This is a genomic window from Nocardia africana NBRC 100379 (genome assembly GCF_001612635.1).
Taxonomy (GTDB): Bacteria; Actinomycetota; Actinomycetes; order Mycobacteriales; family Mycobacteriaceae; genus Nocardia; species Nocardia africana.
The window spans coordinates 1-57671 of record NZ_BDAV01000024.1 but is presented as its reverse complement, the minus strand read 5'-3'; the positions used below and the strand labels follow the sequence as shown (position 1 = coordinate 57671).

Below are 57671 nucleotides of genomic sequence, written 5' to 3'. Positions count from 1 at the left end.
GTGGTGGTCGGGCCGGCGGCCGCCCACTTCGGCTGGGCCCGAGACGATTTCGACGCACTGGCGGGTGCGGTGGTCGCCGGGCACGTCATCGAATGCGGCACCCAGGCCACCGGCGGCAACTTCGCGTTCTTCACCGAGATCGAGAATCTCGACCGTCCCGGCTTCCCGATCGCCGAGGTACGCCGCGACGGCAGCAGCGTCATCACCAAACACGCGAACACCGGTGGCGCGGTCACCGTCGACACCGTCGAAGCGCAGCTGATGTACGAGATCCAGAGCGCGCGCTACGCCGGTCCCGATGTCACCGCCCGCCTCGACAGCATCCGGCTCGCCGCCGACGGCGCCGACCGCGTGCTGATCAGCGGCGTGACCGGTGAGGCGCCGCCGCCGCGGCTGAAGGTCTCGCTGAACACCCTGGGCGGCTTCCGCAACGAGATGACCTTCGTCCTCACCGGACTCGACATCGAGGCCAAAGCCGCACTGGCGCAGCGGCAATTGGAGAGCTGGCTGCCGGTGCGCCCGGCCGAACTCGACTGGTCGCTGTCACGGCTGGACCGTCCCGATGCCGAGACCGAGGAACAGGCCAGCGCCCTGCTGCGCTGCGTGGTCCGCGACCCCGATCCCAACAAGGTGGGACGCGCATTCTCCAGTGTCGCAGTCGAATTGGCGCTGGCCAGCTATCCCGGTTTCACCATGACCACGCCGCCCGGAAACGGTGCGCCCTACGGCGTCTACACCGCGGGCTACGTCGATGCTGCCGAGGTCGCGCACACCGCCGTACTGCCCGACGGCTCGCGCGTGGCGATCGCCCCGCCCGCGCAGAGCCGGGAACTGGACGAGGTGGCCGAACCGGAGCTGCCGCAGCCCCTGCCGGCCGGTGAAACCCGCCGTGTCCCACTCGGTTCCATCGCTCTCGCCCGCAGCGGCGACAAGGGTGGAAACGCCAATATCGGGGTCTGGGTGCGCACCGACGACCAGTGGCGCTGGCTGGTGCACACCCTCACCGTCGACACGCTGCGGGCGCTGCTGCCGGAGACCGCGAAGCTCACCGTCACCCGGCACGTCCTGCCGAATCTGCGAGCGGTGAACTTCATCGTCGAGGACCTGCTCGGCCTCGGCGTCGCCTACCAGGCCAGATTCGATCCACAAGCCAAGGGACTCGGCGAATGGCTGCGATCCCGCCACCTCGACATACCCGTGGAGTTACTACCGTGACCAGTGTCTGGGAGACGCCCGAGCGGCGTGAATTACGCGCTACCGTACGAGGTTTCGCCGAGCGTGAGGTGCTGCCCTTTCTGGACGAGTGGGAGCGCGCCGGCGAGATCCCCCGCGAACTGCACAAGAAGGCGGGTGCGCTCGGACTGCTCGGCATCCAGTTTCCGGAGGCGGTCGGCGGCGCGGGCGGAGACGGAATCGACGCCGCCATCGTGGCCGAGGAGATGCACTACGCCGGCTGCTCGGGCGGACTGTTCGCTTCCCTGTTCACCTGCGGTATCGCGGTGCCGCACATGGCCGCGTCCGGCAATGCGGAGCTGATCGAACGCTGGGTGAAGCCCACCCTGGCGGGGGAGAAGATCGGCTCACTGGCCATCACCGAACCCGGCGGCGGTTCCGACGTCGGCCACCTCACCACCAGCGCGGTGCGCGACGGCGACGACTACGTGGTCAACGGATCGAAGACCTTCATCACCTCCGGGGTGCGAGCCGACTACGTGGTGACCGCTGTGCGCACGGGCGGCCCCGGCGCTTCCGGTGTCTCGCTGCTGCTGGTCGAGAAGGACCGGCCGGGATTCACGGTCAGCCGCAAACTGGAGAAGATGGGCTGGCTGGCCTCCGATACCGCCGAACTGTCCTATGTCGACGTGCGGGTGCCGGTGTCGAATCTGGTGGGCGCCGAGAATTCCGGATTCGCCCAGATCGCACAGGCTTTCGTGAGCGAGCGGGTGGGGCTGGCGGTGCAGGCCTACGGGCATGCGCAGCGCTGCCTGGATCTGACCCTGCAGTGGTGCCGCGACCGCGAGACCTTCGGACGTCCGCTCATCAGCCGGCAGGCGGTGCAGAACACGCTGTCGGAGATGGCCCGCCGAATCGACGTCGCTCGCGTGTACACCCGGCACGTGGCCGAACGCGCGGCGGCCGGGGAAACCGATCTGATCGCCGAGGTCTGCTTCGCCAAGAACACCGCGGTGGAGACCGCGGAATGGGTTGCCCACCAAGCGGTTCAGCTGTTCGGCGGCCTGGGCTACATGCGCGAATCCGAGGTGGAGCGCCACTACCGCGACGTGCGCATCCTCGGTATCGGCGGCGGCACCAACGAAATCCTGACCAGCCTCGCGGCCAAGCGATTGGGGTACCAATCTTGAGCACTCTCCGTACAGCCATCGACCCGAATTCGGCGGACTACCGCGCCGCCGCCGACGCCATGACCGAGAAACTGGCCGAGGTCGAGGACGAATACGCCAAGAACATCGCGGGCGGTGGCCCGGACAAGATGGCGCGGCACCGCAAGCGCGGCAAGCTCACCGCGCGCGAGCGCATCGAACTGCTCATCGACGAGGATTCGCCGTTCCTCGAGCTGGCGCCGCTGGCCGCCTGGGGCAGCGAATTCCATGTGGGCGCCTCGGTGATCGCGGGCATCGGCATCGTCGAGGGCGTCGAATGCATGATCGTGGCCCCCGATCCGACCGTGCGCGGCGGCACGTCGAATCCGTGGACGCTGCGCAAGAACCTGCGCATGAACGACATCGCGCTGGAGAACCGGCTCCCGGTGATCGGCCTGGTGGAGTCCGGCGGCGCCGACCTGCCGACGCAGAAGGAGGTGTTCGTCCCGGGCGGTCGCATGTTCCGCGACCTCACCCGGCTCTCGGCGGCCGGAATCCCCACCATCGCTCTGGTTTTCGGCAACTCCACCGCGGGCGGCGCCTACATTCCCGGCATGTCCGACTACACCGTCATGATCAAGGAACGCTCCAAGGTGTTCCTCGGCGGTCCGCCGCTGGTCAAGATGGCGACGGGTGAGGAGTCCGACGACGAATCGCTCGGTGGCGCCGACATGCACGCCCGCACGTCGGGCCTGGCCGACTATCTCGCCGCCGACGAACAGGACGCCATCCGGATCGGCCGGTCGATCGTGCGCCGGCTGAACTGGCGCAAGACCGGTCCCGCCCCGCGTCCGCCCGCCGAGGTGATCGAACCGCTCTACGATTCCGAGGAACTGCTCGGCATCGTGCCCACCGACCTGAAGATTCCGTTCGACCCGCGCGAGGTCATCGCCCGGGTGGTGGACGGATCCGACTTCGACGAATTCAAACCGCTCTACGGCTCCAGCCTGGTGACGGGCTGGGCGGAGCTGCACGGCTATCCGGTCGGCATTCTCGCCAACGCCCGCGGTGTGCTCTTCTCCGAGGAGGCGCAGAAGGCCGCGCAGTTCATCCAGCTGGCCAATCAGTCGAACACCCCACTGCTGTTCCTGCACAACACCACCGGCTACATGGTGGGTAAGGAATACGAGCAGAAGGGCATCATCAAACACGGCGCGATGATGATCAACGCCGTCTCCAATTCGAAGGTGCCGCACATCTCGCTGCTGATGGGCGCCTCCTACGGGGCCGGGCACTACGGCATGTGCGGGCGCGCCTACGATCCGCGCTTCGTCTTCGCCTGGCCCAGCGCCAAATCCGCGGTGATGGGCGGTGCGCAGCTGGCGGGCGTGATCTCCATCGTGGGCCGGGCCGCCGCCGAGGCGCGCGGCCAGGCCTTCAACGAAGAGGCCGACAAGGGCATGCGCGCGATGATCGAGGCCCAGATCGAGGCCGAATCGCTGCCGATGTTCATGTCGGGCCGGCTCTACGACGACGGCGTGATCGACCCCCGCGACACCCGCACGGTATTGGGAATGGCGTTGTCGGCCATCCACAATGCCCCGATCAAGGGCGCCGAGGGCTTCGGCGTCTTCCGGATGTGAGGTCTGAGATGACAGTAGGGCCGATCACGAACGTTCTGGTCGCCAACCGCGGGGAGATCGCCCGGCGCGTCTTCGCGACGTGCCGGCGCATGGGTATCGCCACGACCGCGGTGTATTCCGACGCCGATGCGAACGCGCCGCATGTGGCCGAGGCCGACGCGGCGATCCGGCTGCCCGGCAACACCCCCGCCGAGACCTACCTGCGCGGCGATCTGATCATCGAGGCCGCCCGTGCCGCGGGTGCCGATGCGATTCATCCCGGCTACGGATTCCTCTCCGAGAACGCGGACTTCGCTCGCCGGGTGATCGATGCCGGCTTGGCGTGGGTGGGCCCGCCGGTCGCGGCCATCGAGCAGATGGGTTCGAAGGTCGAATCCAAGAAGATGATGGACGCCGCGGGTGTCCCGGTACTGGCCGAACTGGATCCGGACGAGGTCACCGAGGACCTGCTGCCCGTGCTGATCAAGGCCTCCGCCGGTGGTGGCGGGCGCGGTATGCGGGTGGTGCGTTCCCTGGCGGAACTTCCGGATCAGCTCGAGGCCGCGCGGCGCGAGGCGGAATCGGCCTTCGGCGATCCGACGGTGTTCTGCGAGCGCTACCTGGAAACCGGCCGCCATATCGAGGTGCAGGTGATGGCCGATACCCACGGCCGGGTCTGGGCGGTGGGCGAGCGCGAATGCTCGATTCAGCGCCGGCACCAGAAGGTGGTGGAGGAAGCACCGTCGCCGCTGGTGGAGCGAATCGCGCCCATGCGGGAGCGGTTGTTCGAGGCGGCTCGGCTCGCCTCCGAGGCGATCGGCTACGAGGGGGCGGGCACGGTCGAATTCCTCGCCGACGAACAGGGCGATTTCTTCTTCCTGGAGATGAACACCCGCCTGCAGGTGGAACATCCGGTCACCGAATGCACCACCGGCCTGGATCTGGTCCGGCTGCAATTGCAGGTGGCGCAGGGCCACCGGCTGCCGCCGGAACCGCCGCCGATGCGCGGCCACTCCATCGAGGTGCGGCTGTACGCGGAGGATCCGGCGCACGATTGGCAGCCGCAGAGCGGTGCGGTGCATCGCATCGAATTCGCGCCCGGCACAGCAGAATTCACCGTCCTGACCGAGCCCGGTCTGCGGCTGGACTCCGGTGTGGTGGACGGTTCGGCGGTCGGGGTGTTCTACGACCCGATGCTGGCCAAGGTCATCTCCTACGCCGACACCCGCGAGGAGGCGGCGCATCTGCTGGCGACCGCGTTGCAGCGGGCCCGCATTCACGGTCTGGTCACCAACCGTGACCTGCTGGTGCGGGTGCTGCGGCATCCGGCCTTCCTCGCCGGTGACACCGATACCGCGTTCTTCGCCACCCACGGACTGGACAACCTCGCGGCACCGCTGGTTTCGGCCGGCGACGAGGCGCTGTCCATCGTCGCCGCGGCGCTGGCGGACGCGGCCGCCAATCGAGCGCGAGCGCGCGTCGGCGCGGCGCTGCCCAGCGGATGGCGCAATCTGCCCTCGCAGCCGCAGAGCAAGTCCTATGAGAGCCGGGTGACGGGCACGCACGAGGTGCGCTACCGCCTCGGCCGCACCGGACTCGAGGTCGAGGGCCACGAGGGGCTCGAACTGATCGAGGCCACACCGGAGGTCGTGGTGCTCGGTGTGCCCGGCGAGCGTGGCTCGGTGCGGCGGCGGTTCGAGGTCGCGCGCTACGGCGATCTGGTGGCCGTCGATTCGCCGCTGGGCCCGGTCGCGGTGCGCCGGCTTCCGCGCTTCTCCGACCCGGCCGACCAGGTCGCCGAGGGCTCGTTGCTGGCGCCGATGCCGGGTTCGGTGATCCGGCTGGGCGCCGAGGTCGGCGCCGCCGTCGAGAAGGGACAGCCGATTCTCTGGCTCGAGGCCATGAAGATGGAACACACCATCGCCGCCCCGGCGGCCGGTGTGCTCACCGAGCTGAATGTCGTTGCGGGACAACAGGTCGACGTCGGCGCCGTGCTCGCGGTCGTCCATTCCGAAGCCACCGCCGCACCGGCCGACGTCAGCGCCGGATAGCCGCCCACTACAGGAGAATGTCCATGAGTTTCATCGAAACCGACGAACAGAAGCAGCTGCGGGCGGCCGTCGCCAAGCTCGCCGCGAAGTACAACTACCGCGACTACGTCTCCGCGAAGGCGCGCCGCAACGAACCGCTGGACGAATTGTGGGACGAGGCGGGCAAACTCGGCTTCCTCGGCGTGAACCTGCCGGAGGAGTACGGCGGCGGTGGCGCCGGAATCTACGAGCTGGCGCTGGTGATGGAGGAACTGGCCGCCCAGGGCGCGGGCCTGCTGCTGATGGTGGTCTCGCCCGCGATCTGCGGCACCATCATCACCAAATACGGCACCGAGGAGCAGAAGCGGTACTGGCTGACCCGGCTGGCCGACGGCTCGTCGAAGATGGTGTTCGGCATCACCGAACCCGATGCCGGCTCCAACTCGCACAACATCACGACCACCGCGCGCCGCGACGGCGGCGACTGGATCCTGAACGGCCGCAAGATCTTCATCTCCGGTGTGGATCAGGCCGAGGCGGTGCTGATCGTCTCGCGCACCGAGGATTCCAAGACCGGCAAGCTGAAGCCGGCGCTGTTCATCGTCCCGACCGATACTCCCGGCTTCGAGAAGAACCGCCAGGAGATGGACATCATCGAGCCGGACAACCAGTTCACGCTGTTCCTCGACGATGTGCGACTGCCCGGTAGCGCGCTGGTGGGCCAGGAGGATGCGGCGATCGCGCAGCTGTTCGCCGGCCTGAACCCCGAGCGCATCATGGGTGCGGCGATGGCGGTCGGCATGGGCCGCTACGCCATCGACCGGGCGGTCGAATACGCCCGCGAGCGCCAGGTCTGGAAGACGCCGATCGCGGCGCACCAGGGCATTTCGCATCCGCTGGCCCAGGTGAAGATCGAACTCGAACTGGCCAAGCTGATGATGCAGAAGGCCGCCGTCCTCTACGATTCCGGCGACGACTTCGGTGCCGCGGAGGCAGCCAATATGGCGAAATACGCTGCGGCGGAGGCGAGTATCAAGGCCCTGGATCAGTCCATCCAGACACACGGTGGCTCGGGCCTGACCGCGGATATCGGTCTCGCGGGCATGCTCGGCGCGGCCCGGATCGCGCGGGTGGCGCCGGTGAGCCGGGAGATGATCCTGAACTTCGTCTCCCAGCACTCGCTGGGCCTGCCGAAGTCGTACTGAGTCCCGACCGGCCGGGCCGCCCGTGCGCGGCCCGGCCGGCGGAAAACCGATCCCGCACCGGACGAGGAGGAATGCACGTGAGCGAAACCACCGGCACCGATACCGGTTCCGAAACCGGCGGCACCGAAACGCCTTTCGTGCGCTACGACGTGCGCGACGGCTTCGCGGTGCTCACGCTGGATTCACCGCACAATCGGAATGCGTTGTCCTCGAAGCTGGTCCGGGAACTGCTCGACGGACTGCGCAAGGCCGGCGCCGACGAGCAGGCCCGCGGGGTGATCCTCACCCACACCGGCAATACCTTCTGCGCCGGCGCGGACCTCAAGGAGGCGCTCGACGCCGATCCGGCCGCGGCCGCCGATATCCGCACCCGGTGGATGATCGACGTGCTGCGCGGCATCGTGGAACTGCACAAGCCGGTGGTCGCGCAGGTCGACGGCAATGTGCGCGCGGGTGGAATGGGCATCGTCGGCGCCTGCGATATCGCGGTCGCCGGACCGTCGAGCAGTTTCGCGCTCACCGAGGCGCGGCTGGGCCTGGCGCCGTTCATGATCTCGCTCACACTGCTGCCGCGGATGACCTCCCGCGCCGCCGCTCGCTACTACCAGACGGGGGAAACCTTCGACGCGGCCGAGGCGGAGCGGATCGGATTGATCACCGTCGCCGCCGCCGATGCCGCCGCCGAGGTGGCCCGCCTGTGCGGGGAACTGCGCAAGGGGTCCCCGCAGGGGCTGGCCGAAAGTAAGCGGCTGGTGAATGCGTCCCTCGTGGCAGAATTCGATCGCACCGCCGATGAGCTGGCCAAACGCTCGGGAAGTTTCTTCGGCACGCCCGAGGTGATCGAGGGGATGACGGCCTTCTTCCAGCGCCGCCCACCCAGCTGGGCAGAATGAACCGATCATGACCGCATCGCACGAACCCAAGCAGGACCGCAGCCGGGCCACCCGTCAGCGATTGCTCGAGGCGACCATCGACTGTCTGGCCGAAATGGGCTGGGCGGCGGCCACTGTCGCGGTGGTCGCCGAACGGGCCGGGGTCTCGCGCGGGGCGGCCCAACATCACTTCCCCACCCGGGAGGATCTGATCACCGCCGCCCTCGAGTACATGTTCGACACCCGGATGGCGCAGTCCAAGGCCGAGGCGGCGGCCGTGACCGAGGTGGCGCAGGGCGTCGGCCGCACCGAGGCGGTGGTGGCGCAGCTGGTCGAGTCCTATACGACTCCGCTGTTCAAGGCGGCGCTGCAGGTGTGGACGCACGCCGCGGCGGATCCGGTGTTGCGCGAACGCATCGTGCCGCTCGAGGCGCACTTCGGCCGGGTTTCGCATCGCCTGGCCGTCGAGGCGCTCGGCGTCGACGACTCCGACCCGGTGGCCCACCACCTCGTGCAGGCCACCCTCGACATGGCACGCGGCCTGGGCCTGGCCGACGTCCTCACCGACGACTCGGTCCGTCGCAAGCAGATCGTGCACCAATGGGCGGTGACCCTGCACATGGGCCTGCACACCCCGCACTGACACACGCCGCACGACACACCGCCCGCCGGTGGGAACAGCGGTTCGCCGCGTTACCGTAAGCGGGCACATGCACCAGATATCGAGCGAGGGGAATCGATCATGGATTCGGGTTCTGCGGCAGCTCTGGAAGGTATTCGGCAGGGGTATCTCAACGGCGACCCGGTGGCGACCGCGCTGTTCATCCCGCTGTTCTTCATCGCCGGAATCTTCGGACTCATCCAGGGCAAGCCGTTCTGAGACCGACGGTAGGTGAACACCGGATTTGGTGCCGCCGCCCGGGACCGATAAGCTGACCGGGCTCCGGTTCCCGGAGCGAAGTTCTCGGCCCCGTCGTCTAGCGGCCTAGGACGCCGCCCTCTCAAGGCGGTAGCGCGGGTTCAAATCCCGTCGGGGCTACAACCACGCCATGCCCGCCCTCTTCGAGGGCGGGCATCGTCGTTTCCGAGGGCAACTGTCGCCGGCGCGCTCACCGCGGGGCGGTCAGGTCGTAGATCGTCACCCCGTCCACGTTCTGTGCGGTGAAGTGATTACGCACCCAGGCGGTGATCCGCACGGCCGTCGAATCCTCCGCACCGTCGCCCGGTCCGCGATCCGCACCGTCGACGAAGTAGTGGATGTCGAGCGCCGCCACGTGGTCGCGGAACTGATCCAGGGTCGGGGAGGGATCGCTGCCGTTGAATCCGCCGATCGCCATCACCGGCAATTGGGTGGCGAGCTGATATCCGGCCGCCCGATTCGAGCTCACGGTCGCCGCGACCCATTCGTAGGCTTCGCCGTCGCGGTCCAGCAGGGCGGTCAACGTCTCGCTCGGCGTGCTGACCTGCATCGCGTTGCCGCCGGGGTTGTCGCGACCCCAGGGGCCCACAGCGAGACCGCCCGCCCGGCCGCCGTGGTCGCCGGCCCGTCCGAAACCCTCGGCGCCCGAGCTCTGCTCCCACGGCATCCGCATACCCGCGGGAAATCGCATGGGCATCCTGGGCCCGGCACTGGGAATGGGCCCGGTATGCGCGGTCGCGAGGGTGTCGACGGTATAGGCGAGCGGCCCCGCGGCACCGGCCAGGCCCGCGGCGATCGCCAGCGCGACAGCGATCCGCCGCGGCGCCGGAAACAGCAGTGCGACGGTCACCGCGATCCCACCGGCGAGCACCGGCCATCGCAGCCACGGCACGAAGTCGAGGTTGCGCGACAACAACATCCACGCCGTGGCGGTCGTCGTCGCCATCGTCACCGCCGCGACCATACGGACCCAGAACCGTTCCCGATGCCGCCACAGCATCGTGACGCCCGCGCCGACGAGTGCCGCGATCGCCGGGGCCAGCGCCACCGTGTAGTACTGGTGGAAGATGCCCCGCATGAAGCTGAACACCAGGGCGGTCACCACCAGCCAGCCGCCCCACAGCACGAGCGCGGCGCGCTGGTGATCGGTGCGAGATGCTCTGCCGCGCAGCACTATTGCCGCGACGAGCAGGATCAGCGCGGCCGGGAGCAGCCAGGCGATCTGTCCGCCCTGGGCCGGCTGGAACAACCGGGTCATCCCGCTTTCACCCCGGAACCCGCCGCCGGGCGGACCGAGGCTGCCGACCTCGTCGCCGTTCAGCCGGCCCAGGCCGTTGTATCCGAAGGTCAGCTCCAGCACCGAATTATGCTGGGACCCACCGAAATACGGCCGAGAATCGACCGGCCACACTTCGGCGAGCAGAATCCACCAGCCGGCGGCGGCGACCATGGCCGCCGCCGCGGCGCCCAGCTGCGCGACCCGCGTGCCCAAGCGCGGCGGGCCGGCGATCAGGTAGGTGGCCGCGAGCGCGGGCACCACCAGCAGCACCTGCAATTGCTTCGCCAGGAAGCCGAATCCGACGAAGGCGCCGCACAGGACGAGCCACCGCAGCCGCCCGTCCTCGAGGGCGCGCGTCATCGCCCAGCATGCCGCCACCATCAGCAGGACCAGCAGCGCATCCGGATTGTCGAACCGGAACATCAGTGCCGCCACCGGTGTCACGCCCAGCACCGTGCCCGCGAGCAGTCCGGCCACCGGCCCGAACGGCCGGCGCAGGGTCGCCCACAGCAACGCGACCGCGCCCACGCCCATCAGCACCTGCGGCACCAGCAGGCTCCAACTGGACAGCCCGAACGCCCGGACCGCCAGATCCATCGGCCACAGGGCGGCCGGGGTCTTGTCCACGGTGATCGCGTTCGCGGCATCCGAGGAACCGAAGAGAAACGCCTTCCACGACACCGAACCTGCCTGTGCCGCAGCGGCGTAGAAGGCGTTCGCCCACCCGTTGGCACTCAGATTGCACAGGTAGGCGATGGTTGTCGTGAGCAGGAGGACGGTCAGCGCCGGCCGCTCCCACCGGTGCCGGTCCGCGGCCGGTGGTGCGGCCGATGCGGTCGGAGACATCGGCCGGAGGAGGGTTGTGGTCACCGCGTTTCCGTCGGGGCCGGTGCCGTCGCGATGTCCTCGACGCCGCTGCCGGCGACCGCGTTGCGAAAGACCCAGCGCAGTCCCACGAATCGGGTCAGCGTCGCCACCAGATTCGCGACCACCAGCACCAGCAGTTCCACGTGCACGGACGCGTCCGGCGCCCAGCGGTGCAGGGCGAACAGCGAACCACTGGTCAGCACCCAGGCGAAGGCGAAGATCAGCAGGCCCTGGAAGTGGTGGGAGACCGCGTTGCCCGAGCCGCGCACGCCGAAGGTGAAGGCGCGGTTCGCCGCGGTGTTGGCGACCGCGGTGAGCAGCAGGGCGGCGAAGTTCGCGGGCTGGGCGCCCACCACGGCCTGCAACATCACGTACAGGAGCATGTAGGCCAGGGTGGAGAGCACACCGATGATGCCGAAGCGCACCAGCTGCCCGACCATGCCCAGCGGCACCCCGTCCACCAGCGGTTCCCGCCCGATGGCGGCGCGCAGTTCGTTGATCGGCAGGGCGCCGGTGGCCAGGCCCCGGCCCACCCGCCACACACCGAGCAGATCCTTGCGGGCGGTGTCGACGATGTCCACGCGGCTGTCCGGATCGTCGATCCAGTCCACCGGCACCTCGTGGATGCGCAGCCCGGCGCGTTCGGCGATCACCAGCAGTTCGGTGTCGAAGAACCATTCCCCGTCCTCGACCAGTGGCAGGATCCGGCGCGCCACATCGGTGCGCATCGCCTTGAATCCGCACTGGGCGTCGGAGAACCGGGCCTGCAGCGAGGCCCGCAGAATCAGGTTGTAGCAGCGGGAGATGATCTCGCGCTTGGGCCCGCGCACCACGCGCGAGGATTTCGCCAGCCGGGTGCCGATCGCCAGATCGGAATGTCCGGAGACCAGCGGGGCGACCAGCGGCAGCAGCGCGTTGAGGTCGGTGGACAGGTCGACGTCCATATACGCGACGACCTGCGCCTTCGAGGCCTCCCACACCGCGCGCAGCGCGCGCCCGCGGCCCTTGCGGTCGAGGTGTACGACCTCGACCTCGGGCAGTTCGTCGGCGAGTCGGTGCGCCACGGCGAGCGTGGAGTCGGTGGACGCGTTGTCCGCCACCGTGATTCGGGTCGAGAACGGAAATCCGTCACGCAGGAAGGCGTGCAGCCGGCGGACGCATCCGGCGAGATCGCGCTCCTCGTTGTACACCGGGATCACGACCTCGAGCACCGGTGTGCGCGTCGGGTCGGGGGTGGTGGCCGCCTGGGACGCCATCGCTGTCTCGGTCATGATCCCAATCTCGGGGATCAGCCTTGGGCAGCGCTGCGTCCGACCTGTGAGCTTCCTGGGAGCGCGCCGGTCCGTCCGGCCTGGTCGTCAGGCGAATTCAGTGCTCGCGCAGCCGCCATAGCGGTGAGACCGGACCGTGGCCGGCGCCGAGGTCGTAGGCATCCTTCAGACAGCGCGTGGTCCATTCCTTGGCGAAGGCCACCGCCTCGGGCACCTGGTAGCCGTGGGCCAGGGCGCACGCGGAGGCGGCGGCCAGGGTGTCGCCGCCGCCGTGATCGTTACCGGTCGTGATGCGGGGCGCGGTGAGCTCATGGAAGCGGTCGCCGTCGAACAGCAGGTCGGTGCTGAATTCGGAGGAGCGCAGATGCCCGCCCTTGACGACGGCCCAGCGCGGGCCGAGTGCGATCAGCGCCTCGGCCGCCTTGCGGGCGGTGCGGTCGTCGGTGACGGCGATGCCCGTGAGCAGCCGCACCTCGTCCAGATTCGGGGTCACCAGCGTGGCGTGCGGAATGAGGACCGAGCGCAGCGCGTCCAGGGCTTCCGCGTGCAGCAGCGGGTCGCCGTGCATGGAGGCAGCCACCGGGTCGACCACCAGCGGTACCGTGCCGTCGCGTCCGATCCCCACCTCGTCGCAGACCTGCGCCACCGCCTCGATGATGGCGGTCGAGGCCAGCATCCCGGTCTTGGCCGCCGCGACCCCGATATCGCCCGTCACCGCCCGCACCTGATCGGCGACGGTCTGCGGCGGAATCTCGTGAAATCCGCTGACACCCACCGAGTTCTGCACTGTCACCGCGGCCACCGCCACGCAGGCGTGCACCCCCAGCAGCGCCATGGTCCGCGAATCGGCTTGAATTCCGGCCCCGCCTCCGGAGTCGGTTCCGGCGATCGTCAGGACCCGGACCGGCGTAGCGCCCGGCTCCGGTAACGGCAGCAGTTTCACGCCACGACCCTACGACGCGGCGGTCGCGGGGTCGTGGCGCGGGCTCACCGCACCTGCGCGAAGAACTGCCGGATATCGCCGACCAGCACCTCCGGCGCCTCGTGCGCGGCGTAATGTCCGGCCGCGTCGTTGGGGCCGCCGATCACCGAGCCCGAATCGTAGGAATTCCAGCTCACGATGTTCTTGTGGTCGCGCTCGGCGAATCGGCGGATCGACCGGAAATCGCCGGCGAACATGGCCAGCGCGGTCGGGGTGGTGGTCGGCTCGGCGGGATGCGCGGTGGCGTGGGCGTTCTCGTAGTAGAAGCGGATCGAGGAGGCCGCGGTGCCCGTCAACCAGTACAGCGCGATATTGCCGATCACGAATTCCGGATCGAGGCTTTCGCCGAAAAGCTGTGCGTTCCAGCCCAACAGCCCCAGCGGAGAGTCGCTGAGCGCATAGGCCAGTGTCTGCGGTTGCTGGCTGCACAGGATGTTGAACGCCATCTTGTTGTCCTGGAACCACTGCAGGTGGGCCAGCGCACCCAGGTCCTCCTCGGACAGTCCCTCGAATTCCGCCGGATCGCCGGAGGGGAAGGAGAACAACTGGGTCACGTGGACCCCCACGACGCGATCACCGGCCAGCCGGCCGATCTCCGGGGAGATCATCGATCCGCCGTCGTTGCCGATCGCGCCGAAGCGCTGGTAGCCGAGCCGGTCCATCAACTCCACCCAGGCGCGGGCCGTGCGCTGGGTGTCCCAGCCGGTGCTGCGGGTGGGGCCGGAGAAGCCGAAACCCGGCAGGGAGGGCACGACCACGTGAAAGGCCGGATGGTCGGTCGATTCCGGTTCGGTGAGGGCCTCGATCACGTCCACGTACTCCAGCACCGAACCGGGCCAGCCGTGGGTGAGGATCACCGGCAGAGCGTCCGGCCGCGACGAGCGGACGTGCAGGAAGTGAATATCCTCGCCGTCGATGTCGATGCGGAACTGCGGATAGGCATTCAACCGCGCTTCCGTTGCCCGCCAATCGAATTCGTTCAGCCAGTACTCGGCCAGCGCGCGCACCCGATCGCCCGGCACACCGTAGGCGTCGCCGACGCCGGGCAGCTCGTCCGGCCACAGCGCCCGGCGCAGCCGATCGGTGAGGTCGTCGAGGCGGTCCTGCGGAATGTCGATGCGGAACGGGCGGATGGTCATGATCGTCTCCCTCTGGAACGGAATGTTTCGTTCTGTTAGAACCGTATCAGAACGGATCATTCCGTTTCAAGTGCTACGCTGAATCCATGCCGAAATCAGCCGACGCCCCAGCTCACCAGGCGCTTCCCGGCCGCAAGGCGCAGGCCGCGCGCAACGACGGGATCATCCTCGACGCCGCCCGAGCGGTCTTCCTCGCCGATGCGACCGCGCCGATCTCGGCCGTCGCCGAACGGGCCGGGGTGGGGATCAGCGCGCTGTATCGCCGCTATCCGAGCAAGGAAGCGCTGCTGCGCACGCTCTGCTACCAGGGGCTGTGCCGCTACAACGCCGAGGGCGAGGCCGCGCTGGAGTTGCCGGCGGAGGCGGACGTGCTGGCCGAATTCCTGCGCCGGGTCGTCGACGCCGATGTGCATTCACTGACCGTGCGACTGGCCGGCACATTCACACCGGACGAATCGTTCGCGCCTCAGGTGCGGCGCTCCGCGGAACTGAACGAGGAAATCCTTCGCCGGGCACGGGTTTCCGGCAGCGTGCGCGACGGCGTGACGATCGCCGACCTCGCCCTGGTGCTGGAGGCCTGCGCGGCGATCGTCCTCCCCGATCCCGCTCGAACGACCCAACTGCGCCACCGCATGCTCGCCCTGCTGCTCGACGGTCTGCGCACTCCCGGCGAACTCCCGGGCCCCGCACCGCAACCCGACGATTTCGCCGCGCGCTGGCAGCCCCGGAAGTAGCGGCGGCGCTGCGGCCTTGTGACCGGCTCCCGGGACATCTGCGGCGCCGACGCGCGCCCTGGCGGCGGGCGGGCGTCGGCGCGCGCAGCGCAACGGCCTAACCGTTACGGCACAACAGCTTTCGCTGTCAGGACACGACCGGCAGGTAGACCTTGCCACCGGCCTCGGCGAATTCGGCCGACTTCTCGGCCATACCGGCCTCGATCGCCTCCACGTCGGTGAGCCCCTGCTTCTCCGCGTACTCGCGTACGTCGGCGGAGATCCGCATCGAGCAGAACTTCGGGCCGCACATCGAGCAGAAGTGCGCGGTCTTGGCCGGTTCGGCGGGCAGCGTTTCGTCGTGGTACTCCCGCGCGGTGTCGGGATCCAGCGACAGCGCGAACTGGTCGTGCCAGCGGAATTCGAAGCGCGCCTTGGACAATGCGTCGTCGCGTTCCTGCGCCCGCGGATGCCCCTTGGCGAGATCGGCCGAATGCGCGGCGATCTTGTAGGTGATCACGCCGGTCTTCACATCGTCGCGATCGGGCAGCCCCAGATGTTCCTTCGGGGTGACGTAGCAGAGCATCGCGGTGCCGGCCTGCGCGATGATCGCCGCGCCGATCGCCGAGGTGATGTGGTCGTAGGCCGGTGCGATATCGGTGGCGAGCGGGCCCAGGGTGTAGAAGGGCGCCTCCTCGCACAGCTCCTCCTCCAGCCGCACGTTCTCCACGATCTTGTGCATCGGGACGTGGCCGGGGCCCTCGATCATCACCTGCACGCCATGGGATTTCGCGATCTTGGTCAGTTCGCCGAGCGTGCGCAGTTCGGCGAACTGCGCCTCGTCGTTGGCGTCGGCGATGGAACCGGGCCGCAACCCGTCGCCGAGGGAGAAGGTGATGTCGTACTTCGCGAGGATCTCGCACAGCTCCGCGAAGTTCGTGTACAGGAACGATTCCTGGTGATGGGCCAGACACCACGCCGCCATGATCGAACCGCCGCGCGAGACGATGCCGGTGACGCGCTTGGCGGTCAGCGGGACGTACCGCAGCAGTACCCCGGCATGTACGGTCATGTAGTCCACGCCCTGCTCGGCCTGCTCGATCACGGTGTCGCGATAGATTTCCCAGGTCAGCTTGGTCGGATCGCCGTTCACCTTCTCCAGCGCCTGATAGATCGGCACGGTGCCGACCGGTACCGGCGAATTCCGCAGGATCCACTCGCGGGTCTCGTGGATGTTCTTACCGGTGGACAGATCCATGATGGTGTCGGCGCCCCAGCGGGTGGCCCACACCATCTTCTCCACCTCTTCGGCGATCGAGGAGGTGACCGCGGAGTTGCCGATGTTGGCGTTGATCTTCACCGCGAACTTCTTGCCGATGATCATCGGCTCGCATTCGGGGTGGTTGTGGTTGGCGGGGATCACGGCGCGGCCGGCGGCCACCTCGTCGCGAACCAGTTCCGGCGAAACACCTTCGCGCGCAGCGATATAGCGCATCTCGGCGGTGATCGCCCCGGCTCTGGCCCAGGCCAGCTGCGTACGAGGGCCCGGCACGTCCGGCGTGGTCCAGCCGGCGCGGAGCTTCGGCAGTCCGGCCTCCAGGTCGATCGTCGCCGAATCGTCGGTGTACGGGCCGGAGGTGTCGTAGACGTCGAAGTGTTCGCCGTTGGTCAGGTTGATCCGGCGGACCGGGATGCGCAACGTCGTCCCGTCGGCGTCGATTTCCTCGTAGTGCTTTGCGCTGCCCGCAATGGGGCCGGTGGTGACATGGTTCGACGACATGTGAGCTCAATCCTCCCTACGCCGGCATTACCCGGTCAGGTTCGTACGGTCGACGGCCCTGAACCGCCCGAATGGGCTAGCCGTCCTCTCAGCCCGCTGGTGCGAGCCCCCGTTGGCACGATGTGGTACCCGGCCGAGGGTACCGCGCGACGGTGGGGCGCGTCACTCGGCCGGGTCTTGTACTAGGACTTGTACAGCTCTTCGATCTCGTCGGCGAAATCGCGGAGGACCAGGTTGCGTTTGAGCTTCAGCGACGGCGTGATGTAGCCGTTGGCCTCGCTGAATTCGATCCGCAGGAGCCGGAACTTGCGGACCGATTCGGCCTGCGAGACGGCCCGGTTTCCTTCGTCGATCGCCTCCTGGACAGAGCTCAGCAGGTCGGGGTCGGAGTAGAGATCGGCGAGTGTGGCTTCGGCGGGCTTGCCGTGCAACTGCTTCCAGGTCGGGAGGTGCTCGGTGTCGATGGTCACCAGACAACTGACGAACGGCTTGCCGTCGCCCACGACCATGGCCTCGCCGATGATGGCGTGGGATCGGATGCGATCCTCGAGCACCGCGGGCGCGACGTTCTTGCCCCCCGCGGTCACGATGAGCTCCTTCTTACGGCCGGTGATCGTGAGGTAGCCCTCCGCATCGAGCGAGCCGACATCGCCGGTGGCGAACCAGCCGTCGCGGAAGGTGGCCTCGGTGGCGGCGGGATTGTGCCAGTAACCGGTGAACACGCTGGGTCCGCGGAGCAGGATCTCTCCGTCGTCGTCGATGCGCACCGCGCAGCCCGGCGCCGGCTGGCCGACGGTTCCGATCTTGGGCTGGTCGTCCGGGTTGAAGGTGATGGCTCCGGAGGTTTCGGTCAGGCCGTAGCCCTCCAGCACCGTGAAGCCGACTCCGCGGAAGAAGTGCCCCAGCCGTGCGCCGAGCGGAGCCCCGCCGGACAGGGCGTGCGTGGCCCGGCCCCCGAGGGCGGCACGCAACTTGCTGTAGAGCAGGCGGTCGAACAGCGCGTGTCGCACGCGCAGATGCCACGGGACGTGGCCCCGGTCGAGGGCGCGGCTGTAGGAGATCGCCGTCGCGGCGGCGACTTCGAAAATCCTGCCGCGGTGGGTCAATTGGGCCTGGCTGCGAGCACCGTTGTAGACCTTTTCGAAGACTCTGGGCACGCCGAGGATCAGCGTCGGCCGGAAAGTGCCCAGTTCGGCGGTGACGTCCTTGACATCGGCCACGTAGCCGATCTTGATGGGAACGAGTGTGGCGGCGATCTCCGCGATCCGGCCGAGCACGTGAGCCAGCGGCAGGAACAACAGGATCGACGACTCGCCGGTGCGGAACAGCTGCGGCAGCCGAGCGGTCGTGTTGCCCAGTTCGGCGAGCAGATTGCCATGGGTCAGCCCGCAGCCCTTCGGCCGGCCCGTGGTGCCGGAGGTGTAGACGATGGTGGCGAGTGAATCCGGGCCGACAGCGGACCGGCGCCGGTCCGGTTCGGCGTCGTCGATCTCGGTCCCGGCTCGAGTGAGAACGTCGACCGCGCCCGCCTCGATCTCCCAGATGTGGGCGAGATCGGGCACCTGTTCGTGGACCTTGTTCACGACCGCCGTATGCGCGTTCGTTTCGGTGACCACAGCGACGGCGCCTGAATCGGAGAGGATCCACTGCACCTGTTCCGCGGAGGATGTCGGATAGATCGGAACGCTGACCGCGCCCGCGCACCAGACCGCGAAATCGAACAGTGTCCACTCGTAGCGGGTGCTGGACATGATCGCTACGCGATCGCCGAGGCCGACACCTTCGGCGATCAGTCCTCGGGCGGTCGCTCGCACCTCGGCGAGGAATTGCGCGGCGGTCATGTCGTGCCACCGGCCGTCGCGTTTCAGGCCGATCACCCCGAGGTCGGGATGGAGTTCGGCATTGCGGTACACGAGGTCTCCGAGAGAGGCCTCGGCCGGCACGTCGTAGAGAGCCGGCAGGCTGAATTCGTGCATAACTGCTCCTGGTGGGCCGCGCTGCCGTTGGCTTGACCTGGCTGGATGAGATCGCACGTCTTGTGTTGTAGATCACATTCTACGATCACTGGTTCGCGGGAAAAATGCGGCCGCCGACCTCGCCTAACGCGATACGCGCCCCGCCGGGGCCAGGGGCCGTCGCGGTGAGCAGGACCGTATCCCCGTCGGCAAGGAAGGTCCGCTCGCAGCCGCCGACGTCGACCGGGTGGGCGCCGTTGCCGGAGAGTTCGATGAACGATCCGCTCTGGTCCTGCCGGGGTCCCGAGATCGTGCCGGAGGCGAACAGATCGCCGGGCCGGGTGCCGGCGCCGTTGACGGTCAGATGGGCCAGCATCTGCGCCGCCGACCAGTACATCGCGCGATAGGGTGGCGCGCTGACCGGGACGCCGTTCCAGTACACCCGCACGTCGATGTCGAAGCCCCAATCCTGGTGTCCTCGTAGATAGGAAAGCGGTTCGGGTCTTTGTTCCGGCACCGCGATCCGGGCGGATTCCAGCGCGGCGAGCGGAGTGATCCACGCCGCCAGCGAGGTGGCGAACGATTTGCCGAGAAACGGGCCGAGCGGCTGTCCCTCCCACGCCTGGATGTCGCGGGCCGACCAGTCGTTGACCAGCGCCACGCCGAAGACGTGGCCGGCGAAGTCGTCCACCGCGATCGAGGTGCCGATCTCGGAACCGACGCCGACGACGAAGCCGAGTTCCGCCTCGATGTCCAGCCGCGTGGAGGGCGCGAATTCCGGTGCGCCCGAGGCGGTCCGGCGCTGCCCGCACGGGCGTCGCACCGGCGTGCCCGAGACCACCACGCTGCCCGCCCGCCCGTGATAGCCGACCGGCAGATGACGCCAATTCGGAAGCAGCGGTTCGCCGTTCGGCCGCAGGAAGCCGCCCAGCCGGGTGGCGTGGTCGATACTGGCGTAGAAGTCCACGTAGTCGCCGACGGATATCGGCAGGGACAGCCGCACCGACTCCAGTGGATGGATCGCGGCCGCGGGCAGCGGAGCGCGCACGGCGTCCCGTAATCGTTCGCGCACGCTGTGCCAGCGGGCCGGGCCCTGCGCGAGGAAGCCGTTCAGAGTCGGACGCGCGAAGATCGAATCATCCAGCAGCGCGGCGATATCCAGCACCTGCGCGCCGAACCGGACGCCGGCGCGGAACGGACCGCCGGGCGGTGCGAACACCCCGTAGGGCAGGTTGTCCGGCCCGAACGGGTCGTCGTCGGCGACGTTCAGCCGCACCGTCGCGGTCACGCCCGCCCCGAACTCGGCCCGCGCCCCGACCAGGTCCACGCATAGTCCGGATCCTCGCAGGCCAGCGCGCCCTCACCGAGGCCCAGCGGGCGGAAGGTGTCGACCATCACCGCCAGTTCGTCGAAATACTCCACGCCGATACTGCGTTCGTAGGCGCCCGGCTGCGGGCCGTGCGCATATCCGCCCGGATGCACCGAGACCGACCCCGGCCCGATGCCGGAACCGCGCCGAGCCTCGTAGTTTCCGCCGCAATAGAACAGGATCTCGTCGGAGTCGACGTTGGAGTGGTAGTAGGGCACCGGAATCGACAGCGGGTGATAGTCGACCTTGCGCGGTACGAAGTCGCAGATCACGAAGTTCGTACCCGCGAAGGCCTGATGCACCGGGGGCGGCTGATGAATGCGGCCGGTGATCGGCTCGAAATCGCCGATATTGAACCGATACGGGTACAGGCAGCCGTCCCAGCCCACCACGTCGAACGGATGATCGGCGTAAACCATTCGGGTGCCGAGTATTTCGGCGCCGGGCCGATGTTTCACCAGGACCTCGACCTCGGTGCCGGACTCCTGCAGCGGCTCGGCCGGACCGTGCAGATCCCGCTCGCAATACGGCGAATTCTCCAGGAACTGGCCGAATGCCGACAGATACCGCTTGGGTGCGGTGATATGCCCGGTCGCCTCGACGATATAGCCGCGCAGCGGTTCCGGGCCGTCCGGCCGCCAGCGATGCGTGGTCGCGCGCGGCAGCAGCACATGATCGCCGGTGCGCACCGGCAGCCGCCCGAAGACGGTATCCACCACGCCCGATCCGGACTCGACGTAGACGAGCTCGTCACCGATCGCGTTGCGGTACAACGGGGATTCGCGCAGCGCCGCCACATAGGAGATGCGCACGTCGTCGTTGCCGAGGATCAGGCGGCGGCCGGTCACGACGTCGGTCTGCGCGAGCACGGACTCGGGGAACAGTTCGTGCAACCGCAGGTGCCGGTGCCGCAGCGGATGGTTCGGCACGGTCCGGGAATTCGGCGGCCGCCAGGCCGAGGAATCGATGATCGCCGGTGGCAGGCCACGGTGATACAGCAGCGACGAATCGCCGGAGAAGCCTTCCTCGCCCATCAGCTCCTCGTAGAGCAGCCGCCCCCGTTCGTCACGATGCTGGGTGTGCCGCTTCGGCGGTAGGGAACCCAGTTGCCGATAGAACGCCATACCGCTCTCCCGCCGGGTCGCTGGTCGAATGGACGCCGATTTCCATTTTAGCTAGCACAATTGCCGGAGAGTGCGAACTTTGATCGGCAGAAATACCAGTCGAGGGGCGGTTTCGCGACAGCGCTCAGGCCGAGCGCAGCGCCCGGTAGACCGCGGCGCCGACGAAGGCGCCCAGATCCTGCGGGGTCCACTTGTCGCCCTCGGTCACCAGCGTGCGGACCGCGCCCTCACCGGCCGAGACCCACAACTCGACCAGTGCGGGCAGTTTGCGTTCCGCGTCGACCGTTCCCCAGGCCTCCAGGGTGGGCCGCAGCCGGCGGGTGCAGCGCTCGACCGCGAAGCTGCGCCCGCGTCCGAACGAACTCGCCACCGCCGGATCGGGGTTGCCGTGCAGCAGTTTCCAGGTGTCGGGGCGTTTGGAGACCGTCTCCAGCAGGGCGCGGAAGCCTTCGACGAAGACCTCTTCGTCGGCCTCGACCCGGCGCGGTGGCAGGGCGTCCATGATGCCGGCCAGCAGCAGCCCCTCCTCACGCTGGATGAGGGCGTTGATGAGTTCGACGCGGTCGGCGAAGCAGGCGTAGACCACCGGCCGGGTCACGGTGAGGCGTTCGGCCACGGCGGCGATGGTGACGGCCGCGATCCCCTCGTCCGCCGCGATGCGCAGCGCCGCATCCAGAACCTGCGGGCGTCGGCGTTCGGGGCCGAGATGCTGGGCCCGTTGACGCGGTCGCACCGCGGATTCCGAAGCCATGGCGAACAAGATAGCAGTGGTAGAGGCCGGTTATGGCGGTCGCGTCGCGCCGGCGGAGGGCGGGCGGACGGGCGGGGCTCGGCCGAGCGCGGATATCGAATGCGAGCACATTCCGAGCAAATTGCCGCGAGGTGGCGCGCGATTGAGGAAAGTGAATCGCGGATGGACTGTTCCGTCCGCATAAGTTACCCCGAATTCTCTAGTCTCGGCCGGTTACGGTTGCGTAAGTGAACCCGGGTACGGCAACCTCCGACGGAGAACATCCCACGATGGCGAGGAGGCCCTGAGCGTGTCGCACTACAAGGCGAACCTTCGGGATATCGAGTTCAACTTGTTCGAGGTGCTGGGGATCGGTGCGTTGCTGGAAGCCGGCGCGTACGGCGATCTGGATACCGAAACCGCGCGCGGAATGCTCACCGAGGTGCAGCGGTTGGCGGAGGGACCGGTAGCCGAATCGTTCGTCGACGCCGACCGCAATCCGATCTCGTTCGACGCCGCCAGGCACGAGGTCACCGTGCCGGACCCCCTGCGCAAGACGGTCGCGGCGGTCAACGAGGCCGGCTGGTCCGGGCTGGGTATGCCCGAGGACATGGGCGGTGTCGAAGCCCCGTCGCCGCTGATCTGGGCCATCCAGGAAATGATCGTCGCGGCGAACAATTCGGCCAGCTTCTTCAATATGGGCCCGCTCATGCACCAGGTGCTGTACCGCGAGGGCACCGAGGAACAGCGGCGGTGGGCCGAGCACGCCTGGGAAAACCGCTGGGGCGGAACGATGGTCCTCACCGAACCGGATGCCGGATCGGATGTCGGCATGGGCCGCACCAAGGCCGTCCAGCAGCCCGACGGCACCTGGCACATCGAAGGCGTGAAGCGCTTCATCTCCGGCGGCGACGTCGGCGATACCGCCGACAACATCTTCCACCTCACCCTGGCGCGGCCCGAGGGCGCCGGCCCGGGGACCAAGGGCCTGTCGCTGTTCGTGGTGCCGAAGTATCTGTTCGATTCGCAGACAATGGAATTGGGCGAGCGCAACGGCGTGCTGGTGACCAATCTCGAACACAAGATGGGCATCAAGTCCTCGCCCACCTGTGAGCTGACCTACGGTGGCGACAAGCCCGCGATCGGTTATCTGGTCGGCGACGTGCACAACGGCATCGCCCAGATGTTCAAGGTCATCGAGAACGCGCGCATGATGGTCGGCGTGCTGTCGGCGGGAACGCTGTCCACCGGCTACCTGAACGCGCTGGAGTACGCGAAGTCCCGTGTCCAGGGCGCCGACCTGACCCAGATGGCCGACAAGACCGCCCCGCGCGTCACCATCACCCACCACCCGGACGTCCGGCGCAGCCTGGCGCTGCAGAAGTCCTATGCGGAGGGTCTGCGGGCGCTGTACCTGTACTGCGCGGCCTATCAGAACGACGATGTGGCACAGGCGAACTTCGGCGCCGACCCCGATACCGCGGCGCGGGTCAACGACCTGCTGCTGCCGATCGTCAAGGGTGTGGGCTCGGAACGCGCGTACGAAACCCTCACCGAGTCGCTGCAGACCTTCGGTGGATCGGGATACCTGCAGGACTACCCGATCGAGCAGTACATCCGCGACGTGAAGATCGACTCGCTGTACGAGGGCACGACCGCGATCCAGGCGCAGGACTTCTTCTTCCGCAAGATCGTTCGCGACAAGGGCGTGGCCCTGGCACACGTGGCCGGACTGGTGCAGCAGTTCGTCGAGAGCGAGCCCGACACCTTGAAGGCGGAGAAGACCCTGCTGGGCGCCGCCCTCGCGGATGTGCAGGCGATGGCGACCGCGCTCACCGGCTATCTGGTGGCCGCGGCGCAGACGCCGGAGGAGATCTACAAGGTCGGACTCGGTTCGGTGCGTTTCCTGCATGCCGTGGGTGATCTCGTCATCGGCTGGCGGCTCCTGGCGCAGGCGCAGGTCGCGCAGGCCGCGCTGGCCGGACAGCCCTCGGAGAAGGATCGGCTGTTCTACACCGGAAAGGTCGGTGTCGCATCGTGGTTCGCCAAGAACCAGCTGCCGCTGCTGAGTGGTGTGCGGGCCGTCGTGGAGAACCTCGACACCGACATCATGGCGCTGGAGGAGGGCGCCTTCTGAGCCGGAGGCGACCGTAGCGCTGAGTTCGCCACCCCCATCGCGCACACGGCCGGCCGGGAAATCCCGGCCGGCCGTGGCGTATTCGTGTCCGACTCGCCCGCGTGCGGTACCCGAATGCGGGTACAACTGTCGGCATGGTGTTCCCGATGGCCTTCGGCTGGATCCAGGCATTGCTGGCGATGCTCTTCGTCGTCGCGATCGCGCTGCTGGTCACGGCCGTCCTCCGCGCCCGGAAAGCGGGCTGGCGCAGGCATATCGGGCGCGGCGCGAGCGGGCTGGTGGTGCTGCTGGTGGCGGTCGTCCTGCTGTGGGCGGTGACACTGCTGCAGACCTACCTCGGCCTGACCGGAGAGGTGAAGGCCGCGCACGTCGTCGCGAAAAGCGTTGCGGGCAGCGACCATACCCTCGATGTGGAGCTCACCCTCTACGGCGACGGACATCACGACGAGACCCGTCGGACCTACCGGATCGAGGGCGATCTGTGGGTGCTACAGGCCGATATCGTGGAATTGGAGCCGTGGGTCAACGCACTCGGTTTCCATTCCGGCTACAAGGTGACCCGGCTCTACGGCCAGCGGCTCGACGGTGCCGCGGTGAGCCAGCACCAGACCATGCTCAACGGCGGCGACGGTGACTTCTTCACCGATATGCGCGATCACAGCTGGTACACCGAACCGTTCATCCGCTCGGCATACGGCAACGCGGTGATCGCGATGCCCGGCAGCTACGACGTCTACATCTCCCACGACGCCATCAAGACCCGGCAGAGCTGACCTCCGGCCCGCCCTGCTCCGGAAGCGCCGGCGACTCCGAGAATTCGACCACCACGGGCGCATGATCGCTGGCGCCCTTACCTTTTCGTTCCTCGCGATCGACCCCGGCATCGACGGCGCGGGCGCACAGCGCGGGTGAGGCGAGGACGAAATCGATGCGCATACCCTCCTTACGCGGAAAGCGCAGCTGGGTGTAGTCCCAGTAGGTGTAGACACCCGGGCCGGGGGCGAACGGGCGCATCACATCGGTGAATCCCGCCGCCACGACGGCCTCGAACGCGGCCCGCTCCGGTGCCGAGGTGTGCGTCTTGTGCGCGAAGAACTCCGGCGACCATACGTCGTCGTCGGTGGGGGCGATATTCCAGTCGCCGCACAGCGCGATCTGCGCCGACGGATCGGACCGCAACCAGGCCGCTCCGGAATCACGCAGGGCCGCAAGCCATTCCAGCTTGTAGGTGTAGTGCGGATCGGTCAGGGTACGTCCGTTGGGTACGTACAGACTCCACACCCGCACGCCGCCGCAGGTGGCGCCGATCGCCCGCGCCTCCACCACCGGGGCGCTCAGCAGCGAGGCCTCGGCGTCCTTGTCGAATCCGGGCTGGCCGGGGAAGGTGACCTCGACCTCGTCGATGCCCACCCGGGAGGCGATCGCCACCCCGTTCCACTGGCTGAATCCGGTGTGCACGATCTCGTAGCCGGCCTCTTCGAACCGCTCGGCCGGGAACTGGTCGTCGCGGCATTTGGTTTCCTGGATGGCCAGCACATCGATATCGGCGCGGTCCAGCCACGACACGACCCGATCCACGCGAGATCGAATCGAATTCACATTCCAGGTGGCCAACCGCATGAGACGAGATTAGTCGGCGGGTTCACTCCCGGCGGTGGCGGCCGGCGTCGGGGTCCGGGGCGGCGTAGCGGTAGGTGTGGTGGTCGACGAAGCCCATCTCCCGGTACATCGCGAGGGCGGCGGCGTTGTCCGCCTCCACCTGGACGTAGGCGTGGGTGGCGCCGCGTTTGTAACCCCAATTGATCAGTTCGGCGCAGACGAGGGTGCCCAGGCCGTGGCGGCGGTGGGGTGCGGCGACCGCGAGACAGCTCAGGCCGATCCAGCGGCGGCCGTCGGGGGCGGTGGTGAGGGCGCCGCGGCCGATCGCCAGCGGAGTCGGCAGGCCCAACGCGGCGAAACCGAGTTCACCGTCGCGGACCGCGGTCAGCACGTCGGTGTCGGGCAGCGGCGCGGCCACGTCGACGGTGTCCTCCCCGCGGTGCCGGTGCAATTCCAGCCATGCCGGGTGCGGACGATCGTCGATGCGGACCATCGACGGACCCTGCGGCAGGACGAAAGTGGCGATGTCGATGCCGAGCACCATCGTCTCGCCCCAAGTGCGCCAGCCCGGCGGCACCGGCGCCAGGCGATCGGGAAGCCGAAGTTGCAGCGGCAGACCGTGTTCGGTGTACCACTCGCCGATGCGATGCAGCGTGCGCATGTCGAGCGCGGCGTTGCGGCCCGACTCACCCAGTGGCACAGCGGAATTCGCGCGATGGGTGTATCCGTTGCCGGTGCTGCACAGCCAGCCGTCGAACCAGGCCCGCTCGAGCCCGGGCCAGCCGTCGATCGCGGCCGCTTCCAGCGCGCGGATCTCACCGATCCGGATCGGGCGGGGCCCCAGGGCTTTCATCGCCACCACCCGATCGGGGGCGATCGTCACGGTGGTGCCGTCGGCGGTGCGGACCTGCACCGGATCCGGTGCGACCAGCTCGCCGATCACATCCGTGAACTGCTGTGGATCCCCCTCGGGCAGGCGGTACCGCACCACCACACGGCGCCCGAGCGGGATATCGGGACGGTCAGTCGTCATGCCCGAACGGATCCGGCACCTCGCCCGGCACCCAGCTCAAACCCGGTGTGCCCCAGCCGTTGCGCTTGATCGCCTTCTTCGCGGCGCGGGCATTGCGGCCGATCAGCACGTCCACATAGAGGAATCCGTCGAGGTGACCGACCTCGTGCTGGAGCATGCGGGCGAAGAAACCCTTGCCCTCGATCGTGACCGGCTCGCCGTGTTCGTCGGTGCCGGTGACCCGCGCCCAGTCCGCGCGGCCGGTGGGGAACTGCTCACCCGGAACCGAGAGGCAGCCTTCCTCGTCGTCGTCGGGATCGGGCATGGTCTCGGGGATCTCGGAGGTCTCCAGCACCGGATTGATCACCGCGCCGCGCCGCCGCCGTACCGAGCCGTCGGGCTGCACGTCCGGGCAGTCGTAGACGAACAGCCGCAGCGATTCACCGACCTGATTGGCGGCCAGCCCGACTCCGTTGGCGGCGTCGAGGGTTTCGTACATGTCCGCGATCAGGCCGGCGAGTTCGGCCGGCGACTGCGACACCTGCCGGGTCGGGTTGTGCAGAACCGGATCGCCGACGATGCGGATCGGGAGAATCGCCATGGTGGCACACTTTACGCGGCGCCGCGTGTACGGCCCGACACGCCGTACGACGCCTCGGTGAAGGGGTGTGCCGCGTGGTTGAATGACGACGACTGTCGTCCGTTGTTGATTCGGCGAGGGAGCAATATGGACAGCGCAGCGGCCCGGAATCTATCCGCAAGCGAGGACAGCTCCGCGAGCGAAGAGATCGTGGCAGTGGTCGAGGGCGCCTCCGGCGCGGCGGTCGAGGGCGCCTCCGGCGCGGTGGTCGAGGGCGCCTCCGAGGGGGCCGCGGTAGACGGTCTCACCCGCCGCGAACTCGACATCCTCGATTTCGAGCGCAAGTGGTGGAAGTACGCCGGCGCCAAGGAAGAAGCCATCCGGGAGCTGTTCGCCATGTCCGCCACCCGCTACTACCAGGTCTTGAACGCCGTCGTCGACAAGCCCGAGGCGCTGGCCGCCGATCCGATGCTGGTGAAACGGCTGCGCCGGTTGCGGGCCAGCCGGCAGAAATCGCGGGCGGCGCGGCGGCTGGGCTTCCAGGTCTGATCGGCCGATGTCCGATGCACGCGCCCGCTCATCCCTGCGACTAGGGTCGACACCGTGAGCAACCCGAATCCGCCCTCCGGTGGACCGCCGCTGCGAGCACTCGCGATGGTGCTGATCGCGCTGGCCATCGTCTTCGCGGGCCTCGGCGCGATGGCGCTGTCGAACTCGACTTCCGATTCCGCTGCCGCGGAGACCTCGTCGGATACCGAGACCACGACCGCCCCGGTCACCACCACCCGGGCCGCCGCCACGGCCCCCTCGACGACGGCGGCCACCTCCACCGCGGCGCCGGCGACCACGCTCACCACGACCACCGCGGCGCCGACCAGCACCGCGGCCGGTGTGGACAAGACGGTCCCGGTCCGGGTGCTGAACAACAGCACCGTCGCCGGCCTGGCCTCCAAGACCGGGAGCCAGCTCACCGCGGCGGGCTTCGACGTCACCGAGACCGGCAACTACCCCGGCGGTGTGATCGCGAAAACAACTGTCTACTACGGAAATTCCCCGCACGAACGGGAGACCGCCCAGGCGATCGCGAACGAACTGGGAGTATCGGCCGAGCCGCGTTTCGCCGGAATCGCGGACTCGCCGCCGGGCGTGATCGTCATCGTCACCGGTAACTAGAACCCAACCGAGCCCCACCAGTGCGGTGCATAACGCCTCTGGCATCATCTTGTCCGGTAAGGAATCTGTTCAACCAGCACTACTCGTAAACTCGGTACTCGTAAAGGAGTTCTCCGATGGCCCCCTCCGCAACCCGTCGCCCCTCCTGGCGGACTGTGACACCGATGCTGGCGATCGCGGCTTTCGGCCTGGTCGCATGCAGCAACAGCCAGGAGTCGAGCGACGTCAAGGGGACCACCCCCGCGGTGTGGACCGGTACCGCCGGCCCGGCGGAGAACTCCGGCACCACCGCCGCGCAGAACGCGCCCTCCGGCGATTCGGTCTCGGTGCAGTTGAAGGACCCCTCCGGCGCGCAGGTCGGCACCGCCACCATCGCCAAGTCCGGCGACAAGCTGCAGATCACCGTCGACGCGCACGGCCTGCAGCCGGGCTTCCACGGCCTGCACATCCACCAGAACGGCAAGTGTGAGCCGAACTCCACCGCCCCGGCCGGCGGCGCGCCGGGCAACTTCCTCTCCGCCGGTGGCCACCTCCAGGTGGGCGAATCGAACGCCCATCCGTCCAGCGGCGATCTGACCTCGCTCGAGGTCGGCAAGGACGGCACCGCGAAGCTGGTGACCACCACCGACTCCGTGACGCTGGACCAGATCAAGGGCAAGGCGCTGATGATCCACGCCGGCGCCGACAACTTCGGCAACATCCCGAACCGCTACCAGCAGGCCAACGGTGGCGCGCCCGGGCCCGATGCCGAGACTCTGGCAACCGGCGACGCGGGCGGCCGGGTCGCCTGCGGCGTCATCGGGTAAGAGCGGATTCGTCATGGGTGGGGCTGGCTCTCGAACGGTTCCCTGGAACGGCTCGCCCCGCCCGACGCTGGGCGTCGAATGGGAGATCGCGCTCGTCGACAAGCAGACGCGCAATCTCTCCAATACGGCCGCCGCGGTCTTCGATCAGGTCGGTGATCTGCGGGCGCCCAACGGCCCGCCGCATGTCACCAAGGAACTGCTGAAGAACACGGTCGAACTCGTCAGCGGTGTCCACGACACCGTCGGCGAGGTGGTCGATGAGATGCACGCCACGATGGACACCGTGCGCGCGGCCGCCGACCGGGTCGGTGTGGACCTGTTCTGCGCGGGCACCCATCCGTTCGCCCAGTGGTCGACGCAACAGCTGACCCGCTCCGAGCATTACGACGAACTGATCAGCCGCACCCAGTGGTGGGGCCGCCAGATGCTGATCTGGGGCGTGCACGTGCACGTGGGAGTCTCGCACCCGGAGAAGGTCTTTCCGATTCTCAACACGCTGCTGCTCTCGTATCCTCATCTGCTGGCGCTGTCGGCGTCCTCGCCGATGTGGGCCGGCATCGATACCGGGTACGCGAGCAATCGCGCCCTGATGTTCCAGCAGTTGCCGACCGCCGGATTGCCGTTCCAGTTCGAGAACTGGTCGCAGTTCGAGTCTTTCGTGCACGACCAGATGAAAACCGGTGTGTTCGAACAGCTCGGCGGCATGCACTGGGATATCCGTCCCGCGCCGAAGTGGGGGACCATCGAGGTCCGCGTCTGCGACGGAATCCCCAGCCGCTTCGAACTTTCCGCACTCGTCGCACTCATCCACTGCCTGATCGTGGATCTGGATCGCCGGGTGGAGGCGGGGGAGACCATGCCCACCCTGCCGCCGTGGCACGTGCAGGAGAACAAGTGGCGCGCGGCGCGTTACGGCCTGGACGCGATCATCATCACCGACTCCGACAGCAACGAGCGGCTGGTCACCGACGATCTGATGGATCTGCTGGATCGATTGCAGCCCACCGCGAAACTGTTGCAGTGCGAGAACGAACTGGCGCGGGTGCCCGATATCGTCGACCGCGGGGCGTCGTATCAACGCCAGCGGCGAGTGGCGGCGGCCGCGCAGGGCGATCTGGTCGCGGTGGTGGACGCCCTGGTCAAGGAATTGAACAGCTGAGTCGATTCGGTGAGACGGCCCCGGGTGGCGCCGACTATCGGTGTTGTCCGGCGCGCTGGAATTCGCGCCAGGCCTTCTGAGTTTCGGTGAGCTTCGGGCGGGGCGTCCGGTTGCGGAAGAAGTTCACCACCATCGTCACCGGAACGATGAACGCGTGGAAAAAGATCAGGTACGAGCCGCCGTCGAAGAGAACGGCGAGATAGAAGGCGTAGCCGAGGAAGATGCCGCCGAAGATGCCGTTGAAGGATCGTGACGCGCTGCTCTGCCCCTGCTTCACCGACGCCATGGCGATCATGACGATTCCGCTGATCGCGAGCAGTGCGACATACCAAGTGAACATGGCTCGAACTCTGGCAGCGCGACCCTAATGATCGCTTAGGGAAAGGTTGTCGCGGCGAGCGCGGAGCGACCATGGCGCAGATCACATCCGTCGCCGACGTTTCCGCTGTGCGAGGGGCGGCGTTCATCGCCTGTTTACGATGATCGGGTGCTGCTCGATGATCCGCGTTCCGACTTCGGTAACGCTCGCCGTGGACGGTTCCGGAAATGGTCGTCGCAGCACGCGGTCTGGGTGCTGGTCACGGCGGTGCCGGCGTTGCTGGTCGCATTGCAGATCGTGGCCGTGCGCAACAACTTCGAGGGCCCGCTGCACAGCCTCTGGGAGGATTTCGCCGGTACGCCCAAATCGGTCTCCGTGCCGTGGGCGGGGCTGGCACTGGCGCTGGTCGGATTGTCGTGGCGATGGCGGTTCACCGCCGTCGGCGTGGCGGTGATCGTCGATGCCGTCTGCGCGTCGATTCGCGTGCTGCTCGGCGGTCCCCTGACCATCGGCAACGGTGCGGTCATCGCACTCACCGCGGTGGTGCTGATCGCCTGGCTCGGCTGGGAGGGCGCCCCCAAACGCAATGCCCTGCACGCGGCGGCGCTGGGATCGCTGCTGATCATCGCCACCAAGGTCGGAGATGTATGGCTGCACTTCACGGTGGTGGCCGGCCCGAACGTCCGCGACCGCTATCTGGTGCTGGCCGATCACGCCTTCGGTGAGCCCGCATGGGTGATGGGCCGGGTGATCGACGCCCTGGGGTCGGTGGTCTACGGCGTATTGCACTGGGTCTACATCGAATTGCCGGTGGCCGCGATGGTGGTGGCGGTCTGGCAGCTGCGCAAGGTCGTGCCCACCGGGGTGTGGCCCCGGCACTATCTGGTGCGCACCTTCCTGGTGCTGGGACTGGTCGGCCCCGTGATCTATCTGATCTTTCCCGTGGTCGGGCCGATGTTCGCCTACGGACCGGACGGACATGGTCTGCAGGTCGGCGACTATTGGCCACACCTCGTACCGCCCATCGACTATCACCCGAAACCGATGCCGTTCGACCGGTACACGCCGCGCAACTGCATGCCCTCGATGCACACCGCCTGGGCGACCGCGGTTTTCCTGCACACCCGCCGCGACAACGACGGTGCGCCGGCGCCGCGCTGGGTGCGCTGGGGCGGAGCGTTCTGGCTGCTGGCGACGGTGTCGGCCACTCTGGGGTTCGGCTACCACTACGGCGCCGACCTGCTGGCGGGTGCGGTGCTCGCCCTGACCGTGGAATCGGTGTTGCGCGCCCCCGAGCGCGGCTGGGATCGAGCGCGCGCACTGCTGGTCGCCGCCGGATTCACCCTGCTGGCCGGCTTGCTGCTCGCCTATCGGTATCTGGCGGTGTGGATGGCCGACTATCCGCTGCCCGCCGGGATCATCGCGCTCGGCCTGTTCGCCGGATTCGTATCGGCGTTCTATCGCACCTGGTTCGCGCGCACGGTCGCGGACGTGGCGGAACCGGTCGCGGCGTAGGGCTTTCAGTCGTCGGGAAGGTCCTCGTCGCCCATCTCGTTGATCAGCAGCAGTCCGTCGCGGTGGCGCTGCTCCCGATAGGCCGTCCGGCCGACCAGGTGGGCGATGGCCGGTGCGGTGACGAGTGTGAACAAGCCGACGAGCACCAACATCCAGACGTTGGGATGGCCGCGCAGCTGGATCGCCGAACCGACCAGCATCAGAATCAGGCCGACGACTTGAGGTTTCGTCGCGGCGTGCATGCGCGAGAGGGTGTCGGGGAAGCGCACGATCGCGATCGCCGCGGTGGCGGCGAGGAACGCCCCGACCAGGATGGTCGCGTACGACAACCAGATCAGCGCGGTATGGAACATGCCGCTCATTTGTCGTCCCGAACCCGGAAACGCGTGACCGCGGCCGATCCCAGGAAGCCGACCAGCGACAGCGCGACGATGCCCGGCACCACCGTGGTGTCGTCGCTGTAGGCGGCCCACACCGCCAATCCGGCCGCGGCGATGCCGACCAGCGAATCGATGCCGACGACCCGGTCCAGGGTGCCGGGACCGGCCAGCACCCGGAAGGACGTGAAAGCCGCGGCGATAGCCAGGAGTATGCCCGCCACGATCGCGACGAAGGTCATGGATTTGCCTCCTGTAATTTGCGGGACACCCGCACCCGGCCGGCAGCGCGAGCCGCTGCGCAATGGTCGCTCACGCTGCCTCCTGTGGTCTGCCTTCGAAGGCCCTGATCAGCAGGCCTTCCAACCGGCGGGTGATGTAGTAGAACTTCTCGACCGCGTCGTCGCTGCCGACATCGAGGACGTGCACCCACGCGACCCCGGCCACCCGGTCCAGTTCGAGCACCATGGTGCCGGGGATCAGATTGAGCACATCGGCGCACAGCACCAGCACCAGATCCGAGTCGATCGCGAGCCGCACCCGCAGCACGCCCGACACCGGCGCACCGGCGGGTCGCACCGCGAACCACGCGATCTGAAAACTGGATTCGATCGCGTAGTAGGCGGTGAGCACGACCAATTCGATCAGCGGCAGCACCCGTAGCCCGCCGTTCACCGGAACCCGCGGCAGCGGCAGCAGCACCATGATCAGAATGCCGACCACCAGCCCGGCGAGCAGATTGGCCACGCTGGCATTACCCCACAGCGCGGTGTAGACGACGGCCAGCCAGATCAGCACGCCGATGCGAACCAGTCGTTCCCGCGTCATCGGTTCCCTCCCGACTGCCACGTCTCCGGCGGGCCGAGCACGGTGTCCAGATATCGGTGCGGATCGTTGAGATCTTCGGCCGCGCGCTGACAGATGCCCAGGATCGGCCCGGCGAACACCGTGAGTGCGAGCGCGACCACGATCAACGCCGCTGTCGGAGCCACCATCAGCCGGGGCATGCGGCCGGGGTCGACGCGGTCGTCGAACAGCACATCGGTGGATTCGTCGATCAGCGCCGAGGGGGCGGCATCGGCCAGTTCACCCTCCGGGGCCTGGACGCGCGGGCGCCAGAACGCTTTACTCCACACCCGCGCCATGACGTACAGCGTGAGCAGGCTGGTCGTCACCGCGCCGGCGATCAGCATCCAGGCCAGCACGCTCCCGTCGGCGGCACCCGCCTGCAACAGCCGCACCTTGCCGATATATCCGGAAAAGGGCGGAATACCACCGAGATTGAGCGCCGGGATGCCGAACAGCAGGGCCAGCGCCGGACTCGCCGCCAGCAATCCGCCCAACCGGCTCAGCGACGCCGATCCGGCCTGCCGCTCGATCAGGCCCACCACCAGGAACAGCGTGGTCTGGACCAGAATGTGGTGCACCACATAGAAGACCGTGCCGGTGGTGCCGCCGACGGAGTTCAGCCCCACCCCGAACATCAGATAACCGATATGGCTGACCAGGGTGAACGACAGCAGACGTTTGATGTCGCTCTGCGCGATCGCGCCCAGGATGCCGATCACCATGGTGAGCAGACCGCACACCAGCAGCACGTTGTCGAAGGTGCCAGCCGGCAGCAGCAGGGCATGCACCCGGATGATGGCGTAGACACCGACTTTCGTCAGCAAACCCGCGAAGACCGCCGTCACGGGTGCGGGCGCGGTCGGATACGAATCCGGCAGCCAGTTCGACAGCGGGAACACCGCGGCCTTGATGCCGAACGCCACCAGCAGCACCGCGCAGATCGCGCTGCGCACACCCAGCGGCACCGTGCCCATTCGCACCGACATATCGGCCAGATTCAGGGTGCCCGTCGCCGCGTACGCCAGTGCGATGCCGGTGAGGAAGATCAGCGACGACACCATCGACACCATCACATACGACACCCCGGCCCGGACCCGGTCGGCGCTCGCGCCCAGCGTCAGCAGGACGAAGGACGCGGCCAGCAGCACCTCGAACCCGACGAACAGATTGAACAGGTCACCGGCCAGGAAGGCGAGCGAAACACCCGCGCTCAGAATCAGATACGTCGGCTGGAAGATCGAGGTGGGCTGGCGTTCGGTGCCGTCGCTGATACCCTGCCCGACCGCGAAGACCAACACCGCGAGCAGCACGATCGACGACACCAGCAGCATGCCCGCCGAGAGTCGGTCGACCACCAGCGTGATACCGATCGGCGTCTCCCAGCGGCCGACCTGCACCGCACCCATGCCGTCACGGTCGGCCAGATACAGCAGCACCCCGGAGATCGCGACCACCACCGTCAGCGCCGCGACCGAAATCGCCTGCTGTACGCGTGCTTTGCGACCCACGATCAGGGTCGCGGCCGCGGTGAGCAGCGGAATCAGCACCGGCAGCGGGCAGAGGGCGGGGAGCAGACCGGGGGACAGGCTCATCGTTCGGGATCCTCGCCCCCGCGTTGCGCGGCGACCTTCACGTCCTCGGGGTCGTCCTCGACCTGTTCCGTGGTGGTCAGCGCGAAGGCCCGATAGGCCAGGGCGAGAACGAATGCCGCCAAACCCATGGTGATGACGATCGAGGTGAGAATCATCGCCTGCGCGAGCGGATCGGCCGGATCGTGATGTCGCCGGTCCGACTCGCCGAGTATCGGCGGCCGTCCGTCCGGGCCGCTCATGGTGAGGATCAGCAGGTTCACCGCATTGCCGAACAGGATCAGCCCCAGCAGCATCTTCGACACCGCGCGTTCGAGCACCAGGTACACCCCGCAGGCGACCATGATCCCGATCAGGGCCAGCATGGTGATGTTCGCGCTCATCGCATCCCTCCCTTCGTCGAAGACGTTGTGCCGTCCAGGAATTCGATATCGAGGCGAGCGCCGAGACTGCGCAGCACGTCCAGGACCAGACCCACCACGATCAGGTACACGCCCAGGTCGAACAGCATCGCCGTGACGAATTTGACGTGCCCGAGCACCGGCAGGGTGACCTCGACGATGGCCGAGGACAGCGGCGGCGCGCCCAGCAGCAGCGATCCGGTCGCGGTGCCCGCCGACAGCACCAGCCCGGCGCCCAGCACATGTCCCGCGTCGACCGGCAGCGCCTCGGCCAGTTCGTAGCGGCCACCGGCCAGATAGCGCAGGACCAGGGCCAATCCGGCGGTGAGACCGCCGGCGAAGCCGCCGCCCGGCGCGTTGTGCCCGGCGAAGAAGAAATACGCCGACAGCACCATGATGGTGGGGAACAGCATCCGGGTGGTCATCGCCATCACCATCGACCGGTGCCGCGGGGCGACCAGTGGACTGGCCCGCAACCAGTAGGCCCGATCCGGATCGGGGGTGTAGCCGGGGGCGTCGGAGACACGCGGCAGGGTGCCGAACCGGCGGCTGCGGAACATCAGCGAGGCGACGCCGGTCGCCGCGACCACCAGCACCGAGATCTCACCGAGGGTGTCCCACGCCCGGATGTCGACGAGCAGGACGTTCACCGCGTTCTTCCCGCCGCCGAAACTGTATGCGGCGGGCGGGATTCGATGCCAGATCGGTTCCGTGCTGCGGGCCGCGGTGGCGAAGGCCGCCACGATCACCACCGCCGCGCCGACCGCCGCGGACAGCACGGCGCGGCGTACCTTCAGGGCGGCGGTGCGGCTGGGTTCGATCTCGGCGGAGAACTTGCGCAGCACCAGCACGAAGATCACCAAAGTCAGTGTCTCGACCAGGAATTGGGTGAGCGCGAGATCCGGCGCGCCGTGCAGGGCGAAGATCACACCGCAGCCGTAGCCGGTGACCCCGACGAGCAGCACGCTGGCGAGCCGGTTGCGCATGATGGTGGCGCCCAGCGCCATCGCGGCCATCACCACCGCGATCACCAGCTGTAGTGAGGAATCCCACGCCCGCACCGAGATGCGCGAACGCGCGCCGATGAACAGCAGGACCAACGGAAGTGCCACGACCGTAATCAGGATCAGGCCCTGATTCAGCGGCAGCGAACCGCGCTGGGTGGCACCGGTCATCCGCAGGGACAGTTGATCCATCCTGCGCAGCACGGCGTCGTAGACCCGGTCGGCATTGCCGAGACGCGGATTCACCGATTCGCCGATCCGGTCGCGGATCTCGAACAGCACCAGACCGCAGGCGATGGCGATCAGGGTGAGGGTGAGCGGGGTGCCCCAGCCGTGCCACAGCGCCAGATGCGTCTCCAGCGGTCCCAGTGTGCGGGCGTACGGCGAGAGCAGCCGGTCCATCCAGGGCGAGGCGAGACCGGCGGCCAGCGAGGCCACGGCCAGTACGGCCGGCGGCGCGACGAACAGCGCACTCGGGCGATGCCAGGACCGCTCCGGCTCGGGCACGCCCTCGGCGGCGCGTTTCGTACCGAACGCTCCCCAGACCATGCGCGCGCTGTAGCCGACGGTGAACATCGACCCGAGCACGATGCCGATCGTGACGGCGATCCGAACCGCTGCGCTCAGATTGCCCGCGTCGAGTTCGGCGGCGAAAGCACTTTCCTTGCCGACGAATCCGAACAACGGTGGAATCGCGGCCATGCTCAGCGCGGCGACCGCCGCGACCGCGCACAGGACCGGCGCGCGGCGCCCGATGCCGGAGAGCCGGCGCAGATCGCGGGTGCCGGCACTGTGGTCGATGATGCCGACCACCATGAACAGGCATCCCTTGAACAGCGCGTGCGCGACCAGCAACGCCGCACCGGCCAGCGCCGCCTCCGGGGTTCCGGTGCCGACCAGGACCAGCAGGAATCCGAGCTGACTCACCGTGCCGAAGGCGAGCACCAGTTTGAGGTCGTAGACCTGCAGTGATCGGAGTCCGGCCAGCAGCATCGACAGGATGCCGAGGGTCAGCACGATCGGATGCCACACCGGGGCCTCGGACAGGCCCGGGGCAAGACGCGCCACCAGGTAGATACCGGCCTTCACCATCGCGGCGGCGTGCAGATAGGCGCTCACCGGGGTGGGCGCGATCATCGCGCCGGGCAGCCAGAAGTGCAGGGGCACGATCGCCGATTTGCTCAACGCGCCGATCAGGATCAGCACGACCGCGACATTGGCCGACCAGTCGTGCGGATCGGCCCGGGCCACCACATCCGACAGCAGGTAGCTGCCGCAGCGCTGGGCGAGCAGCACCAGGCCGACCAGCATCGCCAACCCGCCCGCGGCCGTGACCAGCAGCGCCTGCAGCGCCGCGCGGCGGCCGGTGCTCTGTTCCGCGTGATGGCCCACCAGCAGGAACGACAGCACCGTGGTGAGCTCCCAGAAGGTGAACAGCACCAGCATGTTGTCGCTGACCACCAGCCCGAACATGGCCCCGGCGAAGGCCACCAGATATCCGGCGAAGATGCCCAGGCGGGCTCGGTCGTCGTCGTCGAAATATTCGGCGCAGTAAACCAGGACCAGGGCCCCCACGCCGAGGACCAGCACCGACATGATGGAGGCGAGGCTGTCCAGCCGCAGATCCCAATTCATGTGGATCTCCGGCGCCCAGGCGATCCGGACCTCGGTGTCGCTGTTCCAGTTCGCGATCACCCACACCAGTCCCGCCAGTGGTGCCAGCGCGATCGGGTAGAATCCGCGCCTTCCCCATACGCGCACAGCGGGCGGTGCGAGCAGGGCGGCCGAAGCATGGGCTAGCAGGATGGCGAGCAAACGTCACTCCGTCGGTCGGCGGCGGGGTGGTGGCGCCCCGATCCTACTGCTGACTCCGGGCTTCAGTGGTCACGGCCGGATCCGGCGCGGCCCGGAGCGAGACCTTCCAGAGGCGATGGCTATATATCGGCTACCGATTCGGTGGTGGTCGGCTTGCGCCAATAGCGCACGGCGAGCAGGCCCGCCGTGCAGCCCACTGTGATCCCCAATGCGGTCCAATAGGGCGCCGCCGAACTCATCGCCGGGGCCGGGCACAGGTACCACTGGCCGGGGTCGGAGACGCACTGTGGCCGGTCGAGGTGATCGCGCAGGGCGGTTACCACCGAGGGCACGAACACGATCGCCATACCGAGCACCCGAGTCGGGTTGTAGCGCGGTGCGGCACTGCCGAAACAGTAACCGGCCACCGCCGCCAGCAGCCCGCTCAGCATCGCGGTCTGCAGGCCGCCGGCGATCCGGTGCCCGGTGACCAGCGCACAGTACAACGCCATCCCCGCCAACGCCGCGGCGGCGAGCATCGGCATCGGGCGCCGGAATCCTGCGACCAGCCCGAGGGCGATCAACAACACCAGGGGTGCGACCGACCACCACGGCAGCCGGGCCGGTAGCAGCGCTCCGCCCACCGCCGACAATGCGACCGCGAGCAAGATCAATACACCGTCGCGCCGCGGCAGCAGAAAAGCCGCCACTACGGCCGCGGTCAGCGCCAAGGACGCGGCGAAGACGATATTCCCGGTACTGGCGGAGTGCCGAGCAAGCCATTCCGCACTGAACACCCGACTGATCACGAAGACCAGGCCCGCGACGATCGGCGCCATGGGCAATTCGACCGAGCGGCGTTCCACGGTGTCCTGGTGGCGATTGACAACCATGCCGACGATCACGAGGACGAGTGTGATCATGATCAGCCACAGCGGCGGCAGCGTGGTGGTCGACCAGCCCGGCGCGCTCATCGTTCCGCGCCGCACGGTGCCCGTGGAGGTCGAACCGACCTGGCCGAAGACCACCGCCGCGAGCCCGCCCAGGGTCCAGCCGAACACCTGCAACCAGCCGCGCAGCACCGCGACCGCGATCCCGCCCAGCAGAATCCCGCCCGCCAGCGCCTCCAGATAATTCAGTGTGGCCGGCGCGATGCTCTGGTCGCCGCTCTCGGCGAGCAGATGCGCCAGGAGCATGGTCACCACTCCGCACAGCGCCGTGCCCCAGGCGACCAGCGCATGGTTGACGGTGGTGGCGAAGACCGCGACGATCAGCGCCACGATGGCGCCCACGGCGATGGCCCGCGGTTGACTGGCGGCGAGCATATCCAGTTGCAGCACCGAGGTCTGCGAGGCCCAGCGGAAGCCTTTGGGCAACAGCAACGACAGCCCGGCGACCAGGGTGGCCAAGGCCGCCGTGATCATCTCCAGAACCGCGTGGCGCATGCGCACCAGCCGAAAATACCTGCGAACCGGGTGGAACCGGGGCAGACCTGCCGGATCGGGCGCGCCGGTCGGAGGTGCGCCGAGGGATCAGAGGGTCGCGCGCTTGTCGGCGTAGCGCCGCAGCGCGTCGACCTGATCGGCGTCGAGGGAGGGCCGCACACTGCCGCGGGCCGTCGCCAGATCCGCGGCGCCGATCGCGGCGGCATCCACATCGCGGCGCATCGCTGCCATCGCGGCCTCGCGCAGCAGTGCCGCACAGTCGGCCGCCGAATAGCCGTCCAGATCGGCGGCCAGTGCGGCGAGGTCCACGTCGTCGCTCAGCGGCACGGAACGGCTTGCGGTGCGCAGGATTTCGGCGCGGGCCGCGGCGTCCGGCGGCGGGACGAAGACCAGCCGCTCCAGCCGGCCGGGACGCAGCAGCGCCGGGTCGATCAACTCGGGCCGGTTGGTGGCGCCGACCACCACCACATCGCGCAGCGGCTCCACCCCGTCCAGTTCGGTGAGCAGGGCCGCGACCACACGGTCGCCGACGCCGGAGTCGGTGCTCTGGCCGCGCCGCGGGGCGAGGGCGTCGATCTCGTCGAGGAAGATCAGCGAGGGGGCGGAATCGCGCGCTCGCTGGAACAGTTCGCGGACCGCGCGCTCGGAGGAGCCGACCCATTTGTCCATCAGTTCGGCGCCCTTGACCGTGTGCACGCTGAGCTGCCCACTTCCGGCGAGCGCGCGCACCAGGAAGGTCTTACCGCAGCCCGGCGGCCCGTACAGCAGTACTCCCCGCGGCGGGTCGATACCCAGGCGCGCGAACGAATCCGGATGCCGCAGTGGCCACAGCACCGCCTCGGTGAGCGCCTGTTTCGTGTCGGTCATATCGCCGACGTCCTCGAGGCTCAGGCTGCCGATCGCGAGTTCCTCCGTCCCCGAACGCGAGAGCGGCCGGATCACCTCCAGCGCGCCGACCAGATCCGCCTGGGTCAACATCGGATCGGCGTGATCGCGGCTGGCCCGCGAGGCCGCCCGCAACGCCGCCTCCCGGCACAGCGCCGCCAGATCCGAGACCACGAACCCCGGTGTGCGAGAGGCGATCTCGTCGAGGTCGAGGTCTGCGGTGGGCACCTTGCGCAGCAGTTGTTGCAGCAGTTCGACGCGGACCGCGGCGGTCGGCAGCGTCAACGCCACTTCGCGATCGCAGAGATCCGGTGCGCGCAGCCGGCTGTCGACGGCGGTGGGATGCGACGTGGTGGCCAGGAAGGCCACTCCGGCAGTGGCCACCGCGGCTCGCAGCTGATCGAGAATGAGCGTCGCCACCGGCTCCGGCTGCTCCGGAAGCAGGGCGTCGATATCGGTGATCAGCAGGACTCCACCCGCGCCGGAACAGATTTCCGAGACCGCGAGCCCTACCTCGCGTAGCCGGGTGCCGCTCTCGGACGCGCCGACGGTCGGTCCGTCCAGTTCCACGATGCGCCGCGGTGTGGACACCGCGCGCGCCAGTGTGGCCTTGCCCGCGCCGGCGGGCCCGGTGATGAGCACGCCCAGATGCGGCGGGGCGCCGAGGGTCCGCAGGAGTTCCGGTTCGTCGAGCGCCAGGCTCAGCCATTCCGACAGTTTCGCCGCCGGCGCGCGCACCCCGGCCAGATCCGCCACCGGAACGGCCGAGGGACGCTCCCGCACCAGCATCCGGCTGCCGGGACGATTCGGCTCCAGCAGGCCCCGGGGATCGTGCGAGGCGTCCGCCGCCGGGGCCGCGGCGCCCCACACCACCGCGCTGTTGGGCTGCACGCTGACCGGGCCGCCGGTGGGATCGGTACTGGTCACGGTCAGCAGTTCGGAGGTCCACGCGATCGCGAAGGTGCGCGAGAGCGCTTGTGTCGCGGCGGCCGAGCTGGTGCCCGGCCCCAGATCGCGGGGCAGCAGCGACACCGCGTCACCCACGGTGACGACCTTGCCGAGCAGCGCCTGCCGCAGCGTGGATTCCGCGATCGCGCCCATCGCCGCGACCGAGCCGGTCACCGAGATGTGCCGGGCCCCGTACACCGTCACCGGGGCCACGACGACCGCGCCGTCCTCACGCACCCCGGCATTGGACAGCGTCACATCGTCGAGCAGGGCGATTCCGGCGGGTGTATCGGCGGGCGCCCGGCCGACCACCGCGGCCGTGCGCCGGGAGCCGATCACGCTGATCCCGTCCCACTCCCGTAATCCGAGGGCCGCGAGCGCTTCGGAATGCAAGCGGACCACACCCCGGCGCGCATCGGCAGCCGAGCGGTTGAGTCGGGCGGTCAGCGACAATTCAGGCACGTCTGCCATTGTGCCCGCGGCCGACAGCGGCCGCGTGTGCCCGCGGCGCGGCATCGGCCGGGTGCCCGCGGTCGGCAGCCGTGCGGATCGAAATCCTCGGCTCAGCGCCCGCCCGGCCGGCGCAGCCGCAGCCGCGCCGACGATTCGCGAATGCCCGGGGGCCGCCGCAGCCGCAGCCGCGCGCCCTCGCCGATCGGCGGCATCCGCCGGGCCGCACGCCGCTGCGCGCGGCGTTCGGCCGGTTTGTGATGCCAGGTCTCCGGCCGTGCCGCCACCCAGCGCTGCGAGCGCCACGCGAACGGGATGTGCACCAGGTACAGCCCGATCAGCACCATCAGCAGGATCAGCGGATAGGTGACCAGTGCCGCCGCGGCCAGCGCGACCAGCACCAGCAGCAGGGCCGCCGCCTGCGGCGCCACCGACACCGATTTCATCGCCAGCGTCGGGATCGTGCTCACGGCGAGCAGCGCCGCGAAGACGGTCCACGTCGCCACCACCGGGAAGTTGTTCCACCACCCCTCGCCGAACTGGCTGTGCAGTGCGATCGGCAGCAGCGCGATCAACGCCGCCGCCGGCGCCGGGACGCCGGTGAAGTACTCGCGCTCCCAGTCGGGCCGGGTGTCGTCGTCCATGATCGTGTTGAACCGCGCCAGCCGCAGCACGATGCTCACCGCGTAGATCAGCGCGATGATCCAGCCCGCGCTGTCCTGGCGCAGGAAGGTCACGTACAGCACCAGGGCCGGTGCGACGCCGAAGGAGATGGCGTCGGCCAGCGAATCCAGTTCGGCGCCGATCTTGGTGGTGGCCGACAGCATCCGGGCCAGCCGGCCGTCGAGGGTGTCGAGGACGGCGGCGGCGCCGATCATCGCCAGGGCGATGTCGAGCGCGCCGTCGAGTGCGAATTTCACCGCCGACAGTCCGGCACACAGCGCCAGGATCGTCACGATGCTCGGGAGCAGGCGGATCGTGCGGCGGCGGCGACCCGGTTCGGTCACGGTGTTCTCGATCATGGCACCAGTTCGGCCAGCACCGTTTCCGCGCCGATCGTGCGCTGTCCGGGCTCGACCAGCAGCCGGGTACCGACCGGGAAGTAGGTGTCCACCCGCGACCCGAACCGGATCAGACCGTAGGTTTCGCCGATGCTCAGCGCGTCGCCGACCTTGGCCTCGCAGACGATGCGCCGCGCCAGCAGCCCGGCGATCTGCACGACCGTCACCAGCTGACCGGAGGCGGTCTCGAGCACCATGCTGTTGCGCTCGTTGACCGAACTGGCCTCCGGCAGGTCCGCCGAGCGGAATTGGCCGCGCTGGTAGGCGATGGTTCGCACGGTGCCCGAGACCGGAGTGCGCTGCACGTGCACGTCGAGCACCGACAGGAAGATGCTCACCCGGGGCAGCGGGGTGTCGCCGAGGTTCAACTCGGCCGGCGGCACCGCGGTGTCGACGAGGGCGATCTCACCGTCGGCCGGGGCGACGACGATATTCGCCCGATTCGGCGGCACCCGGTGCGGATGCCGGAAGAAGGCGGCCGAGGCCGCGGCCGCGGTCAGCCCGGTGCGGCGCAGCCAGCGCCGGCGTCGCCCGCCGAGGACCGCCACCGCCAGCGGCGCGGCCACGAAGGGCAGGCCGGCGGGATGCAGCGGCGGAATCGCTGCTTTGACCAGGTCGGCGACATGACCGAGCCCGGTACGTTCGGGCGTACCGGGCGGGGTGGGGCGGCGGGCCACGGACTCCTCTTTCGTGCGCGGATGACATTCGGTCCGCAGAGCTTCCGCCGACCGCGCTCACACCTTACGGGACACCGCATCACCGTGGCATGGTCCCGATCGGCCGCACCCGCCGCCGGGTGCCGATCAGTGCGCGGCTCTGCGCCCCGTGACCAGTCGCACCAGCCACAGCAGGATCACCGCTCCACCCAGGCAGGTGAGGAAGCTGAAGAAGAATCCGCCGCTGTGTACGTCGACGCCGAACAGCCGCAGGATGAAACCGCCGATCAGGCCGCCGACCACACCCACGACGATATTGAGCAGGATGCCCTGCTGGGCGTCGGTGCCCATGATCTTGCTGGCGATCCAGCCCGCCAGGCCGCCGATGATGATCCAGCCGATGATTCCGAGACCGAGCATGGTGTCCTCCAGGGAAACTCGTCGGAAACTGCCGTATCCGCCTCGCCACGGTTCGGTATCGGAACCCGTCTGCGAGCCGGTTCTAGACGAATCGATTGTGACAATACCCACCCTGGGGATTAGCATTCCTACTAATATGAGGGGGCCTCATGTCTACGCGCACGTAGCACTCACAGCGCGTCGGCTCCCGAGGCTCGATGTAGGAACGTTCGATACGCGGGTGGCGCCCGGACCGGGACCAGTTTCCGGTTCTCCGGCCCGCCGGCAGGTACATAGGAGATGCGCGATGGCTGCTCGACTCGCCCAAGTCACCGGGGTGGAGCACACGGCGATGCTCGGGCTCGGTGTGTACCGCCCCGCCCGGGTCGTGACCAATGAGGAAGTCGCCGGACCGATCGATTCCAGCGACGAATGGATTCGCACCCGCTCGGGCATCCGGACCCGGCGGTTCGCCTCCGAATCCGAAACCATCATCGGCATGAGCGCCGCCGCGGCGCGCGATGCCATCGCGGCCGCGGGAATCACCGCCGAGCAGGTCGACTGCGTCATCGTCGCGACCTCGACCTGGCTGCTGCTCACTCCGGCGGCCGCTCCGCAGATCGCCACCGAGCTGGGGATGAACAATCCCGCCGCGTTCGACATCTCCGCCGGGTGCGCGGGCTTCTGCCACGCGCTGGGCCTCGCCTCGGATCTGGTCAAGGGTGGGACCGCGGGCCACGTGCTGGTGATCGGCGTCGAGCGGCTCACGGACACCTTCAACCCCGCCGACCGCGGCACCGCCTTCCTGTTCGCCGACGGCGCGGGTGCCGTGATCGTCGGCCCGTCCGACGAGCCCGGCATCGGCCCCACCGTCTGGGGTTCCGACGGCGAACAGCATCGCGCCATCCGCCAGGACAAGGACTGGATGGAGTTCTTCCGCGAGATCGACGAGAAGGGCACCGACGCGGTTCGCCCGTACCTGGCGATGGAGGGCACCGCGGTCTTCCGCTGGGCCGCGCATTCGCTGAAGAAGGTCTGCCTGGACGCGATCGAGCGCGCCGGCCTGACCCCCGGCGATATCGATGCGATGGTTCCGCACCAGGCCAATGGCCGCATCATCGAGATCATGGCGCGCGAGCTGAAGCTGTCGGCCAATTGCGCGCTGGCCAACGACATCGAGGAGACCGGCAACACCTCGGCCGCCTCGGTTCCGCTGGCCATGGAGGCCATGCTGCGGTCGGGTGAGAGCAAGCCGGGTGCGGCGGCGTTGCTGGTCGCCTTCGGCGCGGGCCTGTCCTACGCCGCGCAGGTGGCGAAACTGCCCAACTGGCAGTAGGCGTCCGGCGGGCGGGCGCGCGTCAGCCCATGATCCAGGTGACTGTCACCGTGAAGGTCACCGTCTGCTGACCGGGTTCCAACGGTACGTCCGGACCGGCGAATTGGGTCTTGGCCTGCGGCGGTGTCGATTCCCCGCTGCTGGTCTCGTTGATGGTCTTGACGTCCTTCAACTTCAGGCCCGACAGCACCGCGTACTGGTCGGCGCGCGCCTTGGCATCGGCGAAGGCGCCGGCCCGGGCGTCGGCCAGCAGTTTCGAATTGTCGTCGAGCGCGAACGAGACGCCGCGGATGCGGGTGTCGTTCCCGCCGGCCTGCACCGCCGACGCCAGGACGGCCGAGGCCTTGGGCAGATCGCGGACCACGACGTGCACGGTGTTGGTCGCGGTGTAGCCGGTGACGGTGTGGTCGGGACCGTACTGCGGCTGCACCGACACATCGGTCGTGCGGATGTCCTCGCGTTTCGCGCCCGCGTTCACCATCGCGTCGGTGATCGCCTTCGCCTTGCCGTTCGCGTTCGCGATGGCGGCGGACACATCGGGCGCGGTGACTTCGACACCCACGTCGGCGTTCAGGGTGTCCGGCGCTCCGCGCACCTGACCGGTGCCGACCACCGTCACCTCGCGTGAGATCCCCGAATCCGAACTGCCACAACCGCTCAGCAGCACGGCGGTGCCCGCGAACACCGCCAGACCGCCCGTCATCCGTCGCATACCGGGCAAATTACGCGGTCCAACCCGCCCGCGCGCGAAGGGCGCGCCGGATCAGCGCTCGGCCGCGACCTTGATCTTGCCGAGGGTTTCGTTCATCCCCGCGACCAGATCGGCCTCGAACTGCTGCTCGCCGCCGAGGAACGCCTCGATCATCAGCCGCACCGGTTTGCGCACCCCGTTCGGAATGTCGCGGCGCTCGGTCACCCGGGTGCCGGTCGGCGTGGGTTCGAGCGTGTAGCTCCACACCGTGCCGTTCTCGTTCATCCGGAATGCGAAGGCCCGATTGGGCTCGTAACGCACGATGCGCGCGGTGGTCGGGTAGTACTTGCGGCCGACCTTGTTGAGATGCACGGTCCACGTGCCGGCGCGCGGCGTGCCCAGCGGAATCATCTTCAGCGTGGTGGGGCTGAATTCCGGCATCCGCCCGAGATCGGAGACGACCGCCCACACCTTGTCCGGCGCGGCGGAGATGTCGATGGTGGCTTCCAGGGTGTTCGGCAACGCTGCCTCCGAGATCGTGACGGGCGTGGTTATGACGGTCGGTAACGGTAATCCTAAACGCGGCAACCGGACGCGCGACCCTGTGAGGGAGACCGCTTTTCCGTTGAAGATCAACTAGGTCACATTCTGATGTGATCCGTTTCGCCGGCTGTAATAACCGACGCACAATGGCGGATAGGCAACTACGGCAGGCAACGAAGCAACCGACCGGAGCACACGCTTCTACGTCCCTGTGAGGTGATCGGCCGTGAACATTCGAACCATCCTCCATCGTCGGCAGGCGGATTCTGTTCCGTTACTTCCCGATTCGGAAGCCGGGCCGTCGGTGGCCGCCCCCTTTCGCAATCACGGCCGGCGATCGCGCCGTAACCTGGCCGAGCGGGAGGAAAGGCTCGAACGACTGCTGACGCCGAGCGAACTCGATCTCGTCGAGCACCGCCTGGTGTGACCGATGTGGTGCCCGTAGCGAACATCCTCGGCAACCCGTCCGCCGGGCGCTCATACTTTTCGATGTGACTTCACCAGCTGCCGTCAAACCGGTAATTCTCAGTGTCGACGACGACCCCGGCGTGTCCCGTGCCGTGGTGCGCGACCTGCGGCGGCGATACGGAGCCGACTATCGCATCATGCGCGCGGAATCGGGTGCCTCGGCACTCGACGTCCTGCGTGAACTCAAACTGCGCGGCCAGCCGGTCGCCGTCCTGATCGCCGATTACCGAATGCCGGGTATGGACGGCATCCAATTTCTGGAGAACGCGATCGATCTGCACCCCTATGCGCGCCGGGTGCTGCTGACCGCGTATGCCGACACCAACGCCGCCATCGACGCGATCAATGTCGTCGATCTCGACCACTATCTGCTCAAACCCTGGGATCCGCCGGAGGAGAAGCTGTATCCGGTGGTCGACGCGCTGCTGGAATCGTGGCGCGGGGACGACCGCCGCCCGGTGCACGAGACGAAGGTGATCGGCCACCGCTGGTCGGCTCGCAGTTCCGAGGTGCGGGAATTCCTGGCTCGCAATCAGCTGCCGTACCGGTGGTACCTCGCCGACGATCCCGAGGGGCAACGCCTGCTCGAGGCCGCCGGCGCCGATGCCGAGCAGTGTCCCGTGGTGATCGATTCCAGCGGCAATGTGCTGCTGTCCCCGTCGGACAGCGAACTCGCCGGCTGCGTCGGCCTGAGCACCGATCCGAGTGGAGAGTTCTACGACCTGATCGTGGTCGGCGGCGGCCCCGCCGGACTCGGTGCGGCCGTATACGGCGCCTCCGAGGGGCTGCGCACGGTTCTGGTCGAGCGGACCGCCACCGGCGGACAGGCCGGGCAGAGTTCCCGGATCGAGAATTATCTCGGGTTCCCCGACGGGCTTTCGGGCGCCCAGCTGGCCGATCGGGCGCGGCGCCAGGCGGTGAAATTCGGCGCCGAGCTGATCACGGCCCGCGAGGTGGTCGGCTTGGAGGCGTGCGGTTCCGCGCGGCGGGTGCTCTTCTCCGACGGCTCCTGCGTCAGCGCCCACTCCGTGCTCATCGCCACCGGCGTCAACTACCGCCACCACCCCGCGCCGGGCGTGGACGATTTCACCGGTCGCGGCGTCTACTACGGGTCCGCGATGACCGAGGCGGCCGACTGCGCCGAACGCGAGGTCTACATCGTCGGTGGGGCGAATTCGGCCGGGCAGGCCGCGGTCTTCCTGTCCCGGCACGCCTGCACGGTGCACATCCTGGTGCGCGGCAGTTCGCTGGACCAGTCGATGTCGCACTACCTGATCCAGCAGATCGAGGCCGTGCCGAATATCAAGGTGCACACCAACACCGAGGTGGTGGCCGCCGACGGCAGCGATCACCTGGAACGAATCGTGTTGCGCAACAACGCGACCGGCGCCGAGGACAAGGTCGACGCCGAACGGCTGTTCCTGTTCATCGGCGCGGCGCCCGAAACGGAGTGGCTGGACGGACTCGTCGTCCGCGACGAATTCGGTTATGTGCTGGCCGGACCGGACCTGATGGTCGACGGGTCCCGGCCGGCGGGCTGGGAACTGCCCCGCCCGCCCCATCATCTCGAAACCAGCATCCCGGGCGTCTTCGTCGCCGGCGATGTGCGCTCCGAATCGGCGAAGCGGGTCGCGTCCGCGGTCGGTGAGGGTGCGATGGCGGTCATGCTGGTCCACCGATACCTCGCGAAACAATAGGAGGCGCACGTGAGCGACAGCGGCGAAAACCGTACCGTCACCGGCTCCCGGACTCTGTGCGATCCCGCGGAATTGCGCACCCTGTTCCTGTTCGAGAAGCTCGACGACGAGCAACTCGCCTGGCTCTGCCGCGAGGGGCGGGTCGAATACTTCGAGCCGGGCCCGGTCTACCGCGAGGGCGAACCCGCGACCTGCTTCTACGTCCTGATGGACGGTGAGGTCGTGCTCTCGAAGCTGTCGGCCGGCGAGGATCTCGAACTCGTCCGCACCGACCACCGCGGCTCGTACGCGGGCGCGTGGACGGCGTATATGGGTGAGCGGGCCGACCGCAACTACACCGGCTCGCTGACGGTGACGAAACCGTCGAAATTCTTCGTCCTGGACGCGGAAACCTTCGCGCGGATGATGCAGGAATGGTTCCCCATGGCCCTGCATCTGCTGGAGGGCGTGTTCTTCGGCAACCGCAATACCAACGAGATCATCGGCCGGCGGGAACGACTGCTGGCGCTGGGTTCGCTGTCGGCCGGTCTCACCCACGAGCTGAACAATCCGGCGGCGGCAGCGGTGCGGGCCACCTCCTCGCTGCGGGATCGGGTCGCCGGTATGCGGCACAAGCTGAAGATGATGGCGCACGGCAAGTTCGACTCCGCCGCGCTCGAGGCACTCGTGCAGCTCCAGGAGGAGGCCGCCACCCAGGTGGCCAAGGCCCCCACCCTCACCGCGATGGAGGCCGCCGACCGCGAGGACGAACTCGGCGACTGGCTGGCCGATCACGGCATCGCCAACGGATGGGATCTGGCCCCGAATTTCGTCCAGGCCGGCTTCGACATCGACTGGCTGGAGAAGGTCGCGGGCACGCTCGAACACTGTGACGACGGAGTGTTCGAGGGTGCGATCCGCTGGCTGAACTACACCGTCGAAACCGAATTGCTGATGAACGAGATCACCGATTCGACCGGGCGCATCTCCTCGCTCGTCCATGCGGCCAAACAGTATTCGCAGATGGACCGCGCTCCGTTCCAGGTGGTCGACATCCACGAACTGCTCGACAGCACGCTGGTGATGCTGGCCCGCAAGATCGGTGACGATATCTCCGTGGTCAAGGAGTACGACCGCGCGCTGCCCGAGGTTCCTTGCTACGCAGCGGAATTGAATCAGGTGTGGACGAATCTGATCGACAACGCGGTGGCGGCGATGAACGGGTCCGGTACGCTGACGGTTCGTACCTATCGGGAAAACGACTGTGCCGCAGTGGAAATCGGTGATACCGGTCCGGGCGTGCCGGAGGAATTGCGGGATCGGATCTTCGAGCCCTTCTTCACCACGAAACCGGTCGGTGAGGGCACCGGACTCGGCCTCGACATCTCGTTCCGCATCGTGGTGAACAAACACGGCGGTGATATCCGGGTCGAGTCCACCCCGGGCGACACCCGATTCGTCGTGCGATTGCCGCTGGAGGCGGCCTCCGCGCGGGGATCGGCCGCCGCTGCGACCGAAACGTAAAGGGTCGCAATCTCATCCGGTTTCCACCGCGAGGCCGGGGTTTTCAAGGGCCGATGTGGCCGGTACGCTGCGAGCCGCGCCGGAGGCATCCGGCGCGCGCCGGAGGAGATTCGGCGTTGCCGGACCACTCGGGGGTTACGCACGAGATGAAACGACTGACCGTGACGGCCGTCGCGCTGGGCGCACTGACGATCGGCCTCACAGGCTGCGGTGGCGACGACCATTCGTCCACCGATGCCAACGGCCTGCGCCGAAACGGCTCGGCCGTGGCGACCTCGGCCGGGGTCCCCGCGTCGTCCACCGCCCCGGCGACGCCCACCGAGACGCCCGCCCCCACCGCGCATCCGGAGAACTCCGGACTGGGCCCGGCCTCACAGACCACCTGCGACGAGTTCCGCAAGCTCGATATCGAGGGTGAAAAGTCGCTGATGGACCGCATTTTGGCGGAGAACCCCGGCTCGAAGTTCGACGGCAGCCCGAATGTGGCGCTGGGGACGGCGAAACTGGTGTGCCTGTCCAAGAGTGAGGCCGGCAAGCCCGTCGCGGTCGCCATCGGGATAGTCACGCAATAGCACCCGGGCCCGGCTGTGCCGGGCTTTTCAGCCGTCCATACGAGATCGGCACGTGCTGTGCCGCAGCCGGCGAGTAATCTCGCCCTCGATCACCGGGCCGGCACTGGAGGGCGGAGCGGATGGACGACACGGGTCTGGCCGAATTCCAACGCCATCGTTCCCGCCTGTTCGCGATCGCCTATCGCATGCTCGGCTCGGCGAGCGAGGCCGAGGACGCCGTCCAGGAGACCTATCTGCGCTGGGAGGCCACCGAGCGCGCCGAGATCCGGTCCCCGGAGGCCTGGCTGACCACGGTCGTGGTGAATCTGTGCCGCAGCTGGCTGGAGTCGGCGCGCACCCGTCGCGAAACCTATGTCGGCCCCTGGCTGCCGGAACCGGTGCCGACCGGCGGTGGTGAACTCGGTCCGATGGAATCCGCGGAACAACGCGAACTCGTCTCGCTGGCGATGCTGACGCTGCTGGAACGGTTGTCACCCGCTGAACGCGCCGTTTTCGTCATGCGCGAGGCCTTCGGGTACACCCACCGCGAGATCGCCGGCATGCTCGAGTTGACGGAGGCGAATTCGCAGCAGCTCTACCGCCGTGCCCGCATGCACGTCCGCAGCGAACACACCCGGTTCGACGCCGAACCCGCCCGAGCCCGGGAACTGTTCCAGCGCTTCCTGGTGGCCGCCCGGGCCGGCGATGTCGCGGCCCTGGAGCAGATGTTCACCGCCGATATCGTGTCGGTCGCCGACGGTGGCGGCAAGATGAGCGCGGCCCGCCGGCCCGTGGTCGGAGCGGCCCGGGTGGCGCGCTATCTGGCCGGTCTGTTCCACCGCGAGGTCGACAATCTCGAACTGAGCATCGAGGAAGTCAACGGTGCACCGGCCGCCGTGGCCCGGGTCGACGGCGCCCCGCTGTTGATCGGTGCGGCCGATGTGGTCGACGAGCGGATCTCGGCGATCCGGATCCTGGTGAATCCCGACAAACTCGCATACTTCGGCCGCTTCCCGGCCCCGGTGGACGCCGACCGCCTGGTTTGGTGACGCGGAACACAATCGTTGGTTGTCAGGGATCGGCAAGCTGTCCGGTCTGAAGGGTGTCGGCCTCGAGAAGGAGTCACCCATGAGTGCACATCACACCGCATCCCACCGAATCCTCGTGCTGGGCGCCGGCTACGCCGGCCTGGCCGCGGCGGGCAGGCTCTGCAAGTCCCGCGGCGCGCAGATCACGGTCGTGGACAGCCGGGCGGAAATGGTCGAGCGAGTGCGGCTGCATCAGCTCGCCGCCGGGCAGACGATCGCGCGCCGGGATCTGCGGACAATGCTGGAACGCAAGGGCGCCCACTTCGTCCGCGGCTGGGTCACCGCGATAGATACCGCGGCACAGGAGGTTTCGCTGTCCGACGGTTCGGTGCTGGGGTACGACACGCTGGTGTACACCCTCGGCAGCGCCGCGGATACCGACAGCGTCGCGGGCGTCCGGGATCACGCTCATCCGGTCGCGACACCGGAGGACATCGCCGCGCTGCCGCCGCTGCACGGCCGCGTCGCGGTGGTCGGCGGCGGTGCGACCGGCATCGAGACCGCGGCCGAACTCGCCGAATCGCATCCGGAACTGTCGGTGGCGCTGGTGAGTTCCGAGCAGCCGGGCTACTGGCTCTCCGACCGCGCACAGCGGCATATCGCCGCCACCCTGGAGCGGCTCGGTGTCGAGGTGCACGCCGGCGCCAAGGTCGTGGAGGTCGCGGCGGACGGCGTACGGCTCGCCGGCGGTGGCCGCGTCGATGCCGAAACAGTCTTGTGGACAACGGGTTTCACCACCAGCGACCTGGCCGCCCGGGCCGGGCTGGCGGTCGATGCGCGCGGTCGTGTCCTGGTGGATGCCACGTTGCGCACCTCCGACCCGCATGTCTATGCCGCCGGCGATTGCGCCGCGATCACCGGGCCGGACGGCCGCGAATTGCGGATGGCCTGTGCGACCGCGTTGCCGACCGGATCCCACGCCGCGCGTTCGGCGCTCGCGCGGATGCGCGGTGCGGAACCGGACGATCTGCGTTTCCGCTACGTCCTGCAGTGCATCAGCCTCGGGCGTCGCGACGGGGTGGTGCAATTCGTCCGCGCCGACGACGCCCCGACGCCGCGGGCGCTGACCGGCCGCCCGGCAGCGGTGGTGAAGGAGATGATCGTGCGCGGTGCGGCGATGCAGGCGCGTCCATGACCTGACGTCAACCATTGGTTGACTGCTTGCGGTGAGTCAACCTAGTGTTGACGTATGACGGAACGTATCCGCCTCGACGATCTGATCGAGGGCATCAAACGCGCCCGCCCCGACGACGTCCTGGAGCAACTCTCCGACGCCGTCGTGGTCGCCGGGCATATGAGCGAGGTGGCCGATCATCTGATCGGCCACTTCGTCGACCAGGCTCGCCGCTCGGGCGCCTCCTGGACCGATATCGGCCAGAGCATGGGCGTCTCCAAACAAGCCGCGCAGAAGCGTTTCGTGCCGAAACCGGGTGATCCCGCGATGGATCCGAATGCCGGGTTCGCGCGCTTCACGCCCCGGGCACGCAATGTGGTGATGGCGTCCATGGAGGAGGCCAGGCGCGCGGGCAACGCGGAAATCCAGCCCGAACATCTGGTGCTCGGACTGCTCAGCGAGCCGGGCGCGCTGGCAGCGCACGCCATCGTCGCCACGGGAGTCTCGCTGGAGGCGGTGCGCCGGGTGGCGACGGCGGCGCTGCCGGCGGCGGTGGACGAGGTCCCCGCCCTCATCCCGTATACCGCGAGCGCCCGCAAGACGCTGGAGCTGACCTTCCGCGAGGCACTTCGGCTCGGCCACAACTACATCGGCACCGAGCACCTGCTGCTCGCGCTGCTCGAGCAGGAGGACGGACGTGGCGTGCTGTCGGGGCTCGGTTTGACCAAGGCGGATATCGAACGCGATCTCGTCGCCCAGCTCGCCCAGTTCATGCCGCCGAATCCGCCCGCCCCGCCGATTGCCTGATCGATGCTCGCCGGCGCACGCATTCGGCACGCCGGTCGTCGTCGCGGCATCCGGCCAGGGGCGACTCGCCGGGTCGTGGCCGCTTCGTCGGCCTCCGAATCCGCCCAGGCCGTGCACCGATTTCCGGGGTGGCCACGGCATATGGGAGCACGCGCCGATACGGCTGTGCAGTTGTGGGGCTGATGAGGTGATCGGTGGTCCGGATACGATATTGCTATGGCGGATGGATCGGATTCCGACCTGATCGCGGGGGAACTACGCGCAGACCTGCTGCGCGCGCTGTCCTATGTCGAAACCGAGGACGGCCCGGACGGCAGCTACATCGTCAACGGCGATCTGCCGCCCGAGGTGGCGCCTCCGTTCATCCGGGCGATCATGCGCATCGAGGCGGAACTGCTGCTTCACGATGCCGAGCAGGTGACCGTGGAACGCGGCGAACCGCGCAGTCCGGAGGAGCGCCGCACCGACGCTTTCGTCGCCCTGGCGCTGCGGGTCACCGACGATACGTGAGCGTGTCCGGCCGATATCGCACCGTGCAGCGGATATCGCCGATTACGAACGAGGCGGCCATCGGATCCGTAACCTTGCACTCAGTACCCTCGAGTGCTAAAAAGGTCCTGGCACTCTCGACCAGTGAGTGCTAGGTCGGGCAGGTGAGACCGGGTTCCCAGACACCCTCGGTCGTCCGTCGCGGGCACCGTACCTGGCCAGCGTAATGGGGCGATCCAACCTGCGGTCGCTCTGTGTGTCAGCCCCATATACATGTGGAGGATCTCAACGCAATGGCCAAGACAATTGCGTACGACGAAGAGGCCCGTCGCGGTCTCGAGCGGGGACTGAACAGCCTCGCCGACGCGGTCAAGGTGACGCTGGGCCCCAAGGGTCGCAACGTTGTCCTGGAGAAGAAGTGGGGCGCCCCCACGATCACCAACGATGGTGTGTCCATCGCCAAGGAGATCGAGCTGGAGGACCCCTACGAGAAGATCGGCGCCGAGCTGGTCAAAGAGGTCGCCAAGAAGACCGACGATGTCGCCGGTGACGGCACCACCACCGCTACGGTGCTCGCCCAGGCGCTGGTGCGCGAGGGCCTGCGCAACGTCGCGGCCGGTGCGAACCCGCTGGGCCTGAAGCGCGGCATCGAGAAGGCCGTCGAGGCCGTCACCGCCAAGCTGCTCGACACCGCCAAGGAGGTCGAGACCAAGGAGCAGATCGCTGCCACCGCGGCCATCTCCGCCGGCGACGCGTCCATCGGTGAGCTGATCGCCGAGGCCATGGACAAGGTCGGCAAGGAAGGCGTCATCACCGTCGAGGAGAGCAACACCTTCGGCCTCCAGCTGGAGCTGACCGAGGGTATGCGCTTCGACAAGGGCTACATCTCGGGCTACTTCGTCACCGACGCCGAGCGTCAGGAAGCGGTCCTCGAGGACCCCTACATCCTGCTGGTCGGCTCCAAGGTGTCGACCGTCAAGGACCTGCTGCCGCTGCTGGAGAAGGTCATCCAGGCCGGTAAGCCGCTGCTGATCATCGCCGAGGACGTCGAGGGCGAGGCCCTGTCGACCCTGGTCGTGAACAAGATCCGCGGCACCTTCAAGTCCGTCGCCGTCAAGGCCCCGGGCTTCGGCGACCGCCGCAAGGCGCAGCTGGCCGACATCGCCATCCTCACCGGTGGCGAGGTCATCAGCGAAGAGGTCGGCCTGAACCTGGAGACCGCCACCGTCGACCTGCTGGGCACCGCCCGCAAGGTCGTGGTGACCAAGGACGAGACCACCATCGTCGACGGTGCCGGTGATGCCGACGCCATCGCGGGTCGCGTCGCCCAGATCCGCACCGAGATCGAGAACTCGGACTCGGATTACGACCGCGAGAAGCTGCAGGAGCGCCTGGCCAAGCTGGCCGGCGGTGTTGCGGTGATCAAGGCCGGCGCCGCCACCGAGGTGGAGCTCAAGGAGCGCAAGCACCGCATCGAGGACGCGGTGCGTAACGCCAAGGCCGCCGTCGAAGAGGGCATCGTCCCCGGTGGTGGTGTGGCGCTGCTGCAGGCCGGCCCGGCGCTGGACGACCTGAAGCTGACCGGTGACGAGGCCACCGGTGCGAACATCGTGAAGGTGGCGCTTGCCGCGCCGCTGAAGCAGATCGCCTTCAACGCCGGCCTCGAGCCCGGCGTGGTCGCCGAGAAGGTCGCCAACCTGCCGACCGGCCAGGGCCTGAACGCCGACTCCGGCGAGTACGAGGACCTGCTGGCCGCCGGTGTCGCCGACCCGGTCAAGGTCACCCGTTCGGCGCTGCAGAACGCCGCGTCGATCGCCGCGCTGTTCCTCACCACCGAGGCCGTCGTGGCCGACAAGCCGGAGAAGGCCGCCGCTCCCGTCGGCGACCCGACCGGTGGCATGGGCGGCATGGACTTCTGAGTTCAGCCTCCAGGCAACACCTTTCGAACCGGTAGCCGGTCCGCCTTCGGGCGGGCCGGCTACCGGCGTTTCGGCGCACGTGCCGGACATCCGGACGGCACGCGGATCGAACGCGGAGCTGCCGAACCCGCCGAGTCTGGCGACTTTCGGTCATATTTCCCCTAACTTGCCGTCCTGCAAGGGCTTTCGAAGCGCCCGGCCTGGACAACGTCAGTTGTAAAACGCATTCTTTTCGGTTGGCTTCAACCGGAAGCCTTCGATAGGGGAAAGAGACATGTTCTCAACGGGCAAGCTTGCCCTGAGTTTCGTTGCGGCTTCCGCGGCTGTGTTCGTCGTCGCCGGAACCGGTTCGGCCGCCGCGGAGCGCGGACCGGACGGCCACTACTACGGCGCGATGGCCATCTCCGCCGCGGACGACGACGGCTGGTCCATCGGGATCGCGCTCAACGCACCCGACCAGGCGACGGCCGACGCGGGCGCCATGGAGCAGTGCTCCTCGCACGGCGAGCGGGGTTGCGCGACCATCGTGCGCTTCGTCGACGGGTGTGGTGCCATCGCCCGGCGCGACGACATCCACACCGGTGGTACCGGAGCCACCCTCCAGGACGCCGAGCGCAACGCGATCGCCGCTCTCGGTCCCGGACATCCCCCGACCCTGAGCTCGGACGGTTCCGGCCCCGCGGTCGTTTCCGTCTCCCGCTGCAACGGCTGACCCGCAGCCGGAATCCCGCGTATCCCGACGCGCACGAATTGCGAACGGAAGCCGGCCCCGCACCCACGGCGGGCCGGCTTTCGGCATTTCGGGGCCGGCTTCGGCCGGCGGCCGGAATTTCTCGCCGCGCACCGATGTTGTGAATGGTGTTGCGAACGCATCCGATGTGCGTCGTTAGGCCGGATGACCAGGCGATTTGACTTCGAATGCGGTTGGCACGTAACTTATTCCAGGTCAGAGCGACACGGACACCGACCCGGAGCCGAGAGGCCCGGGACAACGAGGTCGGACGAGGAGCGCCTGACAATCACACTGGTTCGGTAAGAGGGACCCCGATTTGGTCGGGAACTTCTGGCTGAGCTAAGCTGTAAAAGTTGCCCAACCGATCGACCGGGAAGATTCCCACGAGATTGCTGG

Annotated in this window: 53 protein-coding genes and 1 tRNA gene (1 of these 54 running past the window's edge); 28 read left to right on the top strand and 26 right to left on the bottom strand. The window is 68.2% G+C overall.

Annotation, left to right across the window (positions count from 1 at the left end; genetic code table 11):
* The 9 genes from NA3_RS32490 to NA3_RS32455 all read left to right on the top strand — a co-directional run.
* On the top strand, positions 1–1215 hold the 3' portion of the coding sequence (locus tag NA3_RS32490; protein ID WP_062968266.1) for an acyclic terpene utilization AtuA family protein. Its footprint begins 501 nt before the window's first position; only the last 1215 of its 1716 coding nucleotides appear in the window; the start codon falls outside the window, past its left edge; its stop codon occupies positions 1213–1215.
* Positions 1212–2363, top strand: coding sequence for an acyl-CoA dehydrogenase family protein (locus NA3_RS32485; protein WP_227995586.1), 1152 nt, complete (start codon positions 1212–1214; stop codon positions 2361–2363). Before NA3_RS32490 ends, NA3_RS32485 begins: the two co-directional genes overlap by 4 nt.
* Positions 2360–3964 carry an acyl-CoA carboxylase subunit beta gene (locus tag NA3_RS32480; protein WP_062968261.1) on the top strand — a complete coding sequence of 535 codons (1605 nt, stop codon included), beginning with the start codon at positions 2360–2362 and terminating at the stop codon, positions 3962–3964. The genes NA3_RS32485 and NA3_RS32480 overlap by 4 nt, the downstream gene beginning before the upstream one ends.
* 8 nt (positions 3965–3972) lie before the next feature.
* The gene (locus NA3_RS32475; RefSeq protein ID WP_062968259.1) at positions 3973–5994 is read left to right on the top strand and encodes an acetyl/propionyl/methylcrotonyl-CoA carboxylase subunit alpha; all 2022 of its coding nucleotides are present in this window, start codon (positions 3973–3975) and stop codon (positions 5992–5994) included.
* A 23-nt stretch (positions 5995–6017) separates the two neighbouring features.
* Positions 6018–7178 (top strand): acyl-CoA dehydrogenase family protein, encoded by a 1161-nt coding sequence (locus NA3_RS32470; RefSeq protein WP_062968303.1) that lies wholly within the window; start codon positions 6018–6020, stop codon positions 7176–7178.
* A 77-nt stretch (positions 7179–7255) separates the two neighbouring features.
* Entirely contained in the window at positions 7256–8071 is an 816-nt protein-coding gene (locus NA3_RS32465; RefSeq protein ID WP_062968301.1) for an enoyl-CoA hydratase family protein, read from the top strand.
* 7 nt (positions 8072–8078) lie between these two features.
* A complete protein-coding gene (locus tag NA3_RS32460; protein ID WP_062968258.1) occupies positions 8079–8693 on the top strand; it encodes a TetR/AcrR family transcriptional regulator in 615 nt (204 codons plus the stop codon).
* A gap of 99 nt (positions 8694–8792) precedes the next feature.
* A complete protein-coding gene (locus NA3_RS37860) occupies positions 8793–8930 on the top strand; it encodes a hypothetical protein (protein ID WP_167355071.1) in 138 nt (45 codons plus the stop codon).
* An 86-nt stretch (positions 8931–9016) separates the two neighbouring features.
* Positions 9017–9089 (top strand) — tRNA-Glu (locus tag NA3_RS32455).
* 70 nt (positions 9090–9159) lie between these two features.
* Here NA3_RS32455 and NA3_RS32450 read toward each other — a convergent pair.
* The 4 genes from NA3_RS32450 to NA3_RS32435 all read right to left on the bottom strand — a co-directional run bounded on the left by NA3_RS32450 (position 9160) and on the right by NA3_RS32435 (position 14507).
* On the bottom strand, positions 9160–11118 hold the full coding sequence (locus NA3_RS32450) for a glycosyltransferase family 39 protein (protein WP_372464291.1): 1959 nt from the start codon (positions 11116–11118) through the stop codon (positions 9160–9162).
* Entirely contained in the window at positions 11115–12371 is a 1257-nt protein-coding gene (locus NA3_RS32445; protein ID WP_062968299.1) for a bifunctional glycosyltransferase family 2/GtrA family protein, read from the bottom strand. The genes NA3_RS32450 and NA3_RS32445 overlap by 4 nt, the downstream gene beginning before the upstream one ends.
* A gap of 112 nt (positions 12372–12483) precedes the next feature.
* Positions 12484–13329 carry a bifunctional hydroxymethylpyrimidine kinase/phosphomethylpyrimidine kinase gene (gene thiD / locus NA3_RS32440; protein WP_062968254.1) on the bottom strand — a complete coding sequence of 282 codons (846 nt, stop codon included), beginning with the start codon at positions 13327–13329 and terminating at the stop codon, positions 12484–12486.
* 44 nt (positions 13330–13373) lie between these two features.
* Positions 13374–14507, bottom strand: a complete 1134-nt coding sequence (locus tag NA3_RS32435; RefSeq protein WP_062968252.1) for an epoxide hydrolase family protein — start codon at positions 14505–14507, stop codon at positions 13374–13376.
* An 86-nt stretch (positions 14508–14593) separates the two neighbouring features.
* On the opposite strand from NA3_RS32435, the gene NA3_RS32430 reads away from it, so the two are divergent.
* Complete coding sequence (locus tag NA3_RS32430; RefSeq protein WP_062968250.1) at positions 14594–15241, top strand: TetR/AcrR family transcriptional regulator; 648 nt, start codon at positions 14594–14596, stop codon at positions 15239–15241.
* A gap of 127 nt (positions 15242–15368) precedes the next feature.
* Here NA3_RS32430 and thiC read toward each other — a convergent pair whose 3' ends face one another.
* The 5 genes from thiC to NA3_RS32405 form a co-directional block, all read right to left on the bottom strand.
* Positions 15369–17000 carry a phosphomethylpyrimidine synthase ThiC gene (gene thiC / locus NA3_RS32425; RefSeq protein ID WP_062968248.1) on the bottom strand — a complete coding sequence of 544 codons (1632 nt, stop codon included), beginning with the start codon at positions 16998–17000 and terminating at the stop codon, positions 15369–15371.
* A gap of 182 nt (positions 17001–17182) precedes the next feature.
* Complete coding sequence (locus NA3_RS32420; protein WP_062968247.1) at positions 17183–18976, bottom strand: AMP-dependent synthetase/ligase; 1794 nt, start codon at positions 18974–18976, stop codon at positions 17183–17185.
* Between the two features lie 85 nt (positions 18977–19061).
* Positions 19062–20231, bottom strand: a complete 1170-nt coding sequence (locus NA3_RS32415; protein WP_062968297.1) for a fumarylacetoacetate hydrolase family protein — start codon at positions 20229–20231, stop codon at positions 19062–19064.
* Positions 20232–20239: 8 nt separating this feature from the next.
* Positions 20240–21448 (bottom strand): homogentisate 1,2-dioxygenase, encoded by a 1209-nt coding sequence (locus NA3_RS32410; protein ID WP_062968245.1) that lies wholly within the window; start codon positions 21446–21448, stop codon positions 20240–20242.
* Between the two features lie 124 nt (positions 21449–21572).
* Positions 21573–22199 (bottom strand): TetR/AcrR family transcriptional regulator, encoded by a 627-nt coding sequence (locus NA3_RS32405; RefSeq protein ID WP_030516593.1) that lies wholly within the window; start codon positions 22197–22199, stop codon positions 21573–21575.
* Positions 22200–22488: 289 nt separating this feature from the next.
* Between NA3_RS32405 and NA3_RS32400 the strand changes: the two genes are divergently transcribed.
* Positions 22489–24315 (top strand): acyl-CoA dehydrogenase, encoded by a 1827-nt coding sequence (locus tag NA3_RS32400; RefSeq protein WP_062968243.1) that lies wholly within the window; start codon positions 22489–22491, stop codon positions 24313–24315.
* Between the two features lie 134 nt (positions 24316–24449).
* Positions 24450–25088: a hypothetical protein gene (locus NA3_RS32395; RefSeq protein ID WP_062968241.1), complete on the top strand. Its 639-nt coding sequence runs from the start codon at positions 24450–24452 to the stop codon at positions 25086–25088.
* Here the strand turns inward: NA3_RS32395 and NA3_RS32390 are convergent.
* Genes NA3_RS32390 through NA3_RS32380 form a run of 3 tightly spaced genes read right to left on the bottom strand, consistent with a single transcriptional unit; the run spans position 25069 to position 27527 of the window.
* Positions 25069–25935, bottom strand: coding sequence for an exodeoxyribonuclease III (locus NA3_RS32390; RefSeq protein ID WP_062968239.1), 867 nt, complete (start codon positions 25933–25935; stop codon positions 25069–25071). The two genes, NA3_RS32395 and NA3_RS32390, sit on opposite strands and share 20 nt — an antisense overlap.
* A gap of 22 nt (positions 25936–25957) precedes the next feature.
* The gene (locus NA3_RS32385) at positions 25958–26947 is read right to left on the bottom strand and encodes an N-acetylglutamate synthase, CG3035 family (protein WP_062968236.1); all 990 of its coding nucleotides are present in this window, start codon (positions 26945–26947) and stop codon (positions 25958–25960) included.
* Positions 26937–27527 carry a peptide deformylase gene (locus tag NA3_RS32380; RefSeq protein ID WP_062968234.1) on the bottom strand — a complete coding sequence of 197 codons (591 nt, stop codon included), beginning with the start codon at positions 27525–27527 and terminating at the stop codon, positions 26937–26939. The genes NA3_RS32385 and NA3_RS32380 overlap by 11 nt, the downstream gene beginning before the upstream one ends.
* A gap of 126 nt (positions 27528–27653) precedes the next feature.
* Here NA3_RS32380 and napA point away from each other — a divergent pair, with 126 nt between their 5' ends.
* The 4 genes from napA (at position 27654) to NA3_RS32360 (ending at position 30644) form a co-directional block, all read left to right on the top strand.
* Positions 27654–28055 (top strand): nucleoid-associated protein NapA, encoded by a 402-nt coding sequence (gene napA / locus NA3_RS32375; RefSeq protein ID WP_062968231.1) that lies wholly within the window; start codon positions 27654–27656, stop codon positions 28053–28055.
* 54 nt (positions 28056–28109) lie between these two features.
* Positions 28110–28679, top strand: a complete 570-nt coding sequence (locus NA3_RS32370; protein WP_062968229.1) for a LytR C-terminal domain-containing protein — start codon at positions 28110–28112, stop codon at positions 28677–28679.
* Between the two features lie 116 nt (positions 28680–28795).
* A complete protein-coding gene (gene sodC / locus NA3_RS32365) occupies positions 28796–29485 on the top strand; it encodes a superoxide dismutase[Cu-Zn] (RefSeq protein WP_062968227.1) in 690 nt (229 codons plus the stop codon).
* 13 nt (positions 29486–29498) lie between these two features.
* The gene (locus tag NA3_RS32360) at positions 29499–30644 is read left to right on the top strand and encodes a glutamate--cysteine ligase (RefSeq protein WP_062968225.1); all 1146 of its coding nucleotides are present in this window, start codon (positions 29499–29501) and stop codon (positions 30642–30644) included.
* Between the two features lie 34 nt (positions 30645–30678).
* Here NA3_RS32360 and NA3_RS32355 read toward each other — a convergent pair whose 3' ends face one another.
* Positions 30679–30984 carry a hypothetical protein gene (locus tag NA3_RS32355; RefSeq protein ID WP_062968223.1) on the bottom strand — a complete coding sequence of 102 codons (306 nt, stop codon included), beginning with the start codon at positions 30982–30984 and terminating at the stop codon, positions 30679–30681.
* A 147-nt stretch (positions 30985–31131) separates the two neighbouring features.
* On the opposite strand from NA3_RS32355, the gene NA3_RS32350 reads away from it, so the two are divergent.
* Positions 31132–32478, top strand: coding sequence for a phosphatase PAP2 family protein (locus tag NA3_RS32350; protein ID WP_084492056.1), 1347 nt, complete (start codon positions 31132–31134; stop codon positions 32476–32478).
* Positions 32479–32483: 5 nt separating this feature from the next.
* On the opposite strand, the gene mnhG is transcribed toward NA3_RS32350, so the two are convergent.
* The 11 genes from mnhG to NA3_RS32295 all read right to left on the bottom strand — a co-directional run bounded on the left by mnhG (position 32484) and on the right by NA3_RS32295 (position 44357).
* Positions 32484–32840 (bottom strand): monovalent cation/H(+) antiporter subunit G, encoded by a 357-nt coding sequence (mnhG, locus tag NA3_RS32345; RefSeq protein WP_084492055.1) that lies wholly within the window; start codon positions 32838–32840, stop codon positions 32484–32486.
* The gene (locus NA3_RS32340) at positions 32837–33097 is read right to left on the bottom strand and encodes a monovalent cation/H+ antiporter complex subunit F (RefSeq protein ID WP_062968221.1); all 261 of its coding nucleotides are present in this window, start codon (positions 33095–33097) and stop codon (positions 32837–32839) included. The genes mnhG and NA3_RS32340 overlap by 4 nt, the downstream gene beginning before the upstream one ends.
* Before the next feature lie 70 nt (positions 33098–33167).
* Positions 33168–33683, bottom strand: a complete 516-nt coding sequence (locus NA3_RS32335; RefSeq protein WP_062968219.1) for a Na+/H+ antiporter subunit E — start codon at positions 33681–33683, stop codon at positions 33168–33170.
* Complete coding sequence (locus NA3_RS32330) at positions 33680–35296, bottom strand: Na+/H+ antiporter subunit D (protein ID WP_062968218.1); 1617 nt, start codon at positions 35294–35296, stop codon at positions 33680–33682. Before NA3_RS32330 ends, NA3_RS32335 begins: the two co-directional genes overlap by 4 nt.
* Positions 35293–35676: a Na(+)/H(+) antiporter subunit C gene (locus NA3_RS32325; protein WP_062968216.1), complete on the bottom strand. Its 384-nt coding sequence runs from the start codon at positions 35674–35676 to the stop codon at positions 35293–35295. Before NA3_RS32325 ends, NA3_RS32330 begins: the two co-directional genes overlap by 4 nt.
* Positions 35673–38513: a Na+/H+ antiporter subunit A gene (locus tag NA3_RS32320; RefSeq protein WP_084492054.1), complete on the bottom strand. Its 2841-nt coding sequence runs from the start codon at positions 38511–38513 to the stop codon at positions 35673–35675. Before NA3_RS32320 ends, NA3_RS32325 begins: the two co-directional genes overlap by 4 nt.
* A gap of 119 nt (positions 38514–38632) precedes the next feature.
* A complete protein-coding gene (locus tag NA3_RS32315) occupies positions 38633–39943 on the bottom strand; it encodes a hypothetical protein (RefSeq protein ID WP_128145609.1) in 1311 nt (436 codons plus the stop codon).
* Positions 39944–40024: 81 nt separating this feature from the next.
* The gene (locus NA3_RS32310) at positions 40025–42232 is read right to left on the bottom strand and encodes an AAA family ATPase (RefSeq protein ID WP_227995585.1); all 2208 of its coding nucleotides are present in this window, start codon (positions 42230–42232) and stop codon (positions 40025–40027) included.
* A gap of 101 nt (positions 42233–42333) precedes the next feature.
* Positions 42334–43242 carry a CDP-alcohol phosphatidyltransferase family protein gene (locus tag NA3_RS32305; protein ID WP_062968212.1) on the bottom strand — a complete coding sequence of 303 codons (909 nt, stop codon included), beginning with the start codon at positions 43240–43242 and terminating at the stop codon, positions 42334–42336.
* A complete protein-coding gene (locus NA3_RS32300; protein WP_062968210.1) occupies positions 43239–43958 on the bottom strand; it encodes a phosphatidylserine decarboxylase in 720 nt (239 codons plus the stop codon). Before NA3_RS32300 ends, NA3_RS32305 begins: the two co-directional genes overlap by 4 nt.
* A gap of 126 nt (positions 43959–44084) precedes the next feature.
* A complete protein-coding gene (locus NA3_RS32295; RefSeq protein WP_062968208.1) occupies positions 44085–44357 on the bottom strand; it encodes a GlsB/YeaQ/YmgE family stress response membrane protein in 273 nt (90 codons plus the stop codon).
* A 286-nt stretch (positions 44358–44643) separates the two neighbouring features.
* Here NA3_RS32295 and NA3_RS32290 point away from each other — a divergent pair, with 286 nt between their 5' ends.
* Positions 44644–45672, top strand: a complete 1029-nt coding sequence (locus NA3_RS32290; RefSeq protein ID WP_062968207.1) for a beta-ketoacyl-ACP synthase III — start codon at positions 44644–44646, stop codon at positions 45670–45672.
* Positions 45673–45694: 22 nt separating this feature from the next.
* On the opposite strand, the gene NA3_RS32285 is transcribed toward NA3_RS32290, so the two are convergent.
* Together NA3_RS32285 and NA3_RS32280 are read right to left on the bottom strand one after the other, a co-directional pair.
* Positions 45695–46384 carry an SIMPL domain-containing protein gene (locus tag NA3_RS32285; RefSeq protein ID WP_062968205.1) on the bottom strand — a complete coding sequence of 230 codons (690 nt, stop codon included), beginning with the start codon at positions 46382–46384 and terminating at the stop codon, positions 45695–45697.
* Positions 46385–46435: 51 nt separating this feature from the next.
* Complete coding sequence (locus NA3_RS32280; RefSeq protein WP_062968203.1) at positions 46436–46885, bottom strand: SRPBCC family protein; 450 nt, start codon at positions 46883–46885, stop codon at positions 46436–46438.
* A 247-nt stretch (positions 46886–47132) separates the two neighbouring features.
* Here NA3_RS32280 and NA3_RS37290 point away from each other — a divergent pair, with 247 nt between their 5' ends.
* From NA3_RS37290 to NA3_RS32235, 10 genes are all read left to right on the top strand, one after another.
* On the top strand, positions 47133–47333 hold the full coding sequence (locus tag NA3_RS37290) for a hypothetical protein (RefSeq protein WP_128145608.1): 201 nt from the start codon (positions 47133–47135) through the stop codon (positions 47331–47333).
* A 64-nt stretch (positions 47334–47397) separates the two neighbouring features.
* Entirely contained in the window at positions 47398–49071 is a 1674-nt protein-coding gene (locus NA3_RS32275) for an NAD(P)/FAD-dependent oxidoreductase (protein WP_062968201.1), read from the top strand.
* Positions 49072–49080: 9 nt separating this feature from the next.
* Positions 49081–50574 (top strand): ATP-binding protein, encoded by a 1494-nt coding sequence (locus NA3_RS32270; protein WP_062968199.1) that lies wholly within the window; start codon positions 49081–49083, stop codon positions 50572–50574.
* Positions 50575–50720: 146 nt separating this feature from the next.
* Positions 50721–51146 carry a hypothetical protein gene (locus tag NA3_RS32265; protein WP_062968197.1) on the top strand — a complete coding sequence of 142 codons (426 nt, stop codon included), beginning with the start codon at positions 50721–50723 and terminating at the stop codon, positions 51144–51146.
* 119 nt (positions 51147–51265) lie between these two features.
* Positions 51266–52174 (top strand): RNA polymerase sigma-70 factor, encoded by a 909-nt coding sequence (locus NA3_RS32260; protein ID WP_062968195.1) that lies wholly within the window; start codon positions 51266–51268, stop codon positions 52172–52174.
* Positions 52175–52253: 79 nt separating this feature from the next.
* Positions 52254–53348, top strand: a complete 1095-nt coding sequence (locus NA3_RS32255; protein ID WP_062968287.1) for an NAD(P)/FAD-dependent oxidoreductase — start codon at positions 52254–52256, stop codon at positions 53346–53348.
* A gap of 54 nt (positions 53349–53402) precedes the next feature.
* A complete protein-coding gene (locus NA3_RS32250) occupies positions 53403–54134 on the top strand; it encodes a Clp protease N-terminal domain-containing protein (RefSeq protein ID WP_062968193.1) in 732 nt (243 codons plus the stop codon).
* A gap of 216 nt (positions 54135–54350) precedes the next feature.
* Positions 54351–54644 carry a hypothetical protein gene (locus tag NA3_RS32245; protein ID WP_030516558.1) on the top strand — a complete coding sequence of 98 codons (294 nt, stop codon included), beginning with the start codon at positions 54351–54353 and terminating at the stop codon, positions 54642–54644.
* Positions 54645–54916: 272 nt separating this feature from the next.
* A complete protein-coding gene (groL, locus tag NA3_RS32240) occupies positions 54917–56542 on the top strand; it encodes a chaperonin GroEL (protein WP_036506233.1) in 1626 nt (541 codons plus the stop codon).
* A gap of 274 nt (positions 56543–56816) precedes the next feature.
* Positions 56817–57254, top strand: a complete 438-nt coding sequence (locus NA3_RS32235) for a DUF4189 domain-containing protein (RefSeq protein WP_084492053.1) — start codon at positions 56817–56819, stop codon at positions 57252–57254.
* The last annotated feature ends 417 nt before the right edge of the window (positions 57255–57671 follow it).

Excerpts from the sequence above, each read along its gene's own strand:
- NA3_RS32475 (WP_062968259.1), top strand. The coding sequence starts at position 3,973 with ATGACAGTAGGGCCGATCACGAACGTTCTGGTCGCCAACCGCGGGGAG.
- NA3_RS32470 (WP_062968303.1), top strand. The coding sequence starts at position 6,018 with ATGAGTTTCATCGAAACCGACGAACAGAAGCAGCTGCGGGCGGCCGTC.
- NA3_RS32460 (WP_062968258.1), top strand. The coding sequence starts at position 8,079 with ATGACCGCATCGCACGAACCCAAGCAGGACCGCAGCCGGGCCACCCGT.
- NA3_RS37860 (WP_167355071.1), top strand. The coding sequence starts at position 8,793 with ATGGATTCGGGTTCTGCGGCAGCTCTGGAAGGTATTCGGCAGGGGTAT.
- NA3_RS32445 (WP_062968299.1), bottom strand. The coding sequence starts at position 12,371 with ATGGCGTCCCAGGCGGCCACCACCCCCGACCCGACGCGCACACCGGTG.
- NA3_RS32435 (WP_062968252.1), bottom strand. The coding sequence starts at position 14,507 with ATGACCATCCGCCCGTTCCGCATCGACATTCCGCAGGACCGCCTCGAC.
- NA3_RS32430 (WP_062968250.1), top strand. The coding sequence starts at position 14,594 with ATGCCGAAATCAGCCGACGCCCCAGCTCACCAGGCGCTTCCCGGCCGC.
- thiC (WP_062968248.1), bottom strand. The coding sequence starts at position 17,000 with ATGTCGTCGAACCATGTCACCACCGGCCCCATTGCGGGCAGCGCAAAG.
- NA3_RS32420 (WP_062968247.1), bottom strand. The coding sequence starts at position 18,976 with ATGCACGAATTCAGCCTGCCGGCTCTCTACGACGTGCCGGCCGAGGCC.
- NA3_RS32410 (WP_062968245.1), bottom strand. The coding sequence starts at position 21,448 with ATGGCGTTCTATCGGCAACTGGGTTCCCTACCGCCGAAGCGGCACACC.
- NA3_RS32405 (WP_030516593.1), bottom strand. The coding sequence starts at position 22,199 with ATGGCTTCGGAATCCGCGGTGCGACCGCGTCAACGGGCCCAGCATCTC.
- NA3_RS32395 (WP_062968241.1), top strand. The coding sequence starts at position 24,450 with ATGGTGTTCCCGATGGCCTTCGGCTGGATCCAGGCATTGCTGGCGATG.
- NA3_RS32390 (WP_062968239.1), bottom strand. The coding sequence starts at position 25,935 with ATGCGGTTGGCCACCTGGAATGTGAATTCGATTCGATCTCGCGTGGAT.
- NA3_RS32385 (WP_062968236.1), bottom strand. The coding sequence starts at position 26,947 with ATGACGACTGACCGTCCCGATATCCCGCTCGGGCGCCGTGTGGTGGTG.
- NA3_RS32380 (WP_062968234.1), bottom strand. The coding sequence starts at position 27,527 with ATGGCGATTCTCCCGATCCGCATCGTCGGCGATCCGGTTCTGCACAAC.
- napA (WP_062968231.1), top strand. The coding sequence starts at position 27,654 with ATGGACAGCGCAGCGGCCCGGAATCTATCCGCAAGCGAGGACAGCTCC.
- sodC (WP_062968227.1), top strand. The coding sequence starts at position 28,796 with ATGGCCCCCTCCGCAACCCGTCGCCCCTCCTGGCGGACTGTGACACCG.
- NA3_RS32360 (WP_062968225.1), top strand. The coding sequence starts at position 29,499 with ATGGGTGGGGCTGGCTCTCGAACGGTTCCCTGGAACGGCTCGCCCCGC.
- NA3_RS32355 (WP_062968223.1), bottom strand. The coding sequence starts at position 30,984 with ATGTTCACTTGGTATGTCGCACTGCTCGCGATCAGCGGAATCGTCATG.
- mnhG (WP_084492055.1), bottom strand. The coding sequence starts at position 32,840 with ATGAGCGGCATGTTCCATACCGCGCTGATCTGGTTGTCGTACGCGACC.
- NA3_RS32340 (WP_062968221.1), bottom strand. The coding sequence starts at position 33,097 with ATGACCTTCGTCGCGATCGTGGCGGGCATACTCCTGGCTATCGCCGCG.
- NA3_RS32335 (WP_062968219.1), bottom strand. The coding sequence starts at position 33,683 with ATGACGCGGGAACGACTGGTTCGCATCGGCGTGCTGATCTGGCTGGCC.
- NA3_RS32330 (WP_062968218.1), bottom strand. The coding sequence starts at position 35,296 with ATGAGCCTGTCCCCCGGTCTGCTCCCCGCCCTCTGCCCGCTGCCGGTG.
- NA3_RS32325 (WP_062968216.1), bottom strand. The coding sequence starts at position 35,676 with ATGAGCGCGAACATCACCATGCTGGCCCTGATCGGGATCATGGTCGCC.
- NA3_RS32305 (WP_062968212.1), bottom strand. The coding sequence starts at position 43,242 with ATGATCGAGAACACCGTGACCGAACCGGGTCGCCGCCGCCGCACGATC.
- NA3_RS32295 (WP_062968208.1), bottom strand. The coding sequence starts at position 44,357 with ATGCTCGGTCTCGGAATCATCGGCTGGATCATCATCGGCGGCCTGGCG.
- NA3_RS32290 (WP_062968207.1), top strand. The coding sequence starts at position 44,644 with ATGGCTGCTCGACTCGCCCAAGTCACCGGGGTGGAGCACACGGCGATG.
- NA3_RS32285 (WP_062968205.1), bottom strand. The coding sequence starts at position 46,384 with ATGCGACGGATGACGGGCGGTCTGGCGGTGTTCGCGGGCACCGCCGTG.
- NA3_RS32265 (WP_062968197.1), top strand. The coding sequence starts at position 50,721 with ATGAAACGACTGACCGTGACGGCCGTCGCGCTGGGCGCACTGACGATC.
- NA3_RS32260 (WP_062968195.1), top strand. The coding sequence starts at position 51,266 with ATGGACGACACGGGTCTGGCCGAATTCCAACGCCATCGTTCCCGCCTG.
- NA3_RS32255 (WP_062968287.1), top strand. The coding sequence starts at position 52,254 with ATGAGTGCACATCACACCGCATCCCACCGAATCCTCGTGCTGGGCGCC.
- NA3_RS32250 (WP_062968193.1), top strand. The coding sequence starts at position 53,403 with ATGACGGAACGTATCCGCCTCGACGATCTGATCGAGGGCATCAAACGC.
- NA3_RS32245 (WP_030516558.1), top strand. The coding sequence starts at position 54,351 with ATGGCGGATGGATCGGATTCCGACCTGATCGCGGGGGAACTACGCGCA.
- groL (WP_036506233.1), top strand. The coding sequence starts at position 54,917 with ATGGCCAAGACAATTGCGTACGACGAAGAGGCCCGTCGCGGTCTCGAG.
- NA3_RS32235 (WP_084492053.1), top strand. The coding sequence starts at position 56,817 with ATGTTCTCAACGGGCAAGCTTGCCCTGAGTTTCGTTGCGGCTTCCGCG.